Origin of the sequence: Actinomadura vinacea, from assembly GCF_039532545.1 — a bacterium.
In the GTDB taxonomy this organism is placed as follows: Bacteria; Actinomycetota; Actinomycetes; order Streptosporangiales; family Streptosporangiaceae; genus Spirillospora; species Spirillospora vinacea.
Genome location: NZ_BAAARW010000005.1, coordinates 397,588 through 440,372 on the forward strand (window position 1 = coordinate 397,588; position 42,785 = coordinate 440,372).

The following is a 42,785-nucleotide window of genomic DNA, read 5'->3' on the forward strand; positions in this document are numbered from 1 at the left end:
ACCGAGGCGACCAGCGTGGGCAGGTGGTCGACGCAGCGCACCAGGCCGTCGCCGGGGATCCGTCCCGCCTCGGCCAGCGCCAGCGCGCGCCGCGCCCACAGCAGCGACACGCTGCCCCGGGACAGGTCGACGGTCGGGCCGATCGCGGCGGGCGTGCCGCGCAGCGCCACGAGCAGGTCGCGGTGCCCCGGGCCGTCGGGATCGGGCACGACCAGCGACGGCACCTGGCTGTGCCAGTCGGCCAGCACCGGCGGGGGCAGCAGCGGCGGGGCCTGGTCGCCGAGGCCGCGCACCGCCACCACCGCGATCGTGGACGGCGTGCCCCATCCCGTGGACCGTGCCAGCTGCGTGATCGCCACCCGGTCCGCGAGCCCGTCGCCGGTGAGCATGGCGTGCAGCCGGGCGCGCAGGTGCTCGCGCTGGCTGCCGGGACGGTCGTGCACGCCGGCGTACCCGGCGGCGGCCGCCTCGGAGATCGCGTCCAGGAAGGCGAACAGCGCCTCGATCAGCCGGCCCAGCGTCTCGTGCGGCCAGTCCATCCGCGCCGCGTCGGTGGTGAACCGGCGGGCGGCGACCTGGCCGCACAGCCGCACCGCCGTCTGCAGCCCTTCCAGGCTGCGGCCCTTGCGCGCCTCGTACGCGCCGATCTCGGCGTAGATCCGGCGCAGCGGCTCCCAGGAGGCGTCCGGGCTGGAGACCACGACCAGGAAGTCGGAGACCGCGCGCCGCACCGCGTTCCACATCTTCTGCCCGTAGTTGCTGCCCAGCGGGCGCGCGTACTCGGGGATGCGCCGCCGGATCGCGTCGATCATCTCGTGCGCGACGTCGTCCACGTAGGGGCGGATCGGGTCGACCACCTCCGGCGGCAGGGTCCCCCAGGGGATCTCGGGGACGTCCCGGACCCCCGGTCCCGTTCGCTCGCTCAAGGTCGCCTCCTGGGCCGGCGGTCCATACTCACTTACTGACAAGTAACCTCTTGGTGATATACAACACGCCGTCCAACAGTCAAGGGACGCAGGTCAGCGGGGAGCGCCGGCGGCCGCGTCGCGGTGGCCCAGCGTCCGGGAGAGCGCGAGCGCCGCCGTGTGCACGGCGGGGGCGACGCGGTTGAGGCGCACCCGGCTGCTCCGGCCCGACACCGAAAGCGCCGCCAGCACCTCGCCGCCCCGGCCCAGGACCGGGCTCGCCGCGCAGACCACGCCGTGGCCGGACTCCTCGTGGTCGAAGGCCACCCCGGCGCGGCGGATCCCCACCAGTTCCCTGGCCAGCAGCCCGGGCGCGACGGTGCTGCGCTCGCTGAGCCTGGGCAGTTCCCCGTCCAGCACGGCGCGGGCCACCTCGGGCGGCGAGAAGGCCAGGATCGCCTTCCCGACGCCGGTCGCGTGCGCGGGCAGCCGGCCGCCCACCCTGGACGGGAGCGGCGGGCCGCCCGGCGCCCTGAGGATCTCCACGTACACGACCTCGCGGCCCTCCAGCACCGCCAGATGGACGGTGTGCCCCGTCGCCTCGCGCAGGTCGGACATGTAGGGCAGCGCGGCGTCGCGGAGGGCGCGCTGCCGGGGCACCCGCTGCCCGATCTCGAACATCCGCAGCCCGAGCCGTACCCCCGAGCCGTGCCGTTCCAGCAGCCCCTCCGCCACCAGCGACAGGGCGATGCGGTGCACGGTGGACTTCGGCAGGCCGGTCCGGCGGGCCAGTTCGGCCGCGCCGACCGCGTTCTCCTCGGCGCGGAAGGCGTTCAGCACGGCCACCACCCGATGCAGGTAGGTGTCGTCGGTCACCGCGGCCATGACCCCACCCTAAGCGGATTTCCCGCGCCGCGTCCCGCCACGTGGGACGCGACGGTTGGCCCGGACGGCTCCCGCGGAGAAGGATTCACCTGCGGAAACGACGAAAGGACGACCATGGACCCCCAATCCGCGGAGAAGGCGGCCGCGGGACTGCTGGAGGCGTACGCGTCCCGCGTCCCGGTCCGGCCCCTGACCGAGACGCACCCGGACCTGTCGCTGGAGGCGGCGTACGCGATCCAGCTCGCCCAGGTCGAGCACTGGGTCGCGGGCGGTGCGCTGATCAAGGGCCACAAGGTGGGGCTGACCTCGGCGGTGATGCAGCGGCAGCTCGGCGTCGACCAGCCGGACTACGGGCACCTGCTGGACACGATGTTCCACACCGACGGCGCCCCCATCGACACCGGCCGCTTCCTGCAGCCGCGGATCGAGCCGGAGATCGCCTTCGTGCTCGGCCGGCCGCTGGCCGGGCCCGGGGTGACCGCGGCGGACGCGGCCGCGGCGGTGGACTTCGTGCTGCCCGCGCTGGAGATCATCGACTCCCGGATCGCGGACTGGAAGATCACGCTGCCCGACACCGTGGCCGACAACGCCTCCAGCGGCGGGGTCGTGCTCGGCACCACCCCCGTCCGGCCGGACGGCCTGGACCTGTCGCTGACCGGCTGCCTGCTGCACCGCGGCGGCGAGCTGGTGCAGACCGGCGCCGGCGGCGCGGTGCTCGGCTCTCCGCTCAACGCGCTGATCTGGCTGGCCAACGTGCTCGGCCCGATGGGCGTCACGCTGCAGGCCGGGCACGTGGTGCTGCCCGGTTCGGTCACCGCGGCCGTCCCGGTCGCCGCCGGGGACACCGTCACCGCGACCTTCGCCGGCATCGGCACCGTCACCGCGCGGTTCCGGGGGGAGGGCTCGTGAGCGCGCTCACCGCCGCCATCGTCGGGCCCGGCAACATCGGCACCGACCTGCTGGTCAAGCTGCTGCGCAGCGACGCGATCGAGGTGCACTCCATGGTCGGGGTGGACCCGGAGTCGGAGGGGCTGGCGCGGGCCCGCGCCCTGGGCGTCGAGGCGTCCGCGGCCGGCGTCGACTGGCTGCTGGCCCAGGACACCCTGCCCGACCTGGTCTTCGAGGCGACCTCGGCCAAGGCGCACCTGGCCAACGCCCCGCGCTACGCCGCGGCGGGCATCCAGGCGATCGACCTCACCCCGGCCGCCGCCGGACCGTTCGTGTGCCCGCCGGTCAACCTGGACACGCTGGCCGACGCGCCCAACCTGAACATGATCACCTGTGGCGGGCAGGCCACCATCCCGATCGTGCACGCGGTCGCGGCGGCGGCGCCGGTCGCCTACGCCGAGATCGTCGCCTCCATCGCGTCCCGTTCGGCCGGCCCGGGCACCCGCGCCAACATCGACGAGTTCACCCAGACCACGGCGCGCGCGATCGAGGCCGTCGGCGGCGCCGAACGGGGCAAGGCGATCATCATCCTGAACCCGGTGGACCCGCCGATGATCATGCGGGACACGGTGTTCTGCGCCATTCCGGCCGACGCCGACACCGACGCGATCGCCGCGTCCGTGCACGCCATGGTGGAGCGGGTGGCGGCCTACGTCCCTGGATACACGCTGCGCGCCGAGCCGCAGTTCGACGAGCCCCGCGACATCTGGAACGGGCACGCCCGCGTCGCGGTGTTCCTGGAGGTCCGCGGCAACGGCGACTATCTGCCGCCGTGGGCCGGCAACCTCGACATCATGACCGCCGCCGCGGCCCGCGTGGGCGAGCGGCTCGCGGAAGGACGGGTGACCGCGTGAGCGCCGACGAGAAGATCAGGCTTACCGACTCCACGCTGCGCGACGGCAGCCACGCCATGGCGCACCGGTTCACCGAGGGCGAGGTGCGCGGCGTCGTGCACGCCCTCGACCGCGCCGGGGTGGAGGTCATCGAGGTGGCGCACGGCGACGGCCTGGGCGGGTCGTCGTTCAACTACGGGTTCTCGCTCGAGGACGAGATCAAGCTGATCGGCGCCGCCGTCGACGAGGCCGAGCAGGCCCGGATCGCGGTACTGCTGCTGCCCGGCCTCGGCACGGTCGAGGACCTGCGGCAGGCGCACGGCGTCGGCGCGTCCGTCGCCCGGATCGCGACGCACTGCACCGAGGCCGACGTCTCGGCGCAGCACTTCGCCGCCGCCCGCGACCTGGGCATGGAGACGGTCGGCTTCCTGATGCTCTCGCACCGCATCGGCCCCGCCGAGCTGGCCGCGCAGGCCCGGATCATGGTGGACGCGGGCGCGCAGTGCGTGTACGTGGTCGACTCGGCCGGGGCGCTGGTGCTCGGCGAGGCCCAGGAACGGGTCGCCGCGCTGGTCAAGGAGGTCGGGCAGGAGGCGCAGGTCGGCTTCCACGGCCACCAGAACCTCTCGCTCGGGGTGGCCAACTCCGTCCTGGCGGTGCAGAACGGCGCCCGCCAGATCGACGGGGCGCTGTGCGCGCTCGGTGCGGGCGCGGGCAACGCGCCGACCGAGGTGGTGGCCGCCACGTTCGACCGGATGGGCATCGCCACCGGCGTGGACGTGCAGGGCGTCATGGCCGCCGCGCAGGACGTGGTGCAGCCGTTCCTGCCGCGGCTGCCGTTCGCCGACCGGTCCGCGATCACGCAGGGGTACGCCGGGGTCTACTCCAGCTTCCTGCTGCACGCCGAGCGCGCCGCCGAACGCTACGACGTGCCCGCGCACGCGATCCTGCAGAAGGTCGGCGAGGCCGGGTACGTGGGCGGCCAGGAAGACATGATCATCGATGTCGCCCTGCAGTTGGCCGCCGAACGGGACGGTGCGCCCGCGGCGCCCTGAACCCGCCGATCCCCGGACGCGCACGGCCCGCCGCCGCAAGGCGGCGGGCCGCCCGTGCGTTCAGCCCGTGCGTTCAGCCCGGCTCGGGGTAGGCGAGCACGCGGCCGCCGAGCAGGCCTTCGATCGCGTCGAGGAGGTCCAGCACCGCGGCGGCGATCGTGTCGGGGTCCTCGCCCGCCACGGTCCGCCGGCCGATCTCCGCGAAGACCTGCGCGTGGCACCAGCCGATCTGGCCGGCGACCAGGCGGGGGAGCGGGTCGTCCGGCGCGGCCCCGGCCTCCTCCGCCAGGACCTCGGCGAGCCGGTCGACCATCTGCTCGCCCAGCTCCTCCAGCCGCGCCATCAGCGTCGGCGCGGCCCGCATCATCTCGAAGACGCGCCCGAACCCCTCGGTCAGGCCGACGTTGCGCTCCCGGGCATGCACCTCCGCGCGCAGCCAGGCCAGTACCGCCCGCGCGGGGGACAGCCCGGCCGGCCGGTTCCGCGCGATCTCCGCCAGCCGCAGCGCGGACGCCTGGTCCGGCGGGAGGACCAGGTCCTCCTTGGCCTCGAAGTAGTTGTAGACGGTGTTGACCGACACCTCCGCCGCCGCGGCGATCTCGGCGATCGTCACCTCGGCGAACCCGCGCTCCACGAACAGCCCGGTGGCCACCTCGCCGATGCGCCGCCGGGTCTGCCGCTTCTTGCGCTCCCGCAGCCCTTCCGCCATGGCGGCAGTCTAATCGCACTCCAAACTTTAAGTGGATTGCAATTTTGGAGTCGAGTATGATTTTATCGCCGGCATGTCCACACCAGCACCCCCGGTCGCCATCCGCGCCCGGGGCCTGTCCCGCACCTACGACCTCAAGAGCGGGCCGGTGCACGCCGTCCGCGGCATCGACCTGACCGTCGGGCACGGCGAGATACTCGGCCTCCTCGGCCCCAACGGAGCCGGGAAGACCACCACCCTGCGCATGCTCACCACCCTGCTGCCGCCCACCGGCGGCGAGGCCGCCGTCGCCGGGCACGACCTGCTCCGCGACCCGTCCGGTGTGCGCGGCCGGATCGGGTACGTCGCGCAGTCGGGCGGCCTCGACCCGGCGTGCGCCGTGCGCGAGGAACTGGTCACCCAGGGCCGCCTGCACCGCCTGTCCAAGGACGCCGCGCGCCGCCGTGCCGGCGAACTGGCCGCCGACCTCGGCCTGGACGACCTCATGGACCGCCCCACCGCCGCGCTGTCGGGCGGGCAGCGCCGCCGCCTGGAGATCGCGCTCGGCCTGGTCAACCGTCCCGAGGTGCTCTTCCTCGACGAGCCGACCACCGGCCTGGATCCCGGCAGCCGCACCGACGTTTGGGACCTGGTGCGCCGGATCCGCGCCGAGCACGGCACCGCGATCCTGCTCACCACCCACCACCTGGACGAGGCCGACGCCCTCGCCGACCGGGTGGTGATCGTGGACGCCGGCGCGGTCGTCGCCGAGGGCACGCCCGCCGAGCTCAAGAGCCGCCACGCCGGCGGACCCGCCGCCAGCCTCCAGGACGCCTTCCTCGCCATCACCGGCCGGACCGGCGCCCAGGAGCAGGCCCCCATCGCGATCTGACCCGTACCGTCTCCCGGAAGCACCGATGTCTCACCTTCTCGCCGACACCGGCGTCATCTTCGGCCGCTACCTGCGCGCCACGCTGCGCTCGAAGACCAACCTGCTCTTCGGCATGCTGCAGCCGCTCCTGTTCCTCGCGCTCTTCGGCCCCTTGCTGACCGAGGTCACCCTGGGCGTCGACGGGTCGTCCTGGCAGGTGCTCGTCCCCGGCCTGCTCGTCCAGCTCGCCCTGCTCGGCGGCTCTTTCGTGGGGCTGGGCATCATGATGGACCGCACCCTCGGCGTCATCGACCGCATGCGCGTCACCCAGGTCAGCTCCCTCGCGCTGCTGCTCGGCCGCGTGTTGCGGGACGTGGTGCAGCTCGTCGCGCAGTCGGTCCTGCTCGTCCTGCTCGGGCTGGCCCTCGGACTGCGCGCGCCGCTGCCGGGCGTTCTGCTCGGCTTCGCGTTCGTCGCCGGGCTGTCGGCGGCACTGTCGGCGCTCTCGTACGGCCTGGCGATGAACGTGGGCTCGACGCCCGAGTTCGCGGCGATCGCCAACACGGCGATGCTGCCGCTGATGCTGCTGTCGGGCGTCCTGCTCCCGATGAGCCTGGGCCCTGCCTGGCTGGACGCCGCCTCGCACGCCGTGCCCTTCCGCTACACGGTCGACGCCGTGCGGGAGGCGTTCCTCGGGCATTACGCCAACGGCACGGTGGCCCTGGGCGCCGCCGTCACCCTCGCGCTGGCGGCCCTCTGCCTGTTCTTGGGCGCCCGCCTGTTCGCCCGCACCGGCAAGGCCTGACCCGCGCGAATATGGCGGATTCGTGTCAGGTACATGGAAAGGCACCGTCTGCCGTTGGCAGACGGTGCCCCGTGGTGCGCCTCTGTCAGATGCTCACGCGCCCAAGGTGTCCTCGATGTCGTCGAACTTGTCGTCAGGGTCGAGCAGGTCCGCAGGAGCGCTGACATGTGCGGGGCTGACCGGGGCGGCGGAGGCCCGCGCCGGCCAGTAGGGCGGTTGCGGCTGTGCAGGTGACGACCACGGTTCGCATGACGAGCCCCATGGGTGTTCCTCCTCGGGGTAGGTGAGGGTCCAGCACTCGATGCGTGACTAAGAGTATTCACTCATGTGCCGTGAGTGAACGCTCGCGGCGTGTGCCGCCGAGCGGCCGGGTGAACCTCACGGATTCGTGTCAGATACACGGGAGAACCCTGGCCCCCGGTGGGAGGCGGGCCGTAGCGTCCGGCTTGTCGCCGAGTGGAGCAGGGGGAGTCTTGGCCGTCGTCGTGCAACTGGTGTCGTATCCGATCAAGGGCTGCGCGGGCACGCCGCTGGACGGGGTGCGGGCGGACGAACCGGGGTTGGAGCACGACCGGTCCTTCATGGTCGTGGACGGCGACGGCACGTTCCGCAGCCAGCGGCGCGACCCGAGGCTGGCGCTGATCCGTCCTGTGGTAGGCGAGCGGGGCCGGCGCATCACGCTGGACGCGGCGGGCTTCGGGGCCGTGGACATCGAGGTGGACACCGACTCCGCCCGCCGCGACGTGGAGCTGTTCGGCCTTCCCTACCAGGGCATCGACCAGGGGCCGGACGCGGCGGGCTGGCTGTCGGAGTTCCTCGGCGCGCCGAGCCGGCTGGTGCGGGTCCCGCCCGAGCACGACCGGGTCACCGACGGCCTGACGCCCGGCCAGGCCGGTTACGCCGACAGCGGTGCTGTCCATCTCGTGTCGACGGCGAGCCTGGACGAGCTGAACCGGCGGCTGGCCGCAGCCGGGCACCCGGCCCTGCCCATGGACCGGTTCCGGCCCAACATCGTGATCGACGGCACCGGCGGGCCGCACCTGGAGGACGAGCTGCGCGGCGTTCGCATCGGCGGTGCCGTGCTCGCGTTCGCCAAGCTCGCCCTCCGGTGCGCCGTCACGACCGTCGACCAGGACGGCGGCGTGAAGACCGGACCCGAGCCGCTCCGGACGCTCGCCGCCTACCGGCGGGTGGCCCGGGGCGGCGTCGCGTTCGGGGCCAAGTTCTCCGTCGTGCGGCCGGGGCGGGTCGCGCTGGGCGACGAGGTGGCCGCCGCCGGCCGCACGGACGGTCTGGTACGGGCGTTCAGTCCCGGAAGCCCTGGATGAAGGCGAAGCGGTCGGTGTAGGTGATCTCGTGTTCGGGGTGGCGGAGGCGGATGGTGTCGATGCCCGCGTCGATCTCCTCGGCGGAGAACGTCGACAGCACCGACATCCACTGGTTGCGGACCAGCGAGATCCACTGCTCGCGGTCGATCGTCACCGCGTACTCCTCGTGGCGGTGCTCGGTGCGGAGCCCGGCCGCGCGCATGGCGGCGGCGATGCCGTCCGGGTCGGGCTGGTTGCGGGCGAACCTTTCGAGGGCCTCGGGGAACAGCGGGTAGTCCAGCCGGGCCGGCAGCGTCACGATGAGGATCCGCCCGCCCGGGGCGAGCCGGCCGGCCAGACCGCGCAGCGTCGCGGGGATGTCCTGGACGTGGTGCACCGCCTCCTTGAAGACGAAAGCGTCCACTTCCTCGTACGGGAGCGGTACCTGCCCCGAGGCGATCTGCTCGGCGGTGGCCCGGACCGGGGAGAGCCGGGGGTCGTCGGGAAGCAGGTCCAGCATGTGCTGGGACGGGTCGATGCACAGGATCGGCGTCTGCGCGGACGCCGAGTCCAGGAGCCTGCTGAGGAAGAGACCGGTGCCAGAGCCGATGTCGGCGATGCGGTCGCCGGACGCGGGCCGTAGCCACGACATGATGCGGTCGGCCATCCAGGCGACGTACTCCGGACGGTCGGCCCAGTTGCGTTCGTAGGTCTCGGCGATGCGCTGGTAGTGCTCGTCGGTGACGTCGATGACGAGGTTTCCTTTCTCGCGGTATGCCCGAAACGTCCCTTCCCGTGCACCCGCTACCGGCAAACCTTCCGTCCTCACCGGAGCGGTTCGAGGACGCGGATGTACTCGACCAGCCGGACGCCGATGTCGAAGGCCAGATCCGGGTCGTCCAGGTCGGGGTCGGGCCAGGTCTCCGAGACGCGCCGCCAGGATCCGCGGCCGAGGAACGCGCCCGCCACGGCGTCCTCGCCCAGTTCCGGACGCCACCGCGCCTCGCGCTCGCACAGCCGGGCGAGCGCCGCGGCGTTCTCGGACTCCTTCGGATGCTCGGCATGGAAGCCGATCTCCACCGCGAACGCGCGGGCTCCGCCGGCGATCTCCGCGTCGACGACCTGCGCCTCGTAGTGCTCGCGGGCCGCCTCGGGCGCGCCGTACCAGACCTTCACCCCGTTCCGCCGGACGAGCAGGCGCGGCCCGCCCCCGGCGCGCGGGGCCGCGCCCCGAACGACCTCGCCGACCTGCTCGAACAGCCCCGCGTCCAGCAACCGAAACCTCCCTGGCGACCCTTTACCAGGCCAACCTTCCCGGCGCCCCGCCGCATTCCCCGCCTTGACCTTGACCCCGGGCTCACGGCCCCCGCCGCGCTGGACGAGCGGATCGCCGGTATGGAGGCCGTCCGGGACGAGCTCAGAAGCGCCCTGCGCGAGGCCCAGGGCATCCGAAACGCGCATCCAGGTGTAGAGGCCTCAGGTAGCACGCGAGCGCGCTACCTGGCCGGTGAGGCAAAGCCGAAGGCGAGCCTCACCGGCCAGATCGCGAAGCGATGTCGCGCTCGCCCAAGCACGGTCAGGGTGCGAGCCGCCAGGCGAGTGCCCTGGGCCGGGATTGAAATAAACACAGCTCAGCCGGGGAAGGCGGGAGTGGGCAGGCCCTGGCCGGCGTCGGGGACGACGAAGAGCGCGCCCGCGTGCGCCGTGCCGGGCGGGGTGGCCACGGCGGCGGTGGTGATGTAGAGGTCGCGCAGGCCGGGACCGCCGAACGCGCACGCGGTGGTCAGGGCGACCGGGAGCGCGATCTCGCCGTCCGGTCTCCCGTCCGGGGCGTAGCGCAGCACGCGCCCGCCGTTCCACACGGCCACCCAGAGGCGGCCGTCGGCGTCCACCGCCATGCCGTCCGGCTTGCCCGGACCGGGCACGTCCGCGAACGGGCGGCGGGCGCGGGGCAGGGACGTCTCGGGGTCCACGTCGAAGACGTCGATCCGGCCGGTCGGGGTGTCGATGTAGTACATCAGCCGCCCGTCCGGGCTCCAGCCGATGCCGTTGCTGACCGTCACGCCGTCCAGGACCGCGGTGGTCTCGCCGTCCGGGCGGACGCGGCGCAGCGTCCCGCCGCCCGGCCGCTCGTCGTAGCGCATGGTCCCGGCCCACAGCGAGCCGTCCGGGCCGACGGCGGCGTCGTTGCCCCGGACGCCCTCCGCCGGGTATTCGGCCAGCCAGCGGAACGCGCCGTCCGGGTCGTACAGGCCGACGCCGTCGCGCAGGTTGGCCACCAGTCCGCCGCCGGTGCGGGGCTTGGCGGAGCCCACATGCTGGGACGTCGGCTGCAGCACGGTGTCGGCCGCGGTGACCGGGTCAAAGGCGTGCACCTCGGCGGCGAGGATGTCCACCCACAGCAGCCGCTCGCCGGCCGCGTCCCAGGTGGGGCCCTCGCCCAGCGTCGCCCCGGATTCGAGGGCCACTTCGGCACTGGTCATCGTCACGCTCCAGTCGGTGAAGGAACGGCCGGGCGGCATGCGGCCGGCCCGGCCGTTCCCATTGTGATCGTGTCCGCCTGGATCAGCGGGCGCTGAACGCGTAGACGGTCGTCGTGTCGTACACCTGGCCGGGCCGCAGTGTCGTGGACGGGAACCGCGGCTGGTTCGGGGAGTCGGGGAAGTGCTGGGTCTCCAGGCAGAACCCGTCGCCCTGCCGGTACACCCTCCCGCTCGTCCCGGCGAGGGTGCCGGTCAGGAAGTTGCCCGAGTAGAACTGGATGCCCGGCTCGGTCGTGTAGACGTCCATGACCCGGCCGGAGCGGGGCTCGGCGACCCGCGCGGCCCGCGACAGGCCCGACCCCTGCCGGTCCAGGACGAAGTTGTGGTCGTAGCCCTGGCCGATCAGGATCTGCGGATGGCCGTCGCGGATCCGCTCGCCGATCGCGTGCGGGGCCGTGAAGTCGAACGGCGTGCCCCGCACGGAGGCCAGTTCGCCGGTCGGGATGAGCGTGGAGTCGACCGGCGTGTACCGGCTCGCCTCGACGTGGAGCCGGTGGTCGTAGACGTCACCCGACCCTTCCCCGGCAAGGTTGAAGTAGGTGTGGTTGGTCAGGTTCACCACCGTGGGCTTGTCGGTGGTGGCCTGGTAGCCGATCCGCAGCTCGTTCTTCTGCGTGAGCGTGTAGGTGACGGTGGTCTTCAGCGTTCCGGGGTAGCCCTCCTCGCCGTCGGGGCTGGTACGGGTCATGCGCAGCCCGACCTCGCCGTTCCGCCGCACCGGTTCGGCCTTCCAGACCCTCTTGTCGAAGCCCTTGTCGCCGCCGTGCAGGCTGTTCGGCCCGTTGTTGGCCGCCAGTTGGTAGGTCTTGCCGTCGAGCGTGAACCGCGCGCCGCCGATCCGGTTCCCGTACCGGCCGATGATCGCGCCGAAGTAGGGATTGGCGTCGGTGTAGGCGTCGCTGAGGTAGCCCGACAGCGCTCCGAAGCCGAGCGCGACGTTGCCCGGCCGCCCCTTGCGGTCGGGCGCCTCCAGGCTCTGCACGATGCCGCCGTAGGTGAGCACCCGGACCTTCATGCCGCGGCCGTTGCTCAGCGTGTACCGCTCGATCTTCGTGCCGTCGGCGAGCGCGCCGAACGGCTCCTTGCCGATCTCGGGGCGGCCGTCGCCGGGCGGCGCCGGCGCCGAACCGGCGGCGGCCCCGGCGGAGACCGCCACCAGGGCGGTGGCCAGCACCGCCGTGCCGGCCAGGGGTGGGATGAACCTCATGACTCTCCTCTCAGAGGCGGAGCGGGGAGGAACGTTGGCGGGGAGGGGGAGGGGGCGTTCAGCGCAGGATGGGCGCGCCCGCGCGGCGCTTGGTCCAGACGTCGAACGCGACGGCGGCCAGCAGCACGATGCCCTTGACCAGCATCACCCGCTCGCTGGGCGCGCCGATCAGCGACATGCCGTTGTTGATCACGCCCATGATCAGGCCGCCGGTGATCGCGCCGACCACCTTGCCGACCCCGCCCTGCACGGCGGCGCCGCCGATGAACGCGGCGGCGATCGCGTCCAGCTCGAAGTTGACGCCCGCGGTGGGACCGGCCTGGTTGAGCCGGCCGGCGAAGATGATCCCGGCCAGCGCGGACAGCACGCCCATGTTGACGAAGATCCAGAAGACCACCGACTTGACCTTGACCCCGGACAGCGTGGCGGCCTGCAGGTTGCCGCCCACCGCGTAGATCCGGCGGCCGAACACCGCCCGGTTGGTCAGCAGCGTGTAGCCCAGCACCAGCGCCGCCAGCAGCACCAGCACCCAGGGCAGGTTGCGGAACCGGGCCAGCTGCACGGTCACCGCCATGATCAGCGCACCGGCCGCGGCGATCTTGAGCACGAACACCGGGAACGGGTCGACCGTCTGCCCGTACCCCAGCCGTGCGGCCCGGGTCCGCCACTGCGCGGTCGCCAGCCCGGCGACCGCGGCGATCCCGGCCAGCAGGCTGAACAGGTCCGCCCCGCCCAGCGCGCCGAGCCCGATGTTGCCGAGATAGCCGGCGGTGAAGCCGTTCGACAGCGTCCGGATCTCCGACGGGAACGGGCCGATGCCCTGGTTGCCCAGCACGGTGAGGGTCAGCGCGCGGAACAGCAGCATCCCGGCCAGCGTGACGATGAACGACGGGATGCCGAAATAGGCGATCCAGTACCCCTGCCAGGCGCCGATCAGCGCCCCCGCGGCCAGCGTGATCACCAGCGCCAGCGGCCAGGCCACGTCCTGGTTGACCATCAGCACCGCCGCGATCGCCCCCGTGACGGCCACCACCGAGCCCACCGACAGGTCGATGTGCCCGGAGATGATCACCAGGATCATCCCGATCGCCAGGATCAGGATGTAGGAGTTCTGCACGATGATGTTGGAGATGTTCTGCGGCTGCAGGAGGTCGCCCCCCGTCAGCGCGGTGAACAGCACCACGATCAGCGCGAACGCGACGTAGATGCCGCTCTGCCTGATGTTGATCGACAGCCGGTACGGCGATCCGCCGCCGTCCGCCGGGCCGGCCTTCCTCACGTTCACACCGCCCGGTCCGGCCCCGTCGGTCTCGCCGCCGGTGCCGGTGCCGGCGTTCGCGGGCGCGGTGCTCATCCGACCTGCTCCTTGTCCTGTCGCGTGGCGTCCCGCCGCGGGCCGGCCCCGTCCCGGCCGTTGCGGTCCATGGTCATGTAGGTCATGAGGCGCTCCTGGGTGGCCTCGGCGCGCGGCACCTCGGCGGTGATCCGGCCCGCCGCCATCGTGTAGATCCGGTCGCACATCCCCAGCAGCTCCGGCAGTTCGGAGGAGATCAGCAGGATCGCCTTGCCCTGCTCGGCCAGCCGGTTGATGATCGAGTAGATCTCGTACTTGGCGCCCACGTCGATGCCGCGGGTCGGCTCGTCCAGGATCAGCACGTCCGGATCGGTGAAGATCCACTTGGACAGCACGACCTTCTGCTGGTTGCCGCCGCTGAGCTTGCCGGTCTCGCTGAGCACGCTGGGCGCCTTGATGTTCAACTCGCCGCGGAACCCCTCGGCGACCTTGTACTCCTCGTTCGCGTTCACCCAGCCGCGGCGGGCCAGCCGGCCCAGCCCGGCCGCGGACACGTTCCGCTTGACGTCCTCGATCAGGTTGAGGCCGTAGCGCTTGCGGTCCTCGGTGGCGTAGGCGATGCCGTGCCGGATCGCCTCCCGGACGGTGCGCGCCTCGATCGGCTCGCCGTCCTTGAAGAGCCGGCCGGAGATGCCCGTCCCGTACGAGCGGCCGAACACGCTCATCGCCAGCTCGGTACGGCCCGCGCCCATCAGCCCGGCCAGCCCCACGATCTCGCCGCGGCGCAGCGTCAGCCCCGCCCCGGCGACCACCACCCGGCCGTGCTGGGTGGGGCTGTGCACGGTCCAGTCCTCGATCCGCAGCACCTCCTCGCCGATCGCGGGCTCGTGCGGCGGGTAGCGGTGCTCCAGGTCGCGGCCGACCATCCCGGAGATGATCCGGTCCTCGCCGACGTCCTCCCGGGACGGGTCCAGCGTCTCGATCATCCGCCCGTCGCGCAGGATCGACACCGAGTCGGCGATGGCCAGCACCTCGTTCAGCTTGTGCGAGATGATCACGCAGGTGATGCCCTCGTCGCGCAGCCCGCGCACCAGGTCGAGCAGGTGCGCGGAGTCCTCGTCGTTGAGCGCGGCGGTCGGCTCGTCCAGGATCAGCAGCCGCACCTCCTTGGACAGCGCCTTGGCGATCTCGACCAGCTGCTGCTTGCCGACTCCGAGGTCGGCGATCGGCGTCACCGGCTGTTCGGGCAACCCGACCCGGTCCAGCAGCCGGGCGGCCTCGTGGTTGGTGCGGTTCCAGTCGACCAGGCTCAGCCCGAACGGCAGGCCCCGCCACCCGCTTCTGCGCCCGCCGCGGCGCCCGTCAAGGAGGCGGCCCGACGCGGCCGCGTCCTTGGTCCGGCCCGCCAGCTCGTTGCCGAGGAAGATGTTCTCCGCGATCGACAGCTGCGGGCACAGCGCCAGCTCCTGGTGGATGATGACGATCCCGTGCCGCTCGCTGTCGTTGATCCCGGCGAACCGGCACGGCTCGCCGTCGAAGAGGACGTCGCCCTCGTACGAGCCGTGCGGGTACACCCCCGACAGCACCTTCATCAGCGTGGACTTGCCCGCGCCGTTCTCCCCGCAGATCGCGTGGATCTCGCCGCGGCGCACCGACAGGTCGACGTCCTGGAGCGCGTTGACGCCCGGGAAGGTCTTGGTGATCCCCCGCATCCGCAGGATCTCGCCGTTGGTCTCGTCGTCGGTCATGTCGGGTCAGCCGACCTGCGCCTGCGTGTAGTAGCCGCTGTCCACCAGCGCCGACTTCACGTTCGACTTCTCCACGATCACCGGCTGGAGCAGCTGCGACGGGACGACCTTGACGCCGTTGTTGTAGTCGGTGGTGTTGTTCACCGCCGGCTTGCCGCCCTTGAGCGTGGTGTCGGCCATCTTGACCGTCTCGGCGGCCAGCTGCCGGGTGTCCTTGAAGATGGTGGAGTACTGCTCACCGGCCAGGATCGACTTGACCGAGAGCACCTCGGCGTCCTGCCCGGTCACGACCGGGTACGGCTGGCCCCCGGTGCCGTAGCCGTTGCTCTTCAGTGCCGACAGGATGCCCCTGGAGATCCCGTCGAACGGCGACAGCACGCCCTGCACCTTCGTGCCGCCCTTGTAGGTCTTGGTGAGCAGGTCCTCCATCCGCCTCTGCGCGGTCTCCGCGTCCCAGCGCAGGATGGCGATGGGCTTGAAGTCGGTCTGCCCGCTCTTCACCACCAGGGTGCCCTTGTCGATGTACGGCTTGAGCACCGACATCGCGCCGTTGTAGAAGAACGTGGCGTTGTTGTCGTCCGGCGAGCCGGCGAACAGCTCGATGTTGAACGGGCCCTTGGCGGAGCCCTCCGAGCCGTCGGCGTTCTTCAGCTTCAGCCCGATCAGCAGCGAGGTCGCCTGCTGCACGCCGACCTTGAAGTTGTCGAAGGTGGCGTAGTAGTCGACGTTCGGGCTCTGCCGGATCAGCCGGTCGTAGGCGATCACCGGGATCTTCTTGTCGCCGGCCTGCTGGAGCTGGCTGGTCAGCGCGGTGCCGTCGATGGAGGCGACGACCAGCAGCCGCGCCCCCTTGGTGATCTGGTTCTCGATCTGGCTGGCCTGGGTGGGGATGTCGTCCTGCGCGTACTGCAGGTCCACCTTGTAGCCGAGCTTCTCCAACCCGGCCTTGACGTTGTCGCCGTCGTGGATCCAGCGCTCGGACGACTTGGTCGGCATGGTGATGCCGATCAGCGCGCCCTTGGTGTCACCGGACCGGGCCTCCTTGTCGACGGTCTTCTCGCTGGAACCGCAACCGGTCAGCGCGGCGGCGATCGCGAGGGCGGAGACCGCCGTGGTGAGTCGCCCGAATCTCATGCCGTTCTCCTTTGTGGGGGTGGGTGACATGCGTCAGGTGTTGAGCGGGAACCGCTGGAGCGGACCCGGGTCGCGGGAGCCGGCGGGGGACATGCCGTCCGCCGCGCCGAGCCGGTCGAGGGTGTCCAGGACGAGCCGGCCGCGCCGGACCCGCTCCCGGCCCGACTCGACCGCCGCGGTCAGCAGGTGGCGGCCGACCGGGTAGATGCCGGGCGCGTTCCGCAGCCCGAACTTGAGGTAGATCGGCGCGCCGCAGCGGATCAGCTCCGCGGCGTCATAGAGCCGCACGTATCCGCCGAGGTCGTCGGGCGCCTCGACGTAGAAGTCCATGGGCGCGGCGCTGAGCGCGCGGATCTCGGCGAGCTGCGCGATCGTGAGGTCGCTGGGCACGTTGACCGAGTCGGCGCCGAGCCGCTCCCACACGCCGAACGAGGCGGGGTTGACCGGGCCGACCAGCGCGGACACCTTGAACGTGGTGTCGGCCGGCAGCCGTCCGGCCGCGCGCATCCGGTGCAGCGTCCACAGCACGCCCTCGTCGGCCACCAGCAGCGAGCGCACCCCGAGGGCGGTCGCGCGCTCGGCGTCCTCCACGCACTGGGCGAGCTGGTCGCGGCCCCGGGCGCGCGGCCCCGAGCCGGGGTACGCGCGGGCGCCCGCGCCCGGCTCCCACGAGCCGCGCGGGCCGAGGAACAGGCACAGCTCGATGTCGCGGTCCGCGCAGCCGGACACCATCTCGCCGATCTCGGCGTCGGTGAGCATCCACACGCCGCTGCCCTGGCTGATGCGGTGCAGCGGGACCGCCAGCCGCTCGCTCTCCTCCAGCACGGCCGCGAGCACGGCCGGGCCCTCGCACGACGGCAGCTCGGTGCGCCAGGCGCCGCCGTCGGGGAACCGCCGGGCCGAGGACGGCGCGGGCCGCGGCCGGGCCGGGAACCCCAGGTCGAGCAGCGCGTGCTCGCCCGGCGGCCGGGCGCCCGCGCCGTCGTCGGCGGGGATCGGGTCCATCGTTCCTCCAGTCATCTGTCGAGATCCGGGCGGAGCAGCACCTTGCCCGCGTCCGGCGCGGCGCTGAGCTTGAGCGCCGTCTCGAACTCGGCCAGCGGCAGCTCGTGCGTGATCAGCGCGGCGGGGCGCAGCACCCCGCTGCCGAACGCGCGCACCGCGTACGCCCAGTCGGCCGGGCCCGCGCCGAACACCGTGTGCAGCGTGAGCGCCCGGGTGACCAGCAGCGTGGCGGGCACCGCGTCGGCCGGATCGCCGGGGATCCCGGTGAGCACGGCCCGGCCGCCGCGCCGTACCAGCGCCACCGCCGCGTGCGCGGTCCCGGACGCGCCCGCGGTCTCGACGACCACGTCGAACGCGCCCTCGGCCGCCTCGCCCGGCCGGTGCGCGACCGTCGCCCCGGCGGCCAGCGCGGCCTCGGCCCGTTCGGCGCGCGGGTCGATCGCGGCCAGCCGCGCCGGCGAGGCGGCGGCCAGCAGCTGGAGCGCGAGCATGCCGAGGGTGCCGGCGCCGACCACCGCGGCGGTCTCGCCGGGCCGCAGCGCCGCGTGCCGCACCGCGGAGGCGATCACCGCTGCGGGCTCGAGCAGCGCCGCGGCGCGCAGGTCGGCGTCCGGCGGCAGGACGTGCAGCAGCCGCGCCGGCACCAGCAGGTGGTCGGCGAACGCGCCGGGACGGGTGAACCCGGTCTCGTCGTAGCGGTCCAGGCACAGGTTGGGGGCGCCGTTGCGGCAGTGCGCGCAGCCCTGGCAGCCGCGGAAGCCCTCGCCGACCACCTTGGCCCCGACCAGGGCCGGGTCGGTTCCAGGGCCGACCGCCGCGACCGTCCCGGACCACTCGTGCCCCGGGGTGATCGGGTACGAGACGAACTCCGGCGGCCGGGCGCCCTCGTACAGCTCCCGGTCGCTGCCGCAGAGCCCGGCCGCGGCGACCCGGACGAGCGCCTCGCCGGGGCCGGGCTCGGGCCGCTCCGACCGGACCATCCGGAACCGGCCCGGCTCGTCCACCAGCACCGATCGGTTCACCGGTGCTCCCCGGCGCGGCCGGCGGCGCGCTTGGCGGTGCCGTCGCGCAGATGCCAGTCGTCGGCGAAGAGGTCGAAGTCTGCGTCGCGGCGGGGGAACTCGGCGACCGCGTCGAGGTCGAGCGAGACGCCCAGGCCGGGCTCGGTGGGCACGGCGAAGTAGCCGTCCACCACCTCGGGCGCGCCGTGCGCGATGCCCGCGATCTCGGCGTCGGCGAAGTCGTTGAAGTGCTCCAGGATCTTGAAGTTGGGCACGCAGACGCCCAGCTGGAGGCTGGCGGCGGTGAGCACGGGACCGCCCACGTTGTGCGGCGCGAGCTGCACGTAGTAGGTCTCGGCGGTGGCGGCGAGCTTGCGCGTCTCGGCGATCCCGCCCAGATGCCCGACGTCCGGCTGGATCACGTCCGCGGCCTGCAGCTCCAGCAGCTCGCGGAACTCGATCCGGTCGTGGATCCGCTCGCCGGTCGCGATCGGCAGGCCGGTGTGCGCGGACACCTTGGCCAGGGCCTTGAGGTTCTCCGGCGGGCACGGCTCCTCCAGCCAGGCCGGATCGTAGGGTTCGAGCAGCCGGGCGAGCCGGATCGCGGTGGCGGGGGAGAAGCGGCCGTGCATCTCCACCAGCAGCTCGCACTCGGGGCCGATGGCGTCCCGGACCGCCTCGACCAGCGAGATCGAGCGCATCGTCTCGGCGTGGTCGAGTTCCAGCCGGCCCGCGCCGAACGGGTCGAGCTTGAGCGCCCGGTAGCCGCGCTCCACCACCCGCCGGGCCGCGACGTGGAACTCCTCGGGGGTGCGGTCGACGGTGTACCAGCCGTTGGCGTACGCCTTCACCCGGTCGCGCACCTTGCCGCCCAGCAGCCGCCACACCGGCTGGGCCAAGGCCTTGCCGACGATGTCCCAGCAGGCCGTCTCCACGCAGGCGATGCCGGACATCACGATCTCCCCGGCGCGGCCGAAGTCGCCGTACTTCATCCGGTGGACCAGGTCCTCGATGTCGAACGGGTCGCTGCCGACGACGTGCCGCCGCCCGGCCTCGGCCAGGTAGCCGAGCAGGGCGTCGGTGTGGCCCAGCATCCGGGCCTCGCCGACCCCGGTGAGGCCCTCGTCGGTGTGGACGGTCACGTAGGTGAGGTTCCGCCAGGGGGTGCCCACGACATGGGTACCGATCTTGGTGATGCGCACGGCTCTGCTTCCTTGGACTCCGCGGATGGTCTTCAGCTAGCACTTGCTTGCGTTAGCGCTAACACAGCTGGGATCACTCCTCCTCGGACAGGGCTCGGCTCGCGGTGGTCGGGGTCGGCGGGGGTCAGCGGGCGGGCATCACGGCGGTGCTCTCCCGGACGACCAGCTCAGGTTCGACGGTGCGGCGCGGCGCCCCCTCCGCGCCCGCGATGCGCTCCATCAGCAGCTGGAAGGCGTACCGTCCCACCTCCCCGAACGGCTGCCGGACGCTGGTCAGCGGGGGTGCGAAGTACGGCGCCTCCGGAACGTCGTCGAAGCCGGCCACGCTCACCTCCTCGGGCACGCGCCGGCCCGCCTCGCGCAGCGCGCGCAGCAGCCCCAGCGCCATCGGGTCGTTGGCGGCGAACACCGCCGTCACCTCCGGGTCGGCCGCCAGCAGCCGGCCCTGCTCGTAGCCGGACCGGGCGCTCCAGTCGCCCGGCAGCGGATCGGGCACCCGGCGGCCCTCGGCCTCCAGCGCCGCGCGCCACCCGGCCACCCGCTCGCTGGCGTCGATCCAGTCGATCGGGCCGGCCACGTGCCAGACCGTCCGGTGGCCGAGGCTGAGCAGATGGCGGGTCACCCGTTCGGCGCCCGCGCGGTGGTCCACCGCCGCCACCGGGACCGGCAGGTCGTCGCCCGCGCCGACCACCACCGCGGGGAAGTCCGGCGGCAGTCCGCGCAGCCCGTCGGCCGCCGACCGGTGCGGCGAGATCACCACGATCCCGTCGACCGACTGCGAGCGCAGCCGTTCCACCGCGTCCTGGATGGACCGGCGGGTGAGCGAGCTGACGCTGGCGATGCTGACCATGTGCTCGGCGCCGCGGGCCGCCCGCTCGATCCCGTAAAGGGTCGAGGCGGGCCCGTAGAGCGTGGTGTCGAACGAGACCACGCCCAGCACCTGGGACCGGCCGGTGACCAGTACCCGCGCGGCCGAGTTGGGCCGGTAGTCCAGCTCGCGCATCGCCGCCAGCACCCGGCCGCGGGTCTCCGGCCGCACCTTCTCGGGGGAGTTGAGCACCCGGGAGACCGTCATCGCCGAGACCCCGGCGAGCGTGGCGACGTCCTCCATCACCGCCGCCCGCGGGCGCGGCGCGGACGGCCCGCCCATACCCGCGCTTCCGCCCGTGCTCCCGCCGGTGCCCGCGGCATCGGCGGGCGGCGGGGCCGGGGGGGCGGTCATGTGATCTCCTCCACACCTGATCGGGTGGCCTGATGTTTGCGCTAACGCGGGTGTATGTCAATACCCCCGGCCAGACTCGTGATAGCGCGAACATTCCGTCGCTGGTGAGCGTGTGTGAGCGCGCGCGGCAGGGTCAGAGGTACCGGCCCTCCCCGTCGGACCGCCCGTAACCCCAGACGGACCCGTCGGCGGCGGACATCGCCGAAGTGCGGGCCTCCGCCATCGCCTCCTGGACCGCCCGGCGGGCGGCGTGCCGGCGTGCCGCGTCGGCGGCCGAGGCCAGGACGGACTCGGTCCCGTACCGGCGCGTTTCCTGGTCGACCGCGCAGTACAGGTCCCTGATCGCCGAGACCTCCGGGCCGGTCGCGTTCGGCTCGTGGACCGGCATCAGCTCCCAGAGCCGCTTGAAGTAGACGATCTCGATCGCGTCCGCCTGCACCGGCCTTCCCGCCGTTCCGAGGATGGGGACTCCGCTTGGTTCCTACCCTGGAACGGTGCCCGAAGATCGGCCTGAAGCGGCCGCGGTCAGGCCGCGTGGACGGTGGTTCCCGTGTCCGCGTCGCGATGAAGGGGCGTTGCCCGCCCGGAACACCGGTGTGGGATTCGCCGTCGCTCTCGTAGGGGGCAGCGGCCCGTCACGGGGCCGCGCAGCTCGATCGGCTCGCGTTCGGTCACCCGGACGGGGGCGAAGGACAGCGCGACGCCGAGGACCAGCGGCACCGCACCCGCCAGCGCGACCAACCCGATCCCGTGGACGAACTCGCTCAGCACCATCAGTATGCCGAGCAGGGTGAGCGGAGTCCTGGTCCTTATCAGCTTCGAGAACATGCGGTCTTCCTCCAAGGGCGGGGGGCGTTCAGCGGCGGGCCGCGGCGAGCACGGTGAGGAGGGGCACCACCCGTTCGCCCGGCACGGCGTACTGGCCGCGCGCGGTGGTGCGCAGCCAGCCGGCCGCGACCAGCTGGCGCAGGTGGTGGTAGAGCTGCCCGGTGGTGCCGAGCCGCTCGTGCGCGGCGAGCTCGGCGGTGGTGCGGGCGCCGCACAGGATCTCCCTGAGCAGCAGCAGCCGGACCGGGTGGGCCAGGGCGGAGAGCGTGTCGGCGGCCTGCGACCAGTCGTCGGCGAGCAGGCCGGCCGCCGGGCGGGCCTGCTGCCACTCGTAGTGCTCGCCGGCGGGCAGCGTCACCGACCCTGTGAACAGCACGGCGTCGTCGAGGCGCTCCTTCAAGGCGGTCAAGGCCCAGAACGCGTCCGGGGCGGCCTCTTCGGCCCCGGACGGGCCGGGGCCCCTTTCGATGCTCTTCTCAGCGCCCTCTTCCAGGCCCTCTTCCAGACGCGCCACGCGCTCTTCGAGCCGGGCGAGCCGTTCCGCGAGCGACTCGCTCGCCGCGTCGCCGTTCACCGTCATGACTTCATAATTACGTAGAAACGTAATTCCATCAAGACGGCGGCGGGTGCCGCGGGACTCAGTCGCCGGTCATGGCGCGCCATCGCCGGTCGGCGGCGGGCCGCCAGGCGTCGTGGCGCTCGTGGAAGAGGGCGAAGGCCCTGGCGCCGGTCCAGCCCTCGGGGAGCAGCTCGACCGGCAGCCCGGGGTCGAGGAAGGGGAAACGGCGCCATTCCTGGACGAGCCGGGTGTGCGCGGCGAACGTCTCGGCGTCGTCCGAGGGCCGCAGCGCGCCGACCGCGTCGAGGAAGTCCTCGTAGGCGGGCTCGATCTCGTCCAGGTTCCACGCCTGGCGGGCGACGCGGCGCGCCTCGGTCAGATCGCCGAGGCGGCCGACGAAGAGGGTGGAGGTCTCCGCGACGCCGATCTCCTCCAGCATGTCGCGGACGTCGCCTTCCCGCTCGGGATGCGGGGTGACCCACACGCCGGGGGCGAGGTTGCCCAGGCCGTTCCAGGCCAGCCGCGTGCGCAGCAGGTGGCGCAGCTTGCGGTTGGTCTCCGGGACGCCGGCCAGGACCAGCAGCCAGCGGGCGTCCCAGTCCTCCATGGGCCGGCCGAAGCCGTAGATCCGCTCGGTGCCGTCGGTGAGGAGGCGGCGGCCGGACGGGGTGAGGTGCCACCGGGTGCGGCGGCCGTGCCGCTCGCCGGCGAGCCAGCCCTCGGTGGCGCTGCGGGCCAGCGCCTGCCGGACGGCCTTCTCCTCCACGCCGAGCAGCCCGAGCGCCTCCAGGAACGCGGCCGTCCACACCGGCTGCCCGGCGGGCAGTGCGAACTCGCCCAGGACGGTCAGCAGCAGCGACCGGGCGCTGGCCGCGCCGAGTTCCCTCCGGCGCCGGAACTCCGGCTCCGCGGGCGCGTACGCCTCCGCCGCCGCGCCGCGAGCGGCCTCCGTGGTCGCGCTCATGTCACCCCTCTGCTCGCCGCCGTCGTAAACACTCTACAGAGTCTTGACGTTGAGAGCTGTATTTGTGGAGCATGGAGTTCGCAACCGGCGGGAGGACGACCTCATGACCAGCCTCGGGACCGAGCGGCCCACGACCGACCAGCCCACCGGCGCCGATCCGCCGGCCGGGCCCCGGGTCGAGTTCCGGGTCGAACCGTCGCGCTACCGCCACTGGCGGATCGGTGTCGACGGCCAGGTCGCCACGCTGACCATGGACGTCGACGAGGACGGCGGCCTGGTCCCCGGCTACGAGCTGAAGCTGAACTCCTACGACCTGGGCGTGGACATCGAGCTGTACGACGCCGTCCAGCGGCTGCGGTTCGAGCACCCCGGGGTCCGCACCGTGGTGATCACCAGCGGCAAGGAGAAGGTCTTCTGCGCCGGGGCGAACATCAGGATGCTCGCGGCGGCGCCGCACTCCTGGAAGGTGAACTTCTGCAAGTTCACCAACGAGACCCGCAACGGCATCGAGGACGCCACCGCCAACTCCGGCCAGACCTACCTGGCGGCCGTCAACGGCACCGCGTCGGGCGGCGGGTACGAGCTGGCGCTGGCGTGCGAGCACATCATGCTGGTCGACGACCGCTCCTCGACGGTGTCGCTGCCGGAGCTGCCGCTGCTGGGCGTGCTCCCGGGCACCGGCGGGCTCACCCGGGTCGTCGACAAGCGGCACGTCCGCCGCGACCTGGCCGACCACTTCGCCACCAAGGCCGAGGGCGTCGGCGGCGGGAAGGCGGTGGCCTGGCGGCTGGTGGACGAGGTCGTCTCCCGCACGGCGTGGCGGGAGAAGGTCGCCGCGCGCGCGGCCGAGCTGGCCGGGCGGTCGTCCCGTCCCGCGGGCGCGACCGGCATCGCGCTGACACCGCTGGCCAAGACCCGCACCGACACGGAGATCGCCTACCGGTACGTGTCGGCCGAGCTGGACCGTGACGCCCGCGCCGTCCGCATCACGGTCAAGGGCCCCGACACCGACGCGCCCGCGGACGCCGCCGCGATCCACGCCCAGGGCGCCGGCTTCTGGACCCTCGCCCTCGCCCGCGAGCTGGACGATCTCATCCTCGACCTGCGCACCAACGAGCTCGACCTGGGCAGCTGGGTGTTCCGCACCGCCGGGGACGTTCGGCAGGTGCTGGCCCACGACCGGCTGCTCCTGGACAACGCCGGCCAGGACTGGCTGGCCAACGAGATCCTGCACTACCTCAAGCGCACGCTGAAGCGACTCGACGTCACCAGCCGCAGCCTGATCGCGCTGATCGAGCCGGGAAGCTGCTTCGCCGGATCGCTGCTGGAGGTCGCGCTGGCCGCCGACCGCACGTTCCACCTGGCCGGGGTGTTCGAGGACGTCGACCCCGGCGCCGCGCCCGCCGCCGTCACCGTGGACGCGATGAACCTGGGCCCGCTGCCGATGGGCAACGGCCTCACCCGCCTGGCCACCCGCTTCGCGGGCGACGAGGCGGCGCACGCCGCCGTCCGCGAGGCCGCCGGCGAACCGCTGGAGGCCGCGGCCGCCGAGCGGCTCGGCCTGGTCACCTTCGCGCCCGACGACATCGACTGGGACGACGAGGTCCGGATCGCGATCGAGGAGCGGGCCGGCTTCAGCCCCGACGCGCTGACCGGGCTGGAGGCCAATGTCCGGTTCGCCGGCCCGGAGACGCTGGAGACCAAGATCTTCGGCCGGCTGGCCGCCTGGCAGAACTGGATCTTCAACCGTCCCAACGCCTCCGGCCCCGACGGCGCGCTGCGCCGCTACGGCACCGGCCGGCGCGCCGACTTCGACCGAAAGCGAGTCTGAGATGACCGCCTCCGCCGACTACGGCGAGAAGATTCCCAATAACGTCGACCTGCACGAGGACCGCCGGCTCCAGCGCGCGCTGGAGTCGTGGCAGCCCAACTTCCTCTCCTGGTGGGAGTCCATGGGCCCCACCCTGCCCACCCAGGACGTCTACCTTCGCACCGCCGTCGACGTCGGCCGCGAAGGCTGGGCGCACTTCGGGCACGTGGCCATGCGCGACTACCGCTGGGGCATCTTCCTGTCCGAGCGCGATCCCGACCGCCGCATCGGCTTCGGCGCCCACAAGGGCGAGCCCGCCTGGCAGAAGGTGCCCGGCGAGTACCGCGCCGACCTGCGGCGGCTCATCGTCATCCAGGGCGACACCGAGCCCGCCAGTGTCGAGCAGCAGCGCAACCTGGGCGCCACCGCGCCGAGCCTGTACGACCTGCGCAACCTGTTCCAGGTGAACGTCGAGGAGGGCCGTCACCTCTGGGCGATGGTCTACCTGCTGCACGCCCACTTCGGGCGCGAGGGCCGCGAGGAGGCCGAGGAGCTGCTGCACCGCAACTCCGGCAGCGAGGAGTCGCCGCGCATCCTCGGCGCGTTCAACGAGGAGACGCCCGACTGGCTGTCGTTCTTCATGTTCACCTACTTCACCGACCGGGACGGCAAGTACCAGCTCGGCACGCTGAAGGAGTCCGGCTTCGACCCGCTGAGCCGCACCTGCGAGTTCATGCTCAAGGAGGAGGCCCACCACATGATGGTGGGGACGACGGGCATCGACCGGGTCGTCGAGCGGACCGTCCAGTTGATGCTGGAGCACGACACCGACGACATCGCCCCGTACGGGGGCATCCCGCTCGGGGTCGTGCAGAAGTACCTCAACTTCCACTACTCGGTGTCGCTCGACCTGTTCGGCGGCGAGACCTCCAGCAACGTCGCCAACTATTACACCGCCGGGCTGAAGGGGCGCTGGATGGAGGGCCGGCGCAAGGACGACCACCGCCTCACCGACGACGCGGTCATGGTGGACGCCCTGGTCGACGGGACGATCGGGCAGACCGAGGTGGCCGCCCTGGTCGGGCTCAACACCGACCTGCGCCGCGAGTACGTCGCCGACTGCCAGAGCGGCGTGAACCGGTGGAACCGGATCCTGGCCGACGCCGGGCTGCCCCAGCGGCTCAAGCTGCCCAGCGTCGCGTTCAACCGCCAGGTCGGCGCGTTCGCCGGGATCGAGGCCACGCCCGACGGGGAGCCGCTCACGGCGGAAGAGTGGGCGGCGCAGAAGGGCGCCTGGCTGCCCGACGACGTCGACAAGGCGCACGTGCGGTCGCTGATGCGGCCCGTCCACGAACGCGGCAGGATCGCGAGCTGGATCGCCCCGCCCCGCAACGGCATCAACGGCCGCCCGTTCGACTACGACTACGTGCACCTGGCCTGAGGCCGCCGGGGCTCAGGTGCTCGCGACGTCGGGTGCCGCGACCCTGCCGGGCCTGTCACCGGCGGGACGCGCGTCGTCCGCGGAGCGCAGGGCCTCGGCGCACGTGGCGAACACGCGCGCCGCCCGTGGATGGCCGGTCGTGTACGCGGCCCTCGCCAGGTCGTCGGCGTGCAGGGCCGCGGTCGGCCGGTCCAGCTCTCGCGGGCTGGCCTGGAGCAGCTCCAGCGCGTCCGGATGCCCGGCGGCCGCGGCGACCGTGAGCAGGGAGATCGCGTCCTCGTCCCGGCCGGGCGCGGCGGCTATCAGCACCGCCGCCTGGTAGACAGCGTGCGGATCGCGGGCCTGGACGCGGCGGACGAGCGCGCTGCCGACGGGGCCGTGCGCCGCGAGCACATCGTGCTGGACGGCGGTCAGCAGGATCGGCCCGGTGAGCCCGCCGCCCTGGGGGACGGGCCCGTCCGCCGTGCCGTACCCGTCCGGCTCGGGCGAGGGCGGCGGGGCGTCGGGGAACACGAGGCGGGCCGGCGCGGCCCCGGTACGCGACGACGCAGCGGACGGGCCGCGTGGCCCGGCCGGACGGCGCCGCTGCGCCAGCCCGAGCCGTTCGGCCTCCTCCTCGGCCTCGCGGAGCATCTCCTGCCAGCGGGGCAGCGCGTCACGGCCCGGATCGTCGGCGATGATGCCCTGCTCGTGCGCGATCCGGTAGCAGGACAGCACGAAGGTGGCCACGAACCCGTGGTCGGGGAGGCCCTTGCGGTGCCCGTTGAGCGTCTCGCTGAGCGCGGTCTTGGAGAGCGGCGGCAGGCTCGCCACGCCGCCGGGGACCGGGTAGGTCTGCTCCAGCCGGGCCGAGGTCTTGACGATCAGCGAGTACGCGGGGGAGCCGCAGGCCTGGTGAAGCGCCAGCAGGTCGCGCAGAAACCGGTCGCGCACCGGGTGGTGCGGGTACTTCTTTCTGGCCATGGCGTTCCATCGTCGTCGCCGGGTAACGGCCCTCTCGAAGGGGGAACGGATGCCGTTCGAGGACCTTCCTTCAGAGCGGTCCCAGCATCCCACGCGTCCCGCGGCGGTTATGCGTCATCTGCCACTCTCGCCGTAACTTTCACAGATCCCGGGCGAGGTCGCGCAGGATCGTGCGGCTGGCCTCGGGCGGTGCCGCCCGAACGGCCAGGAGGTCGAGGGCCTGCCGGTAGAAGGAGACCTCGTCGGCGCCGTCGACGTAGCGGGCGGAGGCGAGCTGCTCGAGGAAGACGATGTCGCCCAGCTGGCCCTGGCGCATGTCGAGGAGCACGATCGGGCCTCCGGCGGCGGGCCCGGCGGCGCGGAACGGCAGCACCTGAACGGTGACGTTCGGCAGTTCGGACATGTCGATCAAGTGCTGCAACTGGCGGAAGAGCGTGGCGCGTCCCCCGATGGGGCGGCGCAGCACCGACTCGTCGATGATCGCCCACAGCCGGAGCGGAGGCCTCTGCCGGAGGACCCGCTGCCGCAGCAACCGCACCTCCAGCCGCCGTTCCAGGGACCGGGCCGGCTCGCCGCCGTGCCCGAGACGGATCGCCGCGGCGGCGTACTCGGGCGTCTGCAGCAGACCCGGCACCCGCTGCACCTCGAACCCGCGGACGCACCCGGCCGCCTGCTCCAGGCCGACCAGCCGCTCGAACCAGGACGGGATCACATCGGCGTAGGCCGCCCACCAGCCGGGGCTGTTGGCCTGCCGGGCCAGCTGCAGCAGCGTCACCCGCTCGGCCTGGTCGGTGACGCCGTAGCGGTCGCACAGGCCGATGACCTCGCGCAGCCGGCAGCCCGTCCCACCGCGTTCCAGCTCGGCGATCTCGGCGGCACCCACCTGGATGGCCGCGCCCGCCTGCAAGGGCGTCAGCCCGCTGGTCTCCCGCAGCCGCCGCAACCGCGCCCCGAGCAGCATCCGGTGCAGCGCGGGCCCCGGATCGCCGGCCGCCGGCAGATGATCGCCCGGGTGTTCGTCAGTGAGAGCGCCCATGTCCCCTTCTACGCGCGCGACCGCCCACGGCCCCGACCGACGGCCGACCGGGGAGTCATGCACGGTGTCACGCTACACGCACGGTGTCACGCTACCCGTCTCGCGTGGACCCCGCCCACCCGTGTGTCCAGGTGAGCCTCGGGAGGGGCGGGTCGCCCCGCCCCTCCCGAGGAGCGGACGACCCGTCAGATGGCCTTGGCGAGTCCCTCCCACCGCACGGTCCAGGCGCCGTCGGGGAAGCCTGGAGCGTTCCGATCCGGGGCGCCGTCCCAGCCCGCGCACATCAGCGCGACCGCGTACAGCAGCCCGCCCGCGCCCGGGAAGTACGGCGACGGCACGCCCTCCCTCCCGCTCGCCGGGAGGCCCTCGGCGGTGAAGCCGAACCTCGGGTGCAGCAGGAAGTCGACGGCCCGGGCCGGGTCGCCCAGGCGCGCGGCGTTCATCGCCAGCACCGGAAAGTCCCAGCTGTAGAGGTCGTCGACCGGCCAGCTCTCGTACACCTGCCGCGCCGTCGCCCGCATCGTCGGGACGTCCACACCGTCGCCCGGCAGCATCGCGAGCGGGGCGATCGGGTCCGGATGGTCGGTGGCGTGCGCGGTCCACATGTCCCGGACGCCCTCGTACAGCACGTACTTGCCGTCCTGGACGGGCAGCGGGGCCAGGCCTGCCAGCACCTCGTCCCAGCGGCGGTCGCGGCCCAGGCCGAGCCGCCTGCGCCACGCCGCCGCCGTCCGCAGCCCGAAACGCCAGTACGACAGCTCCAGCACAGGGTTCTCGGTGACCTTCGGATCGCTCTGCTCGTTCGCGGGGACCACCGGCGGGCCGAGCACGTACCGCCCCGTCGCCTCCTCGCGGAAGGCGAACGAGGCGAGGAAGTCGGCCGTGGCGAAGACGACGTCGCGCCACTTGTGGAGCGTGGCCCGGGTCGGGGCGGGCCCGGTACTCCAGCTCGGCGAAGAAGATCGGATGCGGCATCTGCCAGAGCAGCAGCGCGTTCTGCAGACCCGGCGAGTCCCGACCCTCGGGCGAGGTCATCTTGGTCCACCGGGCGCCGCGGAAACCCTGCCGCCGCGCCCGCTCCAGCGCCGACGGCAGCTGGTCGCGGTACACGCCCAGGCTGCGGTCCAGCAGCGGCCAGCGTTTCCACAGCGCGTGGTGGGCGCTGTGCCACACGATCATCTCCATGTGGAACTTGCCGAACCAGCCGTTGTTGACCAGGCCGGACTCCTGCGGCGGATGCTGACCGCTCTCGTTGACCGCCATCGAGAACTGGCTGTGCACGATGCGGCGTTCCAGTTCCCTCCAGCGCGGGTCGCGGCTGCCGGACAGGTCGACCGCGCCGCCGGACCGCCAGAACTCCGGCCACCACCCGGCGGCCGCGCGGGCGACGGACGCGGCGGGCGGCGCGCCCGTCCGGGCCCCGTCGCCGCGCGGGTCGTCGGGGTAGAACAGGCAGGTCAGCTCGATCCGCCGGCCACGGGCGCCGGTGAGGGTGCGGCGGTGACCGCCGCCGTTCCGCTTCAGCTTCCCGGCCGCCGCGTTCCAGGTCAGCGCGACGTGATAGGCGGTGTCGTCCATGCGGTGCGTGATCCGGGCCCGTGCCGCGCCCTGGGGACGCAGTTCGGTGCTGTGCGCGTCCGGACGGTCCCAGAACCCGACGAACGGCGCCGAGAACTTCCCCTGCCCCTCCGCCGTCGCGTACGGGAAGTCCACGTACACGGTGAGCCGCCCCGTCTCCACCAGCGGGGAGTCGACCCGGACCGCGATCGCGTCCAGCGTCGGATGGCAGGCGGTCTCCACCGTCACCGGCGCGCCGTCGAAGGTGAACCGGCTGGTGAGGATGCCGGTCCACAGGTCGAGGCGCTGGTGGCGGCCGGTCAGGTCGGCCTCGGTGGCCTCCCGTCCGCCGGAGGTCCGCAGCGACAGGCCGATGCGTCCCAGGTTGATCCGGTGCGGGTTGCCGCGCAGCCAGTTGTAGAGGTCGGGGTGCCCGGCCTCGTCCGTCCAGTACCGGATGGGACGGCCGTAGGTGTCCCAGGCCGTGCCCTGGTAGTCCTCCAGCTTCTGCCCTTCGGGCAAGGGGTCCTCGTGCCAGCCCCATTGGGACATGGTCGCGAACGGCAGGAACGTCTGCAGGCCTGTGATGTCGGCTCCGAAGGCGATGTTGCCGTTGCCGACCTGGAGGGGGAGTCCGGGGTCGCTGGCGGTGCGCTCGATGGCGTGCCGGGCCACGACCTTCTCGCGGTCGATCCGTTCATGGCCGGGGCGTCCGGCCGGGGCGGTCTCGTCGGCGTGCGCGGCGGGGGAGGCGAGCAGGGAGGCGGCGGTGGTGCCGCCGGCTCCCTTCAACACCGTTCTGCGCTTGAGCAAGCAGGTCTCCTGGGGTGCGGGGTGGGGACGGAACCTTGTTCAGTTGTTGTCCTGCGGGACGCCGTTGATGAGCACGTTGGTCAGCCGCAGCCCCTGGACGTGCTCCAGCAGCATGGGCGTCTCGACGTCGTCGAACGTGGCGTCGGTGATGGTGACGTTCGTGATCGGGGAGCGCTCGTACCCGCGCAGGTACAGCGCGTACTTCCCGCCGTTGCTGGTCAGGTCCTCGACGTGGACGTCGCGCACGGTGGGGGTGAAGGCGCCGGCGTCGCCCTCCTCGTAGAAGAAGTTGATCCAGATGACCTCCTGGCCGACCTCCAGGACGGTGTTGCGGCGGAAGTACACCTGCTCCACCACGCCGCCGCGCACCGAGTTGGTCTTGATGCGCAGCGCCCGGTCGAGGTTGGGGCTGTTCATCACGTTGTCCTCGGCGAACACGTTGCGCACCGACCCCGACATCTCGCTGCCGATGACGACGCCGCCGTGCCCGTCCCGCATCGTGTTGCCGTCCACGACGATGTTCTCGCTGGGCACGTTGACGCGGCGGCCGTCGTTGTTGCGGCCGGACTTGATGGCGATGCAGTCGTCGCCGTTGTCGAAGTCGGAGTCGCGGATGACCACGTCCCTGCTGGACTCGGGGTTCACGCCGTCGTTGTTGGGGCCGTGGCTGTCGAGGGTGACCCGGTCGACGAGCACGTTCCGGGACAGCACCGGGTGCACCATCCACATCGGGGACCCGACGATCCGCACGCCCTGGACGAGGATGTTCTCGCTCTCGTAGAACTGCACGAAGTTGGGCCGGAGGTAGTGGCCCCCGCCGAACCGGCGCTGCTTCACCGGCACCCCGCTCTCGCCCATCCGGAACAGCTCGGCGCGATCGGCGGCCTGCGTGGCGCCGGCCCAGTTCCACCAGTGGTCCGCGTCGCCCTGGCCGTCCAGCGTCCCGCTGCCGGTGATCGCCACGTTGCGCGCCTTCCGCGCGTACACGAACGGCGAGTAGTTGTAGAGCTCCACGCCCTCCCAGCGGGTGAACACCGCGGGCAGGTAGTCGGCCGGGTCCTGGCTGAACTTCACGACCGAGCCCTCGGCCAGGTGCAGGTCGATGTTGCTGCGCAGGTGGATCGCGCCGGTGCGGAAGGTGCCGGCGGGCACCACGACCCGTCCGCCGCCCCGTCCGGCGGCGGTATTGATCGCCTTCCGGAACGCGGCGGTGCTCTCCCGCGCGCCGGTCGGGTCGGCGCCGAAGTCGGTGATGGTGAACGTGCGGCGGGGGATCTGCGGCGGCCGGACGCGTTGCCGGATCCGGTCCGCGAGCTTCCAGCCCTGTGCCGGTTCCGCGGTGCGGCCGGTGGCGGCGGGGGGCCTGTCCTGCGCGCCGGCCTCCCGGGCCGCGGCGGGGACGGACACCGCCGTGACCGCGGTGAGCAGCACCGCCGTGACGGAGGTCAGGATTCTGCGCATGGCGTTCTCCTCGGGGGCGGGAACAGCAGGAAACCGGTTTCTAGGCAGCTGGCGAGGAACTCTCGCATGCGGGACGGGGGATCGATAGGGTGGCTGAGAAACCGCTTTCTACTCTCGGAGAGAGAGTCAAACCCACGCTCATGGACACGTCAAGGCCCGGCCGCCCCGGAGCCCCCGTCACCATCGGGAGGGTCGCCGAGGCGGCGGGCGTCTCCCGCGCCACCGTCTCCCGCGTCATGAACGGCCTGGCCAGCGTCGACCCCGAGCTGGCCGGCCGGGTGCGGGAGGCCGCCGCGCGCCTGGGCTACGAGCCGAGCACCGTGGCCCGGAGCCTGGCGCTGGGCCGCACCGGCATGGTCGCCATCGTCGTGCCCGACCTGGAGAACCCCATGTTCCAGCGGGTCCTGCACGGCCTCACCGACGCGGCGGGCGAGCGGGGGCACCGGCTGCTGGTCGCCGGCTCCAACGAGGACGTCCGTGAGGAGGTCGTCCTGGCCGCGGAGGCCCGGCGCCGCTGCGACGGGCTGGTGCTGTGCGCCCCGCGGATGGGCACCGGGCAGCTGGCCGGGATGGCCGCCAAGCTCGCCCCGTTCGTGCTGGTCAACCGGGAGGTGCCGGGGATCGGCGCGCCCTCGCTCCTGGTCGACCACGCCGCCGGGATCCGCGACATCGTCGCCCATCTGCTCGCCCTCGGCCACCAGCGGCTGGCCTACCTGGCGGGCCCGCCGACCAGCGCGTCCAACCGGGACCGCCTGGACGCCCTGCGCGGCTACCCGGCCGGCCGGTTCGAGCTGGTCGAGCTGGAGTGCGGAGCGACCTTCGCCGACGGGCACGCGGTCGCCGACCAGGTGCTGCGGGAACGCGCCACGGCCATCGTCGCCTACAACGACCTGGTGGCCTTCGGGGCACTGGGCCGCCTGCACGAGCTGGGCGTCGAGGTGCCCGGACAGGTGTCGGTGGTCGGGTTCGACGACATCCCGTTCGCCCGCTACACCACCCCGCCGCTGACGACGGCCTCGGTGCCGCAGGTCGAGCTGGGGCACCAGGCGTGGCACCGGCTCTGGGCCCTGCTCGAGCGCCGCACACCGGAACCGGACGTGCGGTTCACGCCCCGGCTCGAGGTGCGCGGCAGCACCGGCCCGGCCCCCGGAGCGCTCCGCTACATGTGACGGGCGCCCGCGCCGGTGAGGTAGGCGACGACCATCTCGCCGACCATCTCCCGGTGCCGGTCGCGGTGCTCGGGCGCGGCCGGGTCGCGGCCGAACAGGGCGCCGAAGGTATGCCGGTTGGAGATCCGGAAGAAGCACAACGAGCTGATCATCATGTGCACGTCGACCGCGTCCGCGCTCGTGGTGAAGTCGCCGCGGGCGCGCCCGGCGTCCAGGATCTGGGAGATGAGCCCGGTCACCGGCGTGCCGAGGTTGGTCAGCGCCTCCGACTTGCGCAGATGCTCGGCCCGGTGGATGTTCTCGATGCTGACCAGCTTGATGAAGTCCTGGTGGGCGTCATGGTGGTCGAAGGTCAGCTCGGCCAGCGTGCGGATCGCCTCCACCGGCGCCAGATGCCGCACGTCGATGGCCGACTCGGCCGTCCTGACCTCGGTGTAGGCCTTCTCCAGGACGGCGATGTACAGCTTCTCCTTGTTGCCGAAGTAGTAGTAGATCATCCGCTTGGTGGTGCGCATGAGCGCGGCCATGTCGTCCACCCGGGCCCCGGCGTACCCGTGCCGCGCGAACTCGCGCTGGGCGACCTCGAGGATCTCCGCGCGGGTGCGTCCGGCGTCGCGGCGGCGTTCGCCGGACTCGGGGGTGACGGGCTGCGTCGACATGAGGCTCCACGGGGACGGGTTGCGCCTCATCCTAGGCGCGGCAGCGGCCGCGAGTGCTGGGCGGCCAGCCGGATCGGCGCGTTGACCGCGCCGTAACCGCGGTAGCCGCCAAACCGCTGGACGATCTCCACGAACACCCGGCCCATGGTGAGGGTGTAGAAGTGCAGGAACTCGCCGTGCTCGTCGCGGTCGTAGAGCAGGCCCAGTTCGCGCAGCGTCCGATGGCGCTCCGCGCCGAGGTCGTGGCGGGCCTCCAGGTCGTCGTAGTAGTTGTCCGGGATGGGGAGCGGGTCGGTCCCGGCGGTGCGCAGGCGGCCGATGGTGGCGGCGATGTCCCGGCTGGCCAGCGCGACATGCTGCCAGGCCACGTCGGGTGCGTGGTCGTGGGCGCCGACGTAGGCGACGTTCAGGGCCACCCGCATGCGGCCGTCCTCGGTGGAGAACGCCCGGCTGCGCAGCAGGCCGTAGGGGTCGGGCAGTTCCAGGCTCTCGTGCGGGCGCAGCCCGAGGACGGCGCGGTAGAACAGCGACGCCTCGTCGAAGTGGTGCCAGGGCTGGGTGAGCGCGACGTGGTCGATGTGCGTGATCTCCCCCGGCGGCTCGGCCGGGTCGCGGCGGTTCCGGTCGAAGTCGCCGGTCCAGCTGGGATGGTCGGGGTGGGCGGTCCGGCAGAAGAACAGTTCGGTGCCGTCGGGCGCGGCGACGGCGTCCAGCGGGGCATCGCCCGGGGCGCGCACCCTGGGCAGTACGGGGGATAGGAGCGCCTCCGCGCGCTTGACCGAGGCGGCCGGGTCGGGCGACTCCAGCCCGATCGCGCCGAGCGCCGGGCCGTCCCCGCTCTCCGCGCTCCCGGTGTTGAGCAGGACACGGGCCTCGCCCTGCTCCCACAACTCGACCGGTTTGCTCGCGTGCGTGCCTGTACGGGTGAAGCCGAGCGCGGTCAGCAGTCCGCCCAGCGGCCGCGCCCCGGGCGCGGCGAGTTCGGTGAAGGCGAACCCCGTCGGCACCACGGGCGCGGGCGGCAGGGTGAGCGCCGCGCGTGCGGGCGCCTCTTCGGGGACGTCGCCGAGACGCTCGGCGGTCTGCTCCTCCAGGTGGATCAGGGAGCGCATGGCGTCGCGCGCGGTGCGCATCGCGGCGGCCTGCCGGAAGATGTCGTTGAACACCTCCAGCGACAGCGGCCCGTCGTACCCGGTCCGCAGGACGTGCGCGACCAGCCCGGCCACGTCGAAGTCGCCCTGGCCGGGGAAGCAGCGGTAGTGCCGGCTCCAGTGCAGGACGTCCATCGGGAGCCGGGGCGCGTCGGCGAGCTGGAGGAAGAAGATCTTCTCGGCGGGGATGGCCTCGATCGCGTACGGGTCGGCGTCCCGGGACAGGATGTGGAAGCTGTCCAGGCAGACGCCCAGGTTCGGATGGTCGGCCATCCGCACGATCCGCCAGGCGTGCAGGTGGTCGTCGACGTGCCGGCCCCAGGCGAGGGCCTCGTAGGCGATCTCGACACCGTGCTGGGCGGCCCGCTCGGCCAGCAGCCGCAGCTGCTCGGCGGCCAGCGCGTCGTCGTCGATCGCGGCGGGGGAGACGTTCGAGCAGACCAGCAGCCGCGTGGCGCCCAGCCGCTCCATCACCGCGAACCGGTGCTCGGCGCGGCGCAGGGCGCGTGCGAGCGGCGCGGGCGGCACCGCCTCGAAGTCGCGGAACGGCTGGTAGAGGTCGATGGCCAGCCCGAGGTCGGCGGCCCGGGCGCGGACCTCCTCGGGGCTCATCGGGGCAGCGACCAGATCGTTCTCGAAGATCTCCACGCCGTCGAACCCGGCCGCGCCGATCGCGGTCAGCTTGTCGGCGAGGGGGCCGCTGAGCGACACCGTGGCGATGGATCTGCGCATCTTTCCGTACGCCTCCACTCATGGACGACATCAGTGGACTAACCAGTACGTTAGCGCCAGGGTCTAGGAACGTACTAGTTCGTCCATTACAGTTGTGCTCCACGTCACAGGCCTCCGTCTCACAGGAAGGGATGCGATGCGACCCTGCCGGTACGGCCTCATCGGCGCGGGCATCGGGGCGTCCCTGTCGCCCGCCCTGCACGAGGCCGAGGGCGCCCACCACGGCCTCGACCTGTCGTACGAGCTGATCGACGTCGAGCGACCGGGAACGCCCGCCGGGCTCGGCCGGCTGCTGCGCGAGGCCGCGGCGGCGGGCTTCGCGGGAGTCAACGTCACACATCCGTTCAAGCAGCAGGTGATCGCCGAGCTGGACCGGCTGTCCCCGCAGGCCGCGGCCGTCGGGGCCGTGAACACGGTCGTCTTCGACGGCGGCCGCGGGACCGGGCACAACACCGACGTGTTCGGCTTCGCCGAGTCGTTCCGGCGCGGCCTTCCGGAGGCCGCGACCGGGCACGTCGTGCAGCTCGGCGCCGGCGGCGCCGGGGCGGCCTGCGCGTACGCCCAGCTCACCTCGGGCACGGAACGGCTGACGGTCGCCGACCCCGATCCGCGCCGCCGGGACGACCTGGTGCGGACCTTCGCCCGCTCGTTCGGCCCCGGCCGGATCGGCGGCGTCGCCCGGGACGGCCTGGAGGAGGCGCTGCGCTCGGCCGACGGTGTGGTCAACGCCAGCCCGGTCGGCATGCGGGCCCATCCCGGCACGCCGCTGCCCGTCGAGCTGCTGCACCCCCGCCTGTGGCTCGTCGATGTCGTCTACATGCCCCTGAACACCCCGCTGCTGGAGGCCGCGCGCGCCCGCGGCCTGCGCGCCCTCGGCGGCGCGGCGATGTGCCTGTACCAGGCGGCCGAGGCGTTCGAGCTGTTCACCGGCCGGACGCCCGACACCGGCCGGATGTACCGCCACCTGCGGCGGCTGCTCGACGAGCGGCGGCCGGCCCACCCCTGACACCCACCCCTGACGCGTCCCCCGGAGAGTCAGCATGAGCCAGCACACCGAGGTCCCCGGCGCGGAGTCCGCGGCCGTCCGGGACCTGCCCGAACCGATGCCGCTGCGCCGCATGGTCGGCCCGGGCATCGTGGCGGTCGGCATCGGCATGGCCGCCGGCGAGATCATCCTCTGGCCGTACCTCACCTCGATCGGCGGGCTCGGGCTGCTCTGGCTGGCCCTGGCCACGCTGGTCGTCCAGCTCGTCATCAACATGGAGATCGAGCGCTACACGCTGGCCACCGGGCAGACCGTCGTGGCCGGGTTCTCCCGCTGGTGGAAGGGCTGGGGCATCCTGATCTGCCTGGCCGGCGCGTTCCAGTACGTCTGGCCCGGCTGGGCCACCAGCGGCTCGACCGTGTTCACCTACCTGGCGGGCGGCGGCGACCCGGTCTGGATCTCGGTGGCGGTCCTGGTCGTCATCGGCGCCCTGCTCACCTTCCCCAAGGTCATCTACCGGACGGTGGAGCGGGTCGAGGCGGTCAAGGTGGCGCTCACCCTGTTCTTCCTCGCCGTCGCGGCCGTCTTCGTGATCTCCGTGGCCACCTGGGGCGAGGGCGCGGAGAAGACGGTGACCGGGTTCGGGCGGATCCCGGACGGCATCACCTTCACCATGATCCTGAGCGCGCTGGGCGCGGCCGGCGCCGGCGGCGTGCACAACCTGGTGCTCAGCAACTGGATCAGGGACAAGCGCTACGGCATGGGCGCGCATGTGCCCCGCCTGGTCTCCCCGATCACCGGCCGGGAGGAGGCCGCGGGCGGCGACCGCTACGCCTTCCCGGAGGACGAGGCGAACCTGGCGCGCTGGCGGGTCTGGTGGAGGCGCGCCAACATCGAGCACCTCACCACGTTCGTCCTGGTCTGCATGGTCACGATCGGCGTGATGAGCCTGCTGGCGTACGAGACCCTGTTCGGCAGGGACGACCTGGAGTCCGACCCCTCCTTCCTGCGGATCGAGGGCGAGGTGCTGGCCGCCGAGGTCGGGGAGTGGCTCAAGCTCCTGTTCTTCGCGATCGCCGCGGTGTCGCTCTGGGCGGCGGCGATGGGGCTGCTGGACGTCATCGGCCGGGTGGCGTCGGACTTCCTGCGGCGCTACTACCTGATGGGCTCCGCCCGCTGGACCGAGGCGCGGATCTACCTGGCCGTGGTCTGGGCCGAGATCGTGCTGGGCTCGATCATCCTGCTGGCCGGCTTCGACCAGCCGATCGCGCTGCTGCTGGTGTCCACCTGCGCCGCGTCGGTCGTCACGCTGCTCTACTCGGTCCTGCTGGTCCGGCTGAACCTGCGCGACCTGCCCGGATCGGTCCGCATCCGCGGCGTCCGGCTGGCCGGGATGCTCGTCGCCATCGGGTTCTACGGGTTCTTCGCCATCGCGATGGTGGTCACCCAGATCCGGGATCTCTGACTCCGCGGCCCCGCCGGGCGGGCCGGCTCACGGCCGGCGCGGCGGCGGCGCTCGAATTGGACCGCCCGTCGATAAAGTGGCTGCTGTTGAAATCTGTCCAATCTGCTGGAAGGATTTGGCCCCCAGGAACCGGGGGAGCTTTTGTAATGCCGTGCGCTCTGGAGGGTACGCCTCTCAATGGATCTGTCGCTCCTCGCGCATATTGTTCCGCTGGTCCTCGCCGTGCTTCCCGGGTTGCATTATGACCGGTGGCGGCGCGGCGACTTGGCCCGGATACGGCGCTCGACGGTTACCGCGCAGTACGCCCGGGTGGTCATTTCCAGCACCCTTGTCACCGCTGCGACACTGACCGTTCTTGAACTGTTGCGGCAACTGGGCCCGGGGTCGTTGCTCAGCCTGGGCCAGGTGACCGGGGACGGCGCCCTGCCGGTGGCCTCGCCCGGCGTCATGACCTGGTCGGTGGCCTGCTTCCTCATGATCTCCCTGACGCTGGCGTCGCTGGCGGCCGCCGTCCTGCTGCGGCTGGAGGACGGCTCCGGCCCCTGGCGCCGCGCCCGTCCGCCCGACGGCCGGGACCGGTGGCGCCGGCTGGAGCTCGGCGATCTCGACGTCGAGTTGGAGGTCAAGCTGAGCGGCGGGGACACCTATCGCGGCCTGTACGGGAACCGCGCGGTCGACCGGGAGCAGGGGGTGCATTACATCACGCTGAACGGCCCCATCTTCGAGGTCGACGGGCACGGGAAGCCGCTGCCCTTGGACGCGCTGCACTGGGACCACATGGTGGTGCCGACGCGTTCCATCACCAGCGTCCTGATCCGGCCCGCCGACCGGCCGGAGATGCCCACCCGGCCGAGCGTCACGACACCCGTTCCCGGAGACATGCGGCCACGTCACTCGATGCCGCGGGTGACCTTCACCGGGCAGGCCAGAGCGGGTGTGCGGCGCTTTTACGAGAATCGTTTCGATCCCCGGCTCCTGGCGAAGCTCCTGGCCACCCAGATCGTTTCCATCGGCCTTGTGGGATTGCTCACGGAAATGGTCGCCTAGCCGGGCCGATAGCGCGCCGGTTCACGGTCTGCCGGAGAGGTGGTCGCGGACGCGGTCGACCAGGCCGGAGCCGGAGTCCGGCCTGCCGTCCGCGGCGGGCCTCCGGGACGGGCGGGCGGACGGTGAAGGACGCGGTCCGGCGGGCATGCCGGTGCCCACCGACCGGACCAGCCTGCCGAGTTCGGCCAGTTCCCCGGGGCCGGCGTGGCGGGCGAGCCGGGGGAGGAGGGAGGACTCCTCGTCCTGCACGTGCTCGAGGACGTCGCGGACCAGGGCCGTGACGAGCCGGTCGAAGTCGGGGTCGCGGGCGTCGGTCCGCCCGATCCTGCCGAGCAGCTTCTCCACCTCCGCGTGGTCGCCGATCTCGCGGTCGGCGAGGCTCTCGCCGTCCGGGACGAGCCTGCGGGCGGCCGGGTACAGGTACCGTTCCTCGGCCACCGAGTGGCGGACCAGCGCGACGGTCACCGCGTCGGCCCGGCGGCGCTTCTCGCCCGCCGTGGCCGCCAGCTGGAGGTCGTCGAACATGTCCTGGAGCTCGCGGTGGTCTTGGGTGAGGACACTGATGACGTCTTCCCCGTGCGGACGCATGTGATGTTCCCCCTCACGTGCCCCATGGCCCCCCGTGTCCATGGTCGATACCGCCCTACCCGGCCCCCTGGAACGAAACGGTCCGCGCGGTGGCCGGACGGGTTCCGGGACGATGCCCGTTAAAAGTGTCGATTGTCGGGCATAGGGGTTGTTCGGGACATATAGCGGAGGGGGGACGAAATGAACGCGGCATTCCCCGGAGCGCGTGAACGGAGCCCCGGATGCTCATGACCGATCCTGGTGCCGACCGGCAGCGGTGGCGTTTCGAACGGGACGCGGTCCCCTACCTCGACCAGCTGTACGCCGCCGCGCTGCGGATGACCCGCAACCCCGCGGACGCCGAGGACCTCGTCCAGGACGCCTACGCCAAGGCGTTCGCCTCATTCCACCGGTTCGAGGAGGGCACCAACTTGAGGGCCTGGCTGTACCGCATCCTGACCAACACCTTCATCAACGAGTACCGCAAGAAGCAGCGGCGGCCCGCCCAGTCGACGGCCGAGACGATCGAGGACTGGCAGCTCGCCGAGGTGGCCTCGCACACGCCCGCCGGGCTGAAGTCGGCGGAGACGGCCGCGCTTGAGCGCCTCCCGGACACGGAGGTGAAACGGGCCCTGGGCACCCTTCCGGAGGAGTTCCAGCTGCCGATCTACCTCGCCGACGTGGAGGGGTTCGCCTACAAGGAGATCGCGAACATCCTGGGCATCCCGATCGGGACGGTCATGTCGCGGTTGCACCGGGGCCGCCACCGGATGCGCGAGCAGCTGGAGGACTACGCACGCGAGCGCGGTTTCGCCGCCTCCGCCCCGTCCTGAGAGGCGGCACCCACGGCGGACGCCGGCTCGATCACCCTGGTGGCCGAGCCGGCGCCCTCGGTTTTCCGGGTGGCGCGGCGGGTAGGGACGGGCGATGCGGCGTCCCAGGATCGTGATCGTCGGAGCGGGGTTCGCCGGCTTCCACGCCGCCCGCACGCTGTCGCGGCTCGCCCGGGGCCGGGCGGAGATCGTCGTGATCAACCCGACCGACCACCTCCTGTACGTGCCGCTGCTCCCGGAGGTCGCCGGCGGCCTGCTCGACCCGCGCCGGGTCACCGTGCCGCTGGCCGCCGCGCTGCCCGGGGTGCGGCTGCTGCTCGGCGAGGCCGAGCACATCGACGTGGACGGCCGCCGGGTCCGCTACATGGACCCCGAGGGCGTGCGCGGCGAGACCGGCTACGACCGGCTGGTGCTGGCGGTGGGCAGCGTCAACAAGCTGCTGCCGATCCCGGGCGCGGCCGAGCACGCGCACGGGTTCCGCGGCGTCCCCGAGGCGCTCTACCTGCGCGACCACGTGATCCGGCAGATCGAGCTGGCCGACGCCGCCGACGATCCGGCCGAGCGGGCGGCGCGCTGCACGTTCGTGGTCGTCGGGGCCGGATACACCGGTACCGAGGTCGCCGCGCACGGCGTGCTGCTCACCGACGCCCTGACGCGCGACCGCCCGGGGCTGGACCGCCGTCCGCGCTGGCTGCTGCTGGACGTGGCCCGGCGGGTGCTGCCCGAGCTCGACGAGCGCATGTCGCGCACGGCGGAGCGGGTACTGCGCCGCCGCGGCGTCGACGTGCGGACCGGCACCTCCATCGAGGAGGCGGCCTCCGACGGCGTCCGGCTCACCGACGGCCGGTTCGTCCCCACCCGTTCGATCATCTGGTGCGTGGGGGTGCGCCCCGATCCGCTGGTGGACGGTCTCGGCCTGGAGACCGCCAGGGGCAGGCTGATCGTGGAGGAGGACCTGACCGTCCCGGGCCATCCCGAGATCTACGCGTGTGGGGACGCCGCCGCCGTGCCCGACGCGACAGGGCCGCCGGGCGCGGTCACCCCCATGACGGCGCAGCACGCCGTGCGGCAGGGCGACCGGGCCGCGCGCAACATCGCCGCGTCCTACGGGCAGGGCGTGCGCCGCCCCTACAGGCACCGCGACCTGGGCTTCGTCGTCGACCTCGGCGGCGCGCAGGCCGCGGCGAACCCGCTGCGGATCCCGCTGTCGGGAGTGCCGGCCAAGGTCGTCACCCGCGGCTACCACCTGCTGTCGCTGCCGGGCAACCGGACCCGCATCGCCGCCGACTGGCTCCTGAACGCCGTGCTGGGCCGGCAGGCCGTCCAGCTCGGGCTGGTCCGCTCCCCGCTGGTGCCGCTGGACACCGACGCGCCCGAACTCCCGCTCATCCACCACTGACCGCGCGGACGCCGCTAGATCCGACCTGGCGGGGACCCGGCGGGATCTCGCGCCTTCAGGGTGAGGGCCGGCTCCGATGGGCGGAGCCGGCGGGAGACCTGGAGGTGCGCGATGCGCCGTACCGCGCGTGCGGGCGCCGGCGGGCCGGACCGGGACGCCCCGGTGCGCCTCGCGGTGATCATCGGCAGCACCCGGGAGGGCCGGTCCGGCGAGGCCGTCGCGCGCTGGTTCGCCGACCTCGCACGCGGGCGCGGCGACCTGGACGTCGACGTCGTCGACCTGGCCGACTTCGAACTCCCGGACCGCTACCTGTGCGCGGTCACCCCCGACGTGGCCGCGTTCACCGGACGGGTGGAACGGGCCGAAGCGTTCGCAGTCGTCACCCCCGAGTACAACCACAGCTTCCCGGCCTCGCTCAAGCAGGCGATCGACTACGCCTACGACGAGTGGCGGGCCAAGCCCGTCGGGTTCGTCGCCTACGGGCACGGCTCCGAGGGGCTGTACGCGGTCGAGCACCTGCGGACGGTCTTCACCGAGCTGCACATGGCGACGGTGCGCGCCCGCGTGACCTTCGACCTGCTCGCCGGCGCCCCCGGGCCGCCGCCTGGCGGCGGCGGCCCGGCCCGGGACGCGGAGGCCATGCTCGACCAGCTCGCCTGGTGGGGCCTGGCCCTGCGCGAGGCCCGCGCGGCA

42 protein-coding genes (1 of these 42 running past the window's edge) are annotated in these 42,785 nt (G+C 72.7%); 17 read left to right on the top strand and 25 right to left on the bottom strand.

All coding sequences use genetic code 11. The features are described from left to right. Positions 1–926, bottom strand: the 5' portion of a protein-coding gene (locus ABD340_RS08440; RefSeq protein WP_344588035.1) for a PucR-like N-terminal domain-containing protein. The gene continues 289 nt to the left of window position 1, outside the view; 926 of the gene's 1,215 nt are visible here — the first part of the coding sequence; the start codon lies at positions 924–926; its stop codon lies off the left edge, out of view. A gap of 93 nt (positions 927–1,019) precedes the next feature. Further along, positions 1,020–1,790: an IclR family transcriptional regulator gene (locus tag ABD340_RS08445; protein ID WP_344588036.1), complete on the bottom strand. Its 771-nt coding sequence runs from the start codon at positions 1,788–1,790 to the stop codon at positions 1,020–1,022. Between the two features lie 114 nt (positions 1,791–1,904). Between ABD340_RS08445 and ABD340_RS08450 the strand changes: the two genes are divergently transcribed. Genes ABD340_RS08450 through dmpG form a run of 3 tightly spaced genes read left to right on the top strand, consistent with a single transcriptional unit; the run spans position 1,905 to position 4,626 of the window. Continuing rightward, complete coding sequence (locus ABD340_RS08450; RefSeq protein WP_344588037.1) at positions 1,905–2,699, top strand: 2-keto-4-pentenoate hydratase; 795 nt, start codon at positions 1,905–1,907, stop codon at positions 2,697–2,699. Next, positions 2,696–3,592: an acetaldehyde dehydrogenase (acetylating) gene (locus tag ABD340_RS08455; RefSeq protein WP_344588038.1), complete on the top strand. Its 897-nt coding sequence runs from the start codon at positions 2,696–2,698 to the stop codon at positions 3,590–3,592. The genes ABD340_RS08450 and ABD340_RS08455 overlap by 4 nt, the downstream gene beginning before the upstream one ends. Beyond that, positions 3,589–4,626 (top strand): 4-hydroxy-2-oxovalerate aldolase, encoded by a 1,038-nt coding sequence (gene dmpG, locus ABD340_RS08460; RefSeq protein ID WP_344588039.1) that lies wholly within the window; start codon positions 3,589–3,591, stop codon positions 4,624–4,626. Before ABD340_RS08455 ends, dmpG begins: the two co-directional genes overlap by 4 nt. A 73-nt stretch (positions 4,627–4,699) precedes the next feature. On the opposite strand, the gene ABD340_RS08465 is transcribed toward dmpG, so the two are convergent. After that, positions 4,700–5,335 (bottom strand): TetR/AcrR family transcriptional regulator, encoded by a 636-nt coding sequence (locus ABD340_RS08465; RefSeq protein WP_344588040.1) that lies wholly within the window; start codon positions 5,333–5,335, stop codon positions 4,700–4,702. A 73-nt stretch (positions 5,336–5,408) separates the two neighbouring features. Here ABD340_RS08465 and ABD340_RS08470 point away from each other — a divergent pair, with 73 nt between their 5' ends. From ABD340_RS08470 to ABD340_RS08480, 3 genes are all read left to right on the top strand, one after another. Continuing rightward, positions 5,409–6,206: an ABC transporter ATP-binding protein gene (locus ABD340_RS08470; RefSeq protein ID WP_344588041.1), complete on the top strand. Its 798-nt coding sequence runs from the start codon at positions 5,409–5,411 to the stop codon at positions 6,204–6,206. A gap of 25 nt (positions 6,207–6,231) precedes the next feature. After that, entirely contained in the window at positions 6,232–6,990 is a 759-nt protein-coding gene (locus ABD340_RS08475) for an ABC transporter permease (protein WP_344588042.1), read from the top strand. A 473-nt stretch (positions 6,991–7,463) separates the two neighbouring features. Then, entirely contained in the window at positions 7,464–8,318 is an 855-nt protein-coding gene (locus tag ABD340_RS08480) for an MOSC domain-containing protein (protein WP_344588043.1), read from the top strand. On the opposite strand, the gene ABD340_RS08485 is transcribed toward ABD340_RS08480, so the two are convergent. From ABD340_RS08485 to ABD340_RS08555, 15 genes are all read right to left on the bottom strand, one after another. Beyond that, the gene (locus ABD340_RS08485; protein ID WP_344588044.1) at positions 8,296–9,111 is read right to left on the bottom strand and encodes a class I SAM-dependent methyltransferase; all 816 of its coding nucleotides are present in this window, start codon (positions 9,109–9,111) and stop codon (positions 8,296–8,298) included. The two genes, ABD340_RS08480 and ABD340_RS08485, sit on opposite strands and share 23 nt — an antisense overlap. A gap of 11 nt (positions 9,112–9,122) precedes the next feature. Beyond that, on the bottom strand, positions 9,123–9,572 hold the full coding sequence (locus ABD340_RS08490; RefSeq protein WP_344588045.1) for a hypothetical protein: 450 nt from the start codon (positions 9,570–9,572) through the stop codon (positions 9,123–9,125). A gap of 356 nt (positions 9,573–9,928) precedes the next feature. Next, positions 9,929–10,780: an SMP-30/gluconolactonase/LRE family protein gene (locus ABD340_RS08495; RefSeq protein ID WP_344588046.1), complete on the bottom strand. Its 852-nt coding sequence runs from the start codon at positions 10,778–10,780 to the stop codon at positions 9,929–9,931. Positions 10,781–10,862: 82 nt separating this feature from the next. Further along, positions 10,863–12,047 (bottom strand): aldose epimerase family protein, encoded by a 1,185-nt coding sequence (locus tag ABD340_RS08500; RefSeq protein ID WP_344588047.1) that lies wholly within the window; start codon positions 12,045–12,047, stop codon positions 10,863–10,865. Positions 12,048–12,105: 58 nt separating this feature from the next. Then, a complete protein-coding gene (gene mmsB / locus ABD340_RS08505; RefSeq protein WP_344588048.1) occupies positions 12,106–13,401 on the bottom strand; it encodes a multiple monosaccharide ABC transporter permease in 1,296 nt (431 codons plus the stop codon). Beyond that, on the bottom strand, positions 13,398–15,089 hold the full coding sequence (locus tag ABD340_RS08510) for an ATP-binding cassette domain-containing protein (protein WP_344588049.1): 1,692 nt from the start codon (positions 15,087–15,089) through the stop codon (positions 13,398–13,400). The genes mmsB and ABD340_RS08510 overlap by 4 nt, the downstream gene beginning before the upstream one ends. Before the next feature lie 6 nt (positions 15,090–15,095). After that, entirely contained in the window at positions 15,096–16,223 is a 1,128-nt protein-coding gene (chvE, locus tag ABD340_RS08515; protein ID WP_344588051.1) for a multiple monosaccharide ABC transporter substrate-binding protein, read from the bottom strand. 33 nt (positions 16,224–16,256) lie between these two features. Next, positions 16,257–17,228, bottom strand: a complete 972-nt coding sequence (locus ABD340_RS08520) for a hypothetical protein (protein ID WP_344588053.1) — start codon at positions 17,226–17,228, stop codon at positions 16,257–16,259. Between the two features lie 11 nt (positions 17,229–17,239). After that, positions 17,240–18,250 (bottom strand): zinc-dependent alcohol dehydrogenase, encoded by a 1,011-nt coding sequence (locus ABD340_RS08525; RefSeq protein WP_344588055.1) that lies wholly within the window; start codon positions 18,248–18,250, stop codon positions 17,240–17,242. After that, positions 18,247–19,431, bottom strand: a complete 1,185-nt coding sequence (locus ABD340_RS08530; RefSeq protein ID WP_344588056.1) for a mandelate racemase/muconate lactonizing enzyme family protein — start codon at positions 19,429–19,431, stop codon at positions 18,247–18,249. Before ABD340_RS08530 ends, ABD340_RS08525 begins: the two co-directional genes overlap by 4 nt. Before the next feature lie 124 nt (positions 19,432–19,555). Next, complete coding sequence (locus tag ABD340_RS08535) at positions 19,556–20,653, bottom strand: LacI family DNA-binding transcriptional regulator (RefSeq protein ID WP_344588057.1); 1,098 nt, start codon at positions 20,651–20,653, stop codon at positions 19,556–19,558. 133 nt (positions 20,654–20,786) lie between these two features. After that, a complete protein-coding gene (locus tag ABD340_RS08540; RefSeq protein ID WP_344588058.1) occupies positions 20,787–21,092 on the bottom strand; it encodes a hypothetical protein in 306 nt (101 codons plus the stop codon). An 86-nt stretch (positions 21,093–21,178) separates the two neighbouring features. Further along, positions 21,179–21,481 carry a hypothetical protein gene (locus ABD340_RS08545; RefSeq protein ID WP_344588059.1) on the bottom strand — a complete coding sequence of 101 codons (303 nt, stop codon included), beginning with the start codon at positions 21,479–21,481 and terminating at the stop codon, positions 21,179–21,181. A gap of 28 nt (positions 21,482–21,509) precedes the next feature. Continuing rightward, complete coding sequence (locus ABD340_RS08550) at positions 21,510–22,061, bottom strand: ArsR/SmtB family transcription factor (RefSeq protein ID WP_344588060.1); 552 nt, start codon at positions 22,059–22,061, stop codon at positions 21,510–21,512. A 58-nt stretch (positions 22,062–22,119) separates the two neighbouring features. Beyond that, the gene (locus ABD340_RS08555; RefSeq protein WP_344588061.1) at positions 22,120–23,004 is read right to left on the bottom strand and encodes a PaaX family transcriptional regulator; all 885 of its coding nucleotides are present in this window, start codon (positions 23,002–23,004) and stop codon (positions 22,120–22,122) included. Positions 23,005–23,107: 103 nt separating this feature from the next. On the opposite strand from ABD340_RS08555, the gene boxC reads away from it, so the two are divergent. Continuing rightward, the gene (gene boxC / locus ABD340_RS08560; RefSeq protein WP_344588062.1) at positions 23,108–24,835 is read left to right on the top strand and encodes a 2,3-epoxybenzoyl-CoA dihydrolase; all 1,728 of its coding nucleotides are present in this window, start codon (positions 23,108–23,110) and stop codon (positions 24,833–24,835) included. 1 nt (position 24,836) lies between these two features. Continuing rightward, positions 24,837–26,255, top strand: a complete 1,419-nt coding sequence (gene boxB / locus ABD340_RS08565) for a benzoyl-CoA 2,3-epoxidase subunit BoxB (RefSeq protein WP_344588063.1) — start codon at positions 24,837–24,839, stop codon at positions 26,253–26,255. A 12-nt stretch (positions 26,256–26,267) separates the two neighbouring features. Here the strand turns inward: boxB and ABD340_RS08570 are convergent, their stop codons facing one another. The 3 genes from ABD340_RS08570 to ABD340_RS08580 all read right to left on the bottom strand — a co-directional run bounded on the left by ABD340_RS08570 (position 26,268) and on the right by ABD340_RS08580 (position 29,084). After that, positions 26,268–27,218 (bottom strand): hypothetical protein, encoded by a 951-nt coding sequence (locus ABD340_RS08570; RefSeq protein WP_344588064.1) that lies wholly within the window; start codon positions 27,216–27,218, stop codon positions 26,268–26,270. 139 nt (positions 27,219–27,357) lie between these two features. Next, positions 27,358–28,254 (bottom strand): DUF5753 domain-containing protein, encoded by an 897-nt coding sequence (locus tag ABD340_RS08575; RefSeq protein WP_344588065.1) that lies wholly within the window; start codon positions 28,252–28,254, stop codon positions 27,358–27,360. A gap of 185 nt (positions 28,255–28,439) precedes the next feature. Continuing rightward, positions 28,440–29,084: a hypothetical protein gene (locus tag ABD340_RS08580; RefSeq protein WP_344588066.1), complete on the bottom strand. Its 645-nt coding sequence runs from the start codon at positions 29,082–29,084 to the stop codon at positions 28,440–28,442. A gap of 422 nt (positions 29,085–29,506) precedes the next feature. Between ABD340_RS08580 and ABD340_RS08585 the strand changes: the two genes are divergently transcribed. Together ABD340_RS08585 and ABD340_RS08590 are read left to right on the top strand one after the other, a co-directional pair. Continuing rightward, positions 29,507–29,701, top strand: coding sequence for a hypothetical protein (locus ABD340_RS08585; protein WP_344588067.1), 195 nt, complete (start codon positions 29,507–29,509; stop codon positions 29,699–29,701). 129 nt (positions 29,702–29,830) lie between these two features. Then, positions 29,831–30,232: a hypothetical protein gene (locus tag ABD340_RS08590; protein ID WP_344588068.1), complete on the top strand. Its 402-nt coding sequence runs from the start codon at positions 29,831–29,833 to the stop codon at positions 30,230–30,232. A 431-nt stretch (positions 30,233–30,663) separates the two neighbouring features. Here the strand turns inward: ABD340_RS08590 and ABD340_RS08595 are convergent, their stop codons facing one another. Further along, positions 30,664–32,085, bottom strand: coding sequence for a glycoside hydrolase family 28 protein (locus ABD340_RS08595; RefSeq protein ID WP_344588069.1), 1,422 nt, complete (start codon positions 32,083–32,085; stop codon positions 30,664–30,666). A gap of 140 nt (positions 32,086–32,225) precedes the next feature. On the opposite strand from ABD340_RS08595, the gene ABD340_RS08600 reads away from it, so the two are divergent. Then, positions 32,226–33,254, top strand: coding sequence for a LacI family DNA-binding transcriptional regulator (locus ABD340_RS08600; protein WP_344588070.1), 1,029 nt, complete (start codon positions 32,226–32,228; stop codon positions 33,252–33,254). Here the strand turns inward: ABD340_RS08600 and ABD340_RS08605 are convergent. After that, the gene (locus ABD340_RS08605; protein WP_344588071.1) at positions 33,245–33,913 is read right to left on the bottom strand and encodes a TetR family transcriptional regulator; all 669 of its coding nucleotides are present in this window, start codon (positions 33,911–33,913) and stop codon (positions 33,245–33,247) included. The genes ABD340_RS08600 and ABD340_RS08605 overlap by 10 nt on opposite strands. 26 nt (positions 33,914–33,939) lie before the next feature. After that, positions 33,940–35,796 (bottom strand): bifunctional sugar phosphate isomerase/epimerase/4-hydroxyphenylpyruvate dioxygenase family protein, encoded by a 1,857-nt coding sequence (locus ABD340_RS08610; RefSeq protein WP_344588072.1) that lies wholly within the window; start codon positions 35,794–35,796, stop codon positions 33,940–33,942. A gap of 136 nt (positions 35,797–35,932) precedes the next feature. Between ABD340_RS08610 and ABD340_RS08615 the strand changes: the two genes are divergently transcribed. From ABD340_RS08615 to ABD340_RS08625, 3 genes are all read left to right on the top strand, one after another. Beyond that, a complete protein-coding gene (locus tag ABD340_RS08615) occupies positions 35,933–36,802 on the top strand; it encodes a shikimate dehydrogenase (protein ID WP_344588073.1) in 870 nt (289 codons plus the stop codon). Positions 36,803–36,836: 34 nt separating this feature from the next. After that, positions 36,837–38,246: an Nramp family divalent metal transporter gene (locus tag ABD340_RS08620; RefSeq protein WP_344588074.1), complete on the top strand. Its 1,410-nt coding sequence runs from the start codon at positions 36,837–36,839 to the stop codon at positions 38,244–38,246. 177 nt (positions 38,247–38,423) lie between these two features. Beyond that, positions 38,424–39,293, top strand: coding sequence for a DUF6338 family protein (locus tag ABD340_RS08625; RefSeq protein WP_344588075.1), 870 nt, complete (start codon positions 38,424–38,426; stop codon positions 39,291–39,293). 21 nt (positions 39,294–39,314) lie between these two features. Here the strand turns inward: ABD340_RS08625 and ABD340_RS08630 are convergent, their stop codons facing one another. After that, the gene (locus tag ABD340_RS08630; RefSeq protein ID WP_344588077.1) at positions 39,315–39,881 is read right to left on the bottom strand and encodes a hemerythrin domain-containing protein; all 567 of its coding nucleotides are present in this window, start codon (positions 39,879–39,881) and stop codon (positions 39,315–39,317) included. A gap of 227 nt (positions 39,882–40,108) precedes the next feature. On the opposite strand from ABD340_RS08630, the gene ABD340_RS08635 reads away from it, so the two are divergent. The 3 genes from ABD340_RS08635 to ABD340_RS08645 form a co-directional block, all read left to right on the top strand. Beyond that, on the top strand, positions 40,109–40,693 hold the full coding sequence (locus tag ABD340_RS08635) for a sigma-70 family RNA polymerase sigma factor (protein WP_344588078.1): 585 nt from the start codon (positions 40,109–40,111) through the stop codon (positions 40,691–40,693). 94 nt (positions 40,694–40,787) lie between these two features. Further along, entirely contained in the window at positions 40,788–42,092 is a 1,305-nt protein-coding gene (locus ABD340_RS08640; RefSeq protein ID WP_344588079.1) for an NAD(P)/FAD-dependent oxidoreductase, read from the top strand. Between the two features lie 111 nt (positions 42,093–42,203). After that, a partial coding sequence (locus tag ABD340_RS08645; protein ID WP_344588080.1) for an NADPH-dependent FMN reductase occupies positions 42,204–42,785 on the top strand: 582 nt, incomplete at its 3' end.

What these genes read in the sequence shown, in the direction of transcription:
- ABD340_RS08600 (WP_344588070.1), top strand. Translation starts at nt 32,226, where the DNA reads ATGGACACGTCAAGGCCCGGCCGCCCCGGAGCCCCCGTCACCATCGGG.
- mmsB (WP_344588048.1), bottom strand. Translation starts at nt 13,401, where the DNA reads ATGAGCACCGCGCCCGCGAACGCCGGCACCGGCACCGGCGGCGAGACC.
- ABD340_RS08620 (WP_344588074.1), top strand. Translation starts at nt 36,837, where the DNA reads ATGAGCCAGCACACCGAGGTCCCCGGCGCGGAGTCCGCGGCCGTCCGG.
- ABD340_RS08635 (WP_344588078.1), top strand. Translation starts at nt 40,109, where the DNA reads ATGACCGATCCTGGTGCCGACCGGCAGCGGTGGCGTTTCGAACGGGAC.
- ABD340_RS08475 (WP_344588042.1), top strand. Translation starts at nt 6,232, where the DNA reads ATGTCTCACCTTCTCGCCGACACCGGCGTCATCTTCGGCCGCTACCTG.
- ABD340_RS08510 (WP_344588049.1), bottom strand. Translation starts at nt 15,089, where the DNA reads ATGACCGACGACGAGACCAACGGCGAGATCCTGCGGATGCGGGGGATC.
- ABD340_RS08500 (WP_344588047.1), bottom strand. Translation starts at nt 12,047, where the DNA reads ATGAGGTTCATCCCACCCCTGGCCGGCACGGCGGTGCTGGCCACCGCC.
- ABD340_RS08550 (WP_344588060.1), bottom strand. Translation starts at nt 22,061, where the DNA reads ATGACGGTGAACGGCGACGCGGCGAGCGAGTCGCTCGCGGAACGGCTC.
- chvE (WP_344588051.1), bottom strand. Translation starts at nt 16,223, where the DNA reads ATGAGATTCGGGCGACTCACCACGGCGGTCTCCGCCCTCGCGATCGCC.
- ABD340_RS08570 (WP_344588064.1), bottom strand. Translation starts at nt 27,218, where the DNA reads ATGGCCAGAAAGAAGTACCCGCACCACCCGGTGCGCGACCGGTTTCTG.
- ABD340_RS08545 (WP_344588059.1), bottom strand. Translation starts at nt 21,481, where the DNA reads ATGTTCTCGAAGCTGATAAGGACCAGGACTCCGCTCACCCTGCTCGGC.
- ABD340_RS08640 (WP_344588079.1), top strand. Translation starts at nt 40,788, where the DNA reads ATGCGGCGTCCCAGGATCGTGATCGTCGGAGCGGGGTTCGCCGGCTTC.
- ABD340_RS08610 (WP_344588072.1), bottom strand. Translation starts at nt 35,796, where the DNA reads ATGCGCAGATCCATCGCCACGGTGTCGCTCAGCGGCCCCCTCGCCGAC.
- ABD340_RS08445 (WP_344588036.1), bottom strand. Translation starts at nt 1,790, where the DNA reads ATGGCCGCGGTGACCGACGACACCTACCTGCATCGGGTGGTGGCCGTG.
- ABD340_RS08520 (WP_344588053.1), bottom strand. Translation starts at nt 17,228, where the DNA reads ATGGACCCGATCCCCGCCGACGACGGCGCGGGCGCCCGGCCGCCGGGC.
- ABD340_RS08495 (WP_344588046.1), bottom strand. Translation starts at nt 10,780, where the DNA reads ATGACCAGTGCCGAAGTGGCCCTCGAATCCGGGGCGACGCTGGGCGAG.
- ABD340_RS08625 (WP_344588075.1), top strand. Translation starts at nt 38,424, where the DNA reads ATGGATCTGTCGCTCCTCGCGCATATTGTTCCGCTGGTCCTCGCCGTG.
- ABD340_RS08575 (WP_344588065.1), bottom strand. Translation starts at nt 28,254, where the DNA reads ATGGGCGCTCTCACTGACGAACACCCGGGCGATCATCTGCCGGCGGCC.
- boxC (WP_344588062.1), top strand. Translation starts at nt 23,108, where the DNA reads ATGACCAGCCTCGGGACCGAGCGGCCCACGACCGACCAGCCCACCGGC.
- ABD340_RS08535 (WP_344588057.1), bottom strand. Translation starts at nt 20,653, where the DNA reads ATGACCGCCCCCCCGGCCCCGCCGCCCGCCGATGCCGCGGGCACCGGC.
- ABD340_RS08450 (WP_344588037.1), top strand. Translation starts at nt 1,905, where the DNA reads ATGGACCCCCAATCCGCGGAGAAGGCGGCCGCGGGACTGCTGGAGGCG.
- boxB (WP_344588063.1), top strand. Translation starts at nt 24,837, where the DNA reads ATGACCGCCTCCGCCGACTACGGCGAGAAGATTCCCAATAACGTCGAC.
- ABD340_RS08470 (WP_344588041.1), top strand. Translation starts at nt 5,409, where the DNA reads ATGTCCACACCAGCACCCCCGGTCGCCATCCGCGCCCGGGGCCTGTCC.
- ABD340_RS08605 (WP_344588071.1), bottom strand. Translation starts at nt 33,913, where the DNA reads ATGTCGACGCAGCCCGTCACCCCCGAGTCCGGCGAACGCCGCCGCGAC.
- ABD340_RS08615 (WP_344588073.1), top strand. Translation starts at nt 35,933, where the DNA reads ATGCGACCCTGCCGGTACGGCCTCATCGGCGCGGGCATCGGGGCGTCC.
- ABD340_RS08590 (WP_344588068.1), top strand. Translation starts at nt 29,831, where the DNA reads ATGCGGTGCGTGATCCGGGCCCGTGCCGCGCCCTGGGGACGCAGTTCG.
- ABD340_RS08630 (WP_344588077.1), bottom strand. Translation starts at nt 39,881, where the DNA reads ATGCGTCCGCACGGGGAAGACGTCATCAGTGTCCTCACCCAAGACCAC.
- ABD340_RS08555 (WP_344588061.1), bottom strand. Translation starts at nt 23,004, where the DNA reads ATGAGCGCGACCACGGAGGCCGCTCGCGGCGCGGCGGCGGAGGCGTAC.
- ABD340_RS08595 (WP_344588069.1), bottom strand. Translation starts at nt 32,085, where the DNA reads ATGCGCAGAATCCTGACCTCCGTCACGGCGGTGCTGCTCACCGCGGTC.
- ABD340_RS08465 (WP_344588040.1), bottom strand. Translation starts at nt 5,335, where the DNA reads ATGGCGGAAGGGCTGCGGGAGCGCAAGAAGCGGCAGACCCGGCGGCGC.